This window comes from Nitrospira sp. CMX1, from assembly GCF_054902215.1.
In genome coordinates this window covers 288,110-333,891 of sequence record NZ_JBUBKD010000011.1, presented here as the reverse complement: position 1 = coordinate 333,891, position 45,782 = coordinate 288,110, and the positions used below count along the sequence as shown (strand labels likewise).

The following is a 45,782-nucleotide window of genomic DNA, read 5'->3' as shown; positions in this document are numbered from 1 at the left end:
TGGGGGGGGGGGGAGTGGGGTAAGATGGCTGCGCCGGAAGAAAACGGTTTTTTGAGGCGCAACATCTTTTTGGGGTGGAAAATCCGGGCTCGTTCCCTCCTTTCTCCCGCGGCATTCCTGTGAACTTGTACATGAATAGAGTTGAGGAAGCGCAGGATGCCAGATGGTTGAGGAATCCCATGCGATGGGTGCATAAGTTCTCTCTAATACTTGTGATGGTCGTCTCCCTTACAGGGGCGAATGGGGTGCAGGCCGTCATGTTGCCGCCCGGTGGTGACGATGATGGATCCCTTCTCTCCGTTACCGAGGTCAGCGCGAGGAACGTTGAGAGGCGCATTTTAGAAGAAACCACGATCCAAGGAGTCACTCTTACGCCTTCAGATGCTGCGGATATGCTTCATGACGTCATGGTGTTGTGCTGCAACATAATTGCCGATGAGAAGAAGTTGTCCATGCAGGAGCGAAAGATTGAATGGTTCTCAACAAGTTTGTTCGGACTCACCCTCTCTCTTTTCGAGCGGACCCCGCCGTGGAGTGTGTGGTCGTCGGCTGTCGGAGGAGACGAATGGGGAAGTACGTCGCGCATGCAGCCGGTTTCGGCTTCTCCCCCATCGGCGATGCTCTTTGTACCTGCGGTCCTAGGGTTGCTCGGGGTGTTCTTCCGAGAACGGCCTTCCGGTGTGAGGTCGGAATGTGAGAGCAGCGCACAGCCGGACGAATCGTCGGCGGTCGTATCCACGTGCATGTTTCTCCTATCGCCGGATCTTGTATTCATCAATGGAATTCGAGAGTCATTGAATCGAGTCGGATGTACGATACGCTTCGTGATGACGGTTGAGGAAGCGCTGAGGCTCGCCGAGCATCAGTCGCCGACCGTCGTGTTGGTGGATCACCGTGTGAGTGCGTGGGATATGCTTCGCACACATCCTGCGCTCACGCACACTCCGATCATGACACTGATTCCGGTCGGCAGTGAGTATACCGATGAGCATGGCATCTCCGATCTTGAGCGTGGAGCCGACGGCATCCATGATTTTCGAGATGGGCAGAGACTCTTCACTGCCAAAGTCGGTGCCTATCTTCGACGAGCCGGGTACGCTGTCACCAGTCGCGCCGTGTACCAGGTGGGTGCCGTACATTTAGATGCCGATCACCACAAGGTGACCATTGCCGGACAGCAGCTTTTGCTCTCCGCGAAACCCTTCGCCATTCTCAAAATGCTGATGGAGGCGCCGTCGAGAGTGTTCAGCCGAAGCGAATTGGTCGATCGCGTATGGGGACCGCAATTTGCCATCGGGGAACACACATTGGATGTACACGTTCATGCGCTTCGACAACAGCTGGATCGCGATCCGGATCGGCGGTGCCAGCTCCTGACCATCAAGGGGGTCGGTTTCAAGCTCAAGTCGATGGAGCCCGGTGAGCCTTCATTCAAGGATGCGGTGGGCCGGACGGCCTATCCATTGGTTGCCGGGAGAACTGCAGGATTGCGATCCGCCGGTAACCTTCAATCGCAAAGCGACAATAATCCTCCGCAGTGCCAGCCGTCGTCACATCGAGTTTCCACCGTGAAGTCGATCGCACGTCGGCGTTCAGGCAGAATGTCACGAACACCGGAGACAGCGAGGCATTTCAGCCGTGCTGCGTTGGCCGGATAGAGCATCTCTGTAATTTCTCTCAATGGTCATAGCCTCCTGCATGATCCAAGTACGGATGCACCTCTTCTGGACCGGACTAAGGAGAAGACAACGGCGAATCAGCTTACTCAAGTCGTGAATCGAGTCAAGGGAGACGGGCGGCGCTGCCGTGCCCAGATCATGAAGTAGTGGAATGCCGGTGACATCGGTCAACTTGCACGCGGAGTGGTGCCTTTGATCAGGATCGAGAACAATGGAACCCCTGTTGCTACGTATTCAGGAAGCCGCCAAGGTGCTTCAAGTCAGTAAATGGACGATCTATCGGTGGATCGATGAGGGCCGATTGCGGGGCACCAAGATTGGCCAAGGAAGCCTGCGGGTGTTTCGCACCTCGGTGAACGAGCTGGTCGAAAGGGCCAAGGTAGAGCGAGAAGATACGCGGCGTTCTTTACGGAGCACTTCGACCGAACGACACCCAACGAAAAGAAAACTGCGCTCATGAGGTCTGATACCGGAAATCACCGGCTGATTCGTTTTACGGTGACTGAGGTTGTGTGAATTAATCCCATACTTTGCCTGGTTGACCATACCGACCACTGGTCCTCGCGTCTAGCAGAATCCCGCCGGTCAAATTGATCAGAAGCGCCTTCGATAGAAGGGCAAACTAATAAGATGTGTGCAGGGCGGTTAAACGGCTACTCCCGGTTGCACAGGATCATCCGCGCTAGAGCGCTGAAGGTCTGGCGTTATCGGAAGCAGAGTTGCTCTATGCCGTACGGATTAGAGCCATACACGGATGTCGTCAAGACTTCAACAATGAACAAATGGTGTGAAAGGACAGCAAGATCTAGCGAGCTCTGGGCGCGTGGACTCTGCGCAGTTTTCGACTGCTGCAGACCTATGAAATCATATTGACATAACGGTTGATCGTGACGTAACCCACCATCGGCGGCGACGTTTGAGATCCGCAGCCTCAGGTTCCACCAAGTAAGCCTTGAGATGATTAAGCTACAAAGCTCCCGGGAGAATCATCATGCGTTCGTATCTGCTGTATCCATAAGCAGCCGTCAGTAGTTCAATGCTAGCGAATTCTGGTAAACATACGGCTTCGTAGGGTTATCGTTGTACCTACGTGCTTTGCCCCAGGCTGATCCGTAGCATCCGTGAGCAAGCATCAGTAGACAGCCCTCTTGGCAGTTTCATACAGTGGCTGAAACGTTTTCCAGTGGGTTGTTTCGTGTATAACGCGCTTCTCTTTATGCGGTCCCCTCGTCAGTCCAATCAGACATCTCGCCTGTTGGGCATCATGGCCTGCCTGCTCGTCGGTATTCACCTCGTGGCCGGGTATGTCTGCATGAGCTGCACATATCCGACTGAAGAGCCAACCGTACGATCCTTCCATCTTCATAACGGGGAGGATTACGATCCCTGCCATCATGGCAGGCCTGAGCCGAACCCGCTGACAGCATGGGCCTGTTCCGTGACTCAGGATGATGACGCGTTTGTCCTGCCGGATATTCCGCGCCTACCGCTCATCATATCGGTGTTCCTGCCGTACGCTGAGGTGCCGTCGCCCTCAAAAAGTACCTCCCTGATCGCCGCCGTCAGCCGCGGGCCTCCTCGCTTCCCTCTGTAGCATTCCCACAGACAGGTTCTAGCCAAACGACGAACCGACCCTACGGTCTCGATCTGCTTCTTTTTACAGAAGAACGGGACGGTGCCGTCGTCGTGGTGGGTGATCCGGACGTAATTATGAATGGTGAAAGGAGTGCAGTGGTCATGGGGATGTGGATCGATATGGTTTTGGCCAGTGTCAGATATGGGGTGATCAGCCTCATTATCTTCTGTTCAGTGGCAATCGGGCGAGCCGAAGAACCAAAGGTGCCGGACGCGATGGAGGGTCAACAAGTGGAGGAGTCACAAGAGCTGGCCGCTCCGGAAGTATTCGTCTCTGCGACGCGGGCGCCCTCGTCGCTCGGCAGCTTGAACCAATCGGTGACCGTTGTCACGGAGCAACAAATCCAACAGCAGATCGCGGTCTCGCCGGCGCGCAGCTTGGGACAGATTCTGCCGAAGCTGGTGCCCGGCATGTCGATGAACGACGGGTCGTTTGATTCACAAACGAGTCAGAAGATCCGGGGACGGGAGATCAACGTGTTGATCGATGGGGTTCCGCAACTGAGTAGCCCGACCGTGCAATTCGATCTGAACCACATCGATCCCGCCGCCATCGAGCGCATCGAAATCGTGCGCGGGGCGACGGCGATCTACGGCAACGGTGGAACCGGAGGACTCATCAATATCATCACCAAACAGCCGGGCGAGGGAAAGATGAATTTCTATACCGATATGCAAGGCAGCGCCAGCCTGACTCGCATTCTCCGGGGGTTAGGTGCGAACGTGACGCAGGGTATCCAGGGCCGCAAGGACTGGTTCGACTATAACGTCGTCGGCACCTTCAACTATCAAGGGGGCATGTTCGATGACGGCGGACACCGGACCATGCCGGGGACTAACGGGGTCGGTGGGTTTGCGGATACCAGGGGCTACAACATTTTGGGAAAGTTCGGGGCAACGTTCGGTGAACATCGACTTCAACTGAGCTTCAACAGGAAGGAGAGCGAACAGCACACCAACCATATGTCCGATCCATCGCTGGATGGGCGTCTCCCGACGACCGCCCGATTCATTTCCGGAATGGCGCTGAACGATCAACCTAGGCTGAAGAATACACAGATCAGCGTGGACTATAGCCATCCGCATCTCTTGCTCGACACCCGCGTGCATATCCAAGGGTACTATCGGAGGCAGGAGACCAGGTTCCCGACATTTGATGAGCGATCAGTTGGAGGGACGGAGGTCACTCAATCGTCACCGCAAACGGATGTTATCGGGACACGGGTCGATCTCACGACGCCGATTCCTATCTATGGAAAGCCACAAGTCACCTACGGCATGGACTTCTCAAGTCAGCATGGCGATTCGATGCAGAGCCTCTATGATCTCGGAGTCTTCGATACTTCAGGCGGACGAATCTTTCGCAAAATCGGTCAACGACCCACGGCGCCCTCACGGGTCTTTGATTCGCTTGCGGGATTCGCCCAAGGAGAGTGGACGCCGCTTTCTGCGCTCGTCGTGCGTGGAGGAGTCCGCTACGAGCGTCTTGAGATTGCGAGCAGCGACTTTACGAGGAGTGATGGAGAAGTTCTGCCAGCGAGTTTGCTTCGGTTCGATGCCACGGTCTTCAACGCCGGCTTCGTCTACCATGTCATCGAGCCGGTCGATGCATTCTTCAATTTCAGCCAAGGTTTCAATGTTCCGGTCGGCGCGATCGATTCGGCAATCAGGCCAGGTACGGTGACTCGGCTCACGGATTTACGACCGCAGCGTGTGACGAACTATGAGTTGGGGGTGCGTGGTAAGTGGAGCAAGGTGCAGGTCTCCATGTCCGGTTTTTACTCCAAGTCATCGCTGGGGGTCAACTTCGATCTGGATACGAACCAGCTCACGCGGGCGCCGCAGACCACCTACGGGGTCGAGGCCACGATCGATATACAACCATTTGACAATTGGCGCATGGGGGGCACCTACACGTTCGTGGAGGGTGACCAGACGATCGCCTTTAATCCCGACATCCGGGTGCCGATGAACGGATTCAGCATTCAACCACAGAAGATCACGGGTTATATCGAGCACATGACGGTGCCCCAGTGGCAATGGCGAAATCGGGTGCAGGTCCTATACTCTGGTGCCCGAAGCCGATCCTATGAGGCGTTTTTAACCGGTGCGGATCCCACCGCCGATGCCGCTCCGATGACGGACTATTTTCTCGTCGACCTTGTCAGCACCGTGAAAGTCGGGCCGGGCACGCTGCGAGTCGGTATCGAGAATCTCCTGAATCAGCGATATGTTGCGCCCTTCAATCAGCTCTCTCAGGGGGCCTTTAATAGTTTTTTCTGGGCCGGGAGAGGTGCCACGGCCACGATCGGATATTCGGTCGCCTATTGAGGCGACCAGGAACGAAACCTGCCGGTGTCGTCCGGCGGGTTGCCCGGTCGGACCGGTACCGATGTGGTGAAGGGGTAAGCAATGGGACGAAGCAACGCACATTTACGAAAAGTGTTCGTCAAGGTCCATCTGTATGTGGGGTGGGTGTTCGGGTTCGTGCTGTCGATTGCCGGGCTGACCGGCAGTCTCATCGTGTTCTGGCAGCCGATCGATGCGGCTTTGAACCCTGAACTGCTCGCACCCGAGGGCGCGTGCACAGAGGCGGAGTATCGATCTGTGGATGACCTCGACACCGCCGTTCGGGCGAAGATGCCGCCAAACGGTCGGCTCGTCTCGCTCAACTTTCCGGAACACGAGCGTCCCTTGCTGTCGGCATGGTACTGGATTCCGACTCATGGGGCTGATTGGGACGATATCTATACCCTATTCGTGAAGCCCTGCAGCGGAGAAGTCACAGGCTCTCGACTGTGGAATAGTCAGCAGCGACCGTGGGGAGGGCCGTTGATGAGCGCGCTCATTCAGCTTCATACATCTCTGTGGCTGAATGAAGGGAGTGTCCTGATTGGCAATCATCTACTGAGTTTCGGGAGTGTCCTGCTGTTGATATCGATCCTGATTGGCTACTATCTCTGGTGGCCAAACCAGGGTACCTGGCGATTGGCGTTCATGATCAGACGCGGTGCTCGTGGAAAGCGCCTCAACTACGAATTGCACAAAGTCGTTGGCGTGTATGCCGGTGGGTTTCTCGTCTTGTCGCTGTTCACCGCGATTCACCTGTATGAGCCATGGGTGCAGATCATCGACCAAGGCGTGAATGTGCTCTCTCCTGTGACAGATCTCGATGCAGCGCCACCCGCATCTCGACCGACAAGCGATGTGATACCCATCAGCGCGAAGAGGGCCGTTGAGATCGGAGTGGTGACGCTTCCCGGCTCGCGGCCCACGGCGATCGAGTTCCCTGCGGACGAGCACGGGGTTTACCTTGTCACCCTTGACACGGGCACCGTCTGGAAAAGCCAGGTCAGCATCGACCAGTACAGTGGAGCTGTGGTGCGCATCCAGGGACCGCAGGGGGCGAGTATGGGAGACCATGTGCTCGGCTGGCTCTTTCCGCTTCACACAGGGCAGGCCTTCGGTCTTCCAGGCCGCATCCTGATCTGCGTAGTCGGCCTTATCCCTTCCATGCTGTACGTCACCGGCATCCTTGTTTGGTTGGGCAGTCGCCGCCGTCGATAGCGAAGAGAGGTCGATAGACAATGGCAGATTCGCTTTCGTACAATAACACTCCTTTTCACTGGTGGCCCCGATGACTCGCGGATTTCAAGTCATGCGCCTTCGTGAGTTGATGGTGCGAATTCCTGCGATCTGGTGGGTTGCCTGTCTTCTGATCGTCATCCGTCTCGCCGCTGGATTTTTCTGTTATACATGTTTTTTGGACTTCGAAACGCCGCAGACGCGCAGTTTTCACCTGCATGCCGGGGGCGATCAAAATCCTTGCCATCATGGAAGGGTTGAAGCCACGCCTCTCATTCAATGGGCTTGCACGGTGACCCAGGATGATACGGCCTATATCCTTCCGGAGATTCCCCGCCTCCCGGTTCTCGTATGGCTCTTTGTCCCTGTCGTGTTCTTAGCCATCTCCTATGCGGATCGGTTGCCGATTATCGCCCATGGACGTGGGCCGCCTCGAATTTCCTCTTAATGTTATTTTCCAGCGTTGGATAGTCCTCTGACTGACAGCCCCTGAGGGCTGAATAAGGGTGACTTCAATGCTGCCTTCAGATGAGTGCGGTTCCTCATTCATGACCTTCTCAGTCGGTGATGGGTCGAGCCGCATGGTTCATGATGACATATCAGCTGGCTCGCATATTTTCTGAGCGAACCGAATGACACTCACAGTCTTCTCTGAGCCGAACGGTCGCGGGGTTGTTGACTGATTAAGGAGGAACGATGTCCACCCAACCGTCATCACAGGTGCCGGAATCGCATTCACGCAATGTGCGCGATGCTGATTTAGAAAGTCTGGCGATTCAGCGCCATCCAGCCCAACCCGCGCGATCCGGTGGAGGTCTCTTTCGATGGGTCGGGTTGATCGCAGTTCTGAGCCTGTTGGCCGCAGGCTGTTACTGGGCGGTCCTCGGATCGAAGCCGAAGGTCGAAGTAGGATCCCTAGTGCGCATGCCATCGAGCGGAGCGACGACGCTTGCCGCCACGGGGTATGTCGTGGCGCAACGACAGGCGTTGATCGCTTCCAAGGGGACGGGACGGCTGGAATATTTAGGTGTCAAGGTTGGAGACCGAGTGAATGAAGGGCAGGTCATTGCCCGTTTGGAGCATTCGGATATCGATGCATTGGTCTTGCAAATGAAGGCGAGAATCAAGGTTGCCCAGGCGCAGCTCGGCGCAGCCGAGCCCGAATTGCAGGACGCAACGGCAAACTACGAACGAGCACAGGCTTTGCTGGAGAAGTCCTTTGTTACCAAGGCCGAGTACGATATGGCTGAGGCAAGGCTTCGTCGGGCTCGAGCGGCCGTACGATCGGCAGAAGCGGCGGTGGGTGCCGCAGAGGCTGAACTGCGTGCTGCGGAAGTGCAAAGGGAGAATACGAATATCAGAGCGCCGTTCGACGGGATCGTTGTAAAGAAGTTGGCGGAAGTGGGCGAAGTGGTCTCGCCCATGACGGCGACGGTTCGATCCGGCGGGTCCGTGGCGACCATTGTCGATCCAACTTCCGTCGTGGTCGATGCCGAAGTGTCGGAATCCATGGTCTATCGAGTTCAAGCTGGACAGCCGGCCGAAATCCAGCTCGATTCCGTACCGGGACATCGGTACCGCGGAGAAGTGGTTCAGGTCATGCCCATCGCTGATAAGACCAAAGCGACGGTGTTAACCCGGGTGCGTCTTCTCGACCTTGATGAGCGAGTTCGTGTCGAGTTGAGCGCGAAGGTCATGTTCGATACCAGTTCCACTTCTCCGCGATTAGGTCCTGATGATTGGGGCGTTCCGGCAACCGCTGTCGTCACTCTGGACCAGCGCAAGGTGGTGCTGGTTGTGCGGAATGGTGTGGCCACGGAAATTCCGATACAAACCGGCCAAACGGTCGGCACACTCACGCATGTGCATGGCCAATTTTCGCCGACTGACGAAGTGATCGTCATGCCTCCGAACGATTTGCGTGCCGGAATGGCAGTCTCGGCTGTCAAGCTCGCGCTGTAGGAGCATCGGACGTGAACGAGCCAGTCGTAAGTTTTCAGCATATTACTAAGGCGTATTACCGCGCAGGGCAAGAGGTCTCCGTTCTGCAGGACTTGTCGTTTACGATCCCGACGGGGACGTTCCTTGCCGTCATGGGTCCATCAGGATCGGGGAAAAGCACGCTTTTGAATCTCATGGCGGGGATCGATCGGCCGACGAGCGGGACGGTGATGGTCGCGGGCACGGCACTGGACGGATTGTCGGACAGCGCGATGGCGCGATGGCGTGCTCGGCATATCGGCTATGTGTTTCAATCCTATAATCTCATTCCGGTGCTGACGGCTGCCGAGAATGTTGAACTTCCATTATTGCTCACGCATCTGTCGAGGAGGGAACGGGCCGAGCATGTCAAGACAGCCCTGCGACTCGTGGGTTTACAAGATCGCATGGACCACTATCCACGGCAGCTTTCCGGTGGCCAGGAACAGCGGGTGGGGTTGGCCCGCGCCATCGTCGCGGATCCGACGGTGATTTTGGCCGATGAGCCGACGGGAAATCTGGATCGCGATTCAGCCGAGAATATTCTGACCCTCTTCGGTCGCCTGCACGCAGAATTGAGGAAGACGATCGTGATGGTGACGCACGACCCTCGCGCAGCCGAGCGGGCGCAAACGGTGAGGCATTTAGAAAAAGGTGTGCTGGAATCTCCATCATGACATTGTGGCGCCTGATCGTCAGAAATACAAAGCGGCGACCCTTGCGAAGCAGTTTGGCGGTCGGGGGGTTGGCCATGGTGGTGTTGGCTTTTGGGCTGGTGTGTCTCACGCTCAGTCAATGGCAAGCTGCGACGAGTGAGACGACCAAGAACCGGCTGGTGACCGTGCATGCCATGGCAGAATCGCTCCGGTTGCCGCTTGCCTACAAAGATCGGATAGCCGTCTTGCCCGGCGTACAGTCGGTGCACTATGGCGTGTGGGTCGGTGGAATTTATAAAGATCCCAAGCAGACGTTCGGCACCTTCGCCGAACCGGCGGTGACGCTGTTGTCGACCTATCCGGAAATTGTCCTCTCGGAGGAGCATCGGTTGGCCTTCATTCGCGATCGACGAAGCTGCATCGTAGGAAACAAATTGGCGGAGCGCTATGGCTGGAAACTCGGGGATGTGATTCCGCTGACCGGCGTGGCTTATAGCGGGCAGTGGGAGTTCATCGTGCGTGGCATTTATGAGAGCACCAATACGAAGGTTTTCTCGGATCAAGAGATGTATTTCCACTGGGAATATCTCAACGAGCAGCTCAAGACGACGGAACCCGACCGCGCCGATCAAGTAGGTTGGTTTGTCATTCGTGCGGACTTGAAGAACGGAGCATCGATGGTAGCCACTGTCATCGATGCGGCATTTTCGAATTCTGTCGCTGAAACACGTACACAGCTCGAACAAGCCTACATAGCGGGCTGGATCGCACGATCCAGTGCTCTGTTGCATGGATTGGAAGCCGTCTCCGCATGCATGAATGTGATCGCCCTCCTTGTGTTGGCCAACGTCCTGACGATGTCCATACGTGAACGGACCAAAGAGTATGGTGTATTGAAGACGATCGGGTTCCGGACTCGACATTTCTGTGTGCTGATCCTCGGAGAATCTTTATTGCTGGCATTAGCGGGAGGTCTAGTCGGCTTGGGTCTGCTGGTCCCAGCATCGTACCTGTATGCGCTCATGGTGGGCTTTGACGGCTATGTGCCGACTTATGAGATCACCGGTGAAACGATTTGGCTCTGTTCCGGCATGATGGCCGCCGTGGGCATTCTCGCCTCGGTGTGGCCCATCATGAGGATCTCGCGAATGTCCGTGCTGAAAGGATTGCATCACATCGGTTAGCCTCGGGCAGGGTGCATGAATGATTTTGTCGGCTTCATACACGATGAAAAATCTGTGGGCTCGTCGTGTAACAGCGGGACTCACTGTCATTGGGTTGGGCCTGGTCGTATTTGTGTTTCTGGGCGTCTTGATGCTGGCCCACGGGTTGGAGCATACCCTTACCAGTACGGGCGATCCCAACAATGCGATTATTCTGAGAAAGGGGGCGCTTTCGGAAATCGACAGCCAGGTTTCACGCGAGCACACGAAGGTGCTCGCTTCAGAGCCGGAGGTACGTCTGGCCGACGATGGACGCACTCTGGCTGTGAACGAATTGGGGCTTCAGCTCACACTCGTGAAGCCGGGCACCAACAGTCTGGCCAGTCTTGTGTTGCGAGGAACGTCTCACGAGTCACTGCTCGTGAGACCAAAGGTCCGATTGACACACGGTCGTCTGTGGGCGCCCGGTACTACGGAGGTTATCGTCGGTAAGCAGGTCGCTGCGCAGTTTCCCATGGCAAGCCTCGGTCGGTCTCTTCGCTTTGGCCAGCGAGAATGGACAGTGGTCGGCATTTTTGAAGCCGATGGCAGCGGGTTCGAATCGGAAGTATGGGGCGATGTCGAGCAATTCATGATGACCTTCCATCGAACGGCATTCACCTCGATGACGGTCCGCCTGACAAACCCCACCTTGCTGGGTCCATTCAAGGGCCGCATCGAAGAGGATCCACGTTTTCGCGTGACGGTGAGGCGCGAACCGGAGTTCTATGAGGAAAAAGCCAAGACTCTCGCGCGGATGATCCGTGTCACCGGCCTTTTCCTCACGTCAGTGTTCAGTGTTGGTGCCGTCTTGGGGGCCACCATGACCATGTCGGCTTCCGTCGCCCAGCGGACGACGGAAATTGGCACCTTACGGACATTGGGGTTTACGCGGCGTGAAATTCTTCAGGCGTTTCTCACAGAATCTGCAGGGTTGGGTCTTATCGGTGGAGTGATCGGGGTGATCGCAGCCTCCGGGCTTCAGTTCGTGACGGTCTCCACCTTGAATATGGATTCCATGTCCGAACTCGCGTTTCGGTTTCGCTTGACGTCACTGATGATCGTGCAGGGGGTGGGATTTGCCTTGATCATGAGTGTGGTCGCAGGGTTTTTTCCAGCTGCTCGCGCGGCAAGTCTGGACATCGTGCAGGCATTGGGCGAACGCACTATCTAGTGGAGAAATTGTTTTGGCGTGGGGAATATGATGAAAGAGGGTGAAAGATTGTGTAGCAACCTGAGCATCCGTCGGTGGACGCAAAACAGGAAATCGCGTATGTATAGAGCGTGAAAAGAAATACTATGACGGCTCATCGGTTCGCTTATCCAGGCAGTTCGGTCGCGTGTTTGACGGTCGTTGTGTATCTGGCGCTGATTATGCTCGCCGCCGGCTGTGCCTCTATGCCAGTCCCGCAGCCTGGAGCCCATCACCATTCCACGGACTCCACGCATTCTCCTCTCTGTGCATTGTCCTGTCAGATGATCTCACAGAGCGGGCCAGCCACATCGGCGCCTACCGTGACGGTCAGTTTCATTGCCGTCTCGACGGCGGCATCTTTCATTCGTTCACACTCACCTTCTCCCTCCGTTTTACGACCCTCTCGCGCTCCACCCATATTCACGCTCGCGTGATTCAAGCAGGGAGCGTTCCTCGATGGTTGTCGTGCAGACTGCCGATCCATCGATTCCGCTCGTAGAGATTGTTTGACCGCATCCTGTCTGAATCATCCTGGTCCGTCTGTCCATGCATTGGAACAAGGAGTGATATTCCGAGAGCGGTGGCCCGCCACTCTCGGTCCGACCAGAGCGGGGGCTTCTTACTCCCATTCGAAGCCTCGCTCTGGTTCCCTATATCTGATTTGGGAAGGTGAAGTCATTCTGAATTCGTCGTGGTTACGTTCAGAGTTGTTGAGCTATTGATGTCCGGGTCGAGCTGCCCCTCACTCGGACCGACCCGGGGCGCAGGCACCTCCGTCAGCCTCCGCCCCGGCTCCTCCATCTCGAAAGTGGCGGAGCGAAATATGATCCGCCTGGAATAATCAGATGGGAGATGCGGACTGTCTCAGCCGAGAGGGGGTAGCTGGCTATCCAGATAACACGGAGCGAGAAACGATGAAGGAAACAGGCCCGGCAGTTGCGCACTCTTCTTCCGGACCTGCCTGGGGAGTCGGAGGTGGCCTCCTGCCGACTCCCTGGCCCTTCGGGGTACAGATAGAGCGGAGTCCCATGATAGACGATGTCCGTCGTACACCTAGGTGCCGCTAAGAAGCCTGAGTCAGCCTCGATCCTAGGAAGTTCTGAATACTGATGCATTTCTCGAAGGTGTAGACTCGCAAATACAACAAAGATTGATCCTACAAACAAGGAGGGGGTATGAGCAGAATGAACGGTGTCGTGGTTGCAGTTGCGGTATGTGGGTTGCTCGCGGGAGGGGGGGCGGGGTTAGTATTCGCGGGTGAAGGTGGGCATGTGAAGGAAGTGATTAAGCATGCCAAAGAGGGAATTGCGCACGAAAAGGAAGCCATCAAGCATTTGGAAGAAGCCATTCAGGTTAGTGACAATGTCCACGCCAAGGAAGCGCTTGAGCATGCGAAGGAATCGATGAAGCATGCTGAGGAATCGCTGGCACATGCCGAGGAAGCTCAGCATCATCCGGCGAAAAAGAAATAGGCCTACGAACCATACCGTCCCACGGAGCGAAGAACTGCGCTGAGCTGCAGTTCTTCGCTCCGTACTCCAGGCTTCTCTCGCTGTAGAAAACCAGATGGGCCATGTCGGTCACCCAAGACACAGGTTGCCCAATGCATTCCGTGTCCGATTGTCCACTATCACAGACATCCGCTGTGAGCTTAGCTGTTCTTGAGGTAGGCTCTTGCGAGCGCGTCTTTGATCGCGGCCCGGACGTTGTTGCTTCCCTCTTCGATATTGCTCTGCATCGCGGCCCGCGCACCGGGGCCATTGTGGGCCATGATCCGATCCACAATCTCCAGATGTTGACGGCAGGTCTGTTCCGCACGGGTTCGGTTCTCGAAATCAAGCAGCCGAAACAGGGTCAATCGTTCATTGATAGAGCGGAGGTTCCGCAGGAGAGACTTGTTTCCTAAGATGCGGGCCAAAGTATCATGAAAGAGTGTGTCGAGTATGGCGAACTCCTCCGGTCGTTTGGCTGGTTCGTTGAGGAGTTCCATCCAAGTGTGCCGGAGATCCTCCAGCTCGGTCTTGTGGTGTGTCGGCAAATCCTCGCCGGCTAAGCGTTCGACTGTATAGAGTTCCAGCGCCTGTCGTACGCCGTATAATTCCTCGACTTCTTCGACGGTGTGTTGCCTGACGACATAACTTCGATTAGGCAATCGTTTAAGGAAGCCTTCGGAGGCCAGGACTCGGAGGACTTCTCGAATGGGGCTCCGACTCACACGAAATCGTTTGCACAGTTCTTCTTCGGTCAGCCGATGTTCCGGCGGATAGTGCCAGTGGACGATTTCTTCTTTGATCGTCGCCACGATCGACGAACTGAGGTTGGAGGAGGCCGCTTTTTCTTTTGGATCTATCTTATGGATCATCTTCTTCATTGTCCGTTTATCACCGTTACGTAGACACAAGGGTGGGATCCTGGCGTTCAATGACCGATTGGGAACAGCGGTTCGCCTTTCTCACCTGCCACCCCTCTTCATTACCAATAATAAGGCCAAGGATGCCAATAGGGAGACCAGTAGGGTCCCCAAGAGGGGCCAGGGCCGAGAGGCCGGCGAATGCGCGGAGGCTCGTCATCCTGTTCGCTCCAGACACGCAGGCTGGTGACATGCACGAGCGGGTAAGTATATTCCATTTCATCGAGCGGCAACGCTACGGAACCAGCCATTTCACCCGTTACGGTGATGAACGTGCCGGCAGGGATTGTTGCGGGGTCAAGGAATTCCTCCCGTAGTGCGACAAACCGGCCTTGGGATGTGGTGAGATCAGGGGTTGGTTCCAGGGAGGCAGCCAATGGCAATTGGAGGATTTCAATTCTGGTCCCCTCTTTGAGTCGGCGCGCTCCGAGTACTTTACCACCGAATGTCACGGGTTGTCCGGTGTAAGCTTCGGGGGCGGCTTTCACTTGTCCAAAGGTCGGCGGAGGTGGGCCTGATGGGATGGTTTCGTTCTGACCTCCGGTCAGGGCACAGCCGGAGAGGATGAGCGCAGAACTTAGGCTTGCAGCGAGGAGTCGGTTCATAAAATCAATTATAACAAAGCACACAGAGGCTCTCCATCCGCTATAATGGTCCTCGCCTAGTTAATCTGAGAAAGGAGTAGGAAATGAAGAGTCGAATGATGTCGAGGTGGACGGCGGCGATCTGGGTGATGGGAGTGGTGGGACTGTTGCTTACTCCAGTCGTCGTACTGGCAACCAAGCCAGAGCTGAAGGGGAAATTCGAGATTCTCAAGGATGAGACGTCCACCCATCAACCGGGGAAAGTCAAAGTCATCGAGTTTGCGGATTTCTATTGCCCGCATTGCCATCACTTCGAAGAGACGGGGGTTCCCCTGCTCATGAAAGAATTCGGGAATAGGGTTGAAATTACAATGGTCGGGTTTCCGGTCATCCCGGGGAAGCTGCCGACTCCCTTTGATATGTACGAGCAGGCCAAGATGATGGGGAAAGGCGATCAGATGAAAGCCGTCTTGTTTCGCACCATTCACAAAGAAAAACTCGATGGGGTGTTGGATCGCTCGATCCGCTCCCTGTTGATCAAGGAAGTTGGTTTGGACGTGGAAACATTCGAAGCCGGGATGGAAAGCGGAAAGCCGGCCAGGTTGTTTGAAGCGGGGCGCCGGTGGGGTGAACGGGTCAAGGTGTCGTCGACGCCCTCAATCTTGTTGGACGGGAACATTAAGGTCGATGGAGCCAATATGACGCCGGAGAACGTCCTTACGATTATCCGAAGTATTCTCGAAGCGGATGCCAAGAAGTGATGGGTGATGACTTGTGATGGCGGAGGATAAAGCACACGAGATCATTCGACGCCTTCTGGAGCACGAATCAGCCTTCAGGCAGTTTGTCCGCCGTCGAGTCGGCGAGGAAGGTATCGCAGAAGATATCCTGCAACAAAGCTTTACCAGAGCGGTCGAACACGCTCACTCGTTGAATAACGAGCAAAGTGCGTTGGCCTGGTTCTATCAAATCCTCCGCCATACCGTGGCGGAATATTACCGGTCCCATGGAGCTGAGACTCGTCGGAATGAAGCCTTCCTACAGGAATTGACTGTTTCGGGCAATCATCAGGAGCCGCCACCGGATGAGGTCAAGACTACTGCGTGCGTCTGCCTTCATGATCTCCTTCCCGGTCTCCATCGAAATTATGCGGAACTCATCAAGCGCATCGATCTCGACGGCGAATCGCCGGCACAGGTTGCGAAAGCGCTGAAAATATCACGCAATAACCTCACGGTTCGCCTTCACAGAGCCCGCCAATCCTTACGGGTCTCCCTCGAAGCCGCGTGCGGGCTTTGTAGTAAACATGGCTGTCTTAACTGTGCCTGCAGCTAACAGGCTGTTGATAAAAGCCCGCCAGCGGCGTTCTCGCCTCACTCAGAGGCTCAATGTACGACGCAGAGTACGATTCGCCTCTTCATTCGCTGCGGCCTTGCTGAACAGCCTGCGGGCCACCGTGCTCCCGTTGGAAATCTCGAATGCCGTGCGTTTTCAGCATGGTCAATGTGTTTGTCAACACACTGCTAGTTACTCGCTTCTCTTGCACATCTTTTCTTGCTTGTCCCAGTAAATTGAGTAGTTGCGAGCCGTGCTTCTGGCTCTCGGGTTCTCTGTAATATTTGAGGACCTGGTCCGTCTGTAATCCTGAAGGCGACAATACGCCTCCATACCGGATAGAATGAAAGGAGTCTGAGACATGATTAATGAATTGTCGAACGCCTGTTGCGGGAGGTCGCAAGGAGGACATGACCGCATGAGTGAGATGAGACAAGATGCCATGAGTCATTCGCCCACTCACGTGAAGCCTGAGATCGATCCTATCTGTGGAATGACCGTCGATCCAGCCAGAGCGGCGGGTCAGTATGATTTTAAGGGGAAAACCTACTATTTTTGCGCAATTTCGTGCCTGGAACGATTTAAGGCTGATCCCGAGCAGGCGCTGGGTAAGAAACCACTGAACCTGATCACGATACCCACCTCACGGAAGCCACTGCCTATGATGCAGCCAGTCAGGCAGGGTGAGATCGATCCTGTCTGTGGGATGACGGTACAGCCGGACAGGGCAGCCGGTTCATACGAATATCAGGGGAAGGCCTATTATTTCTGCGCCACGCGGTGTCTTGAGAAGTTTCGAGCCGAGCCTGAGTATTATTTGCTCCCACCTGAGCAGCGTATCCCCAAGCCGGCTCCCGTTCCGGTGGGCAAGAGCGTCCAATATGTCTGCCCGATGGACCCGGAAGTGTCGGAATCCAAACCAGGGGCTTGTCCGATTTGTGGGATGGCGCTGGAGCCGGCTGACGTAACGGTTGTGCCGACTCGCACTGAATATACCTGTCCGATGCATCCGGAAATCGTGCAGTCGACACAGGGGGCCTGCTCGATCTGTGGGATGGCGTTGAAACCGCGCACGGTGACGGTAGAGGAGGCCAATCCCGAATTGATCGACATGACGCACCGGTTCTGGCAGAGCGTGGCCATCGGTTCGCCTATTCTTGCACTAATGATTTCCGACATGCTGCCGGGCCAGCCGTTGCAGCATCTCGTGTCCGGACGAGCCTTGATGTGGGTTCAACTCGCACTGGCAACGCCGGTCGTACTCTGGATCGGCCGTCCACTGTTCGAACGGGCCTGGGTGTCGATCGTCAATCGTCATCTCAACATGTTTACCTTGATCGGACTCGGCACCGGTGCAGCCTACTTCTACAGCGTCGTCGCGACCCTTGCGCCGGGGTTGTTCCCAGATTCGTTCCGAGGGCATGGCGGTGAGCTGGCTGTGTACTTTGAACCGGCGGTGGCCATCATTGCCCTAGTCTTATTGGGACAGGTCTTGGAGCTACGGGCGAGGAGTCGAACCAGCAGCGCATTGAAATCCCTATTAGGACTTGCACCAAAAACCGCGCGCATCATACGACCAGGTGGCCGTGAAGAGGATATCCCCTTGGACCAGGTCCAGATCGGTGATCGGTTACGTGTGCGGCCTGGTGAAAAAATTCCCGTGGACGGGGTGGTGCTGGAGGGCTCGACCGCTGTTGATGAGTCGATGGTGACCGGTGAGCCGATCCCTGCGGAAAAGCAGCCTGGCCAGAACGTTGTCGGGGCAACCGTCAATGGGACCGGTAGTGTGGTGATGCGGGCTGAGCGTGTCGGTCGAGAAACATTGCTGGCTCAGATTGTGCGGATGGTCAGTGAAGCCCAGCGCACCAGAGCGCCGATTCAACGGCTGGCCGACGTTGTAGCTGGCTATTTCGTGCCGAGCGTGATCCTTGTCGCTGCAGTCACCTTTGTACTGTGGGCGCTCTATGGCCCGGAGCCTCGTATGGCCTATGCATTGCTTAACGCGGTGGCTGTGTTGATCATTGCCTGTCCCTGCGCACTTGGGTTGGCGACGCCCATGTCGATCATGGTCGGGACGGGACGTGGTGCGACAGCCGGCGTGCTCATCCGCAATGCCGAGGCGCTGGAAACGTTGGCCAAGGTCGATATTCTTGTCGTGGATAAGACCGGCACGCTTACGGAAGGCAAGCCACGCCTGGTAACGGTTGCTCCGTTGTCTAGTTTCAGCGAGGCGGATCTGCTGCGACTGACCGCCGGTTTGGAGCAGAACAGCGAGCATCCCTTGGCGGCGGCGATCGTGTCCGGTGCGCAGGAGCGAGGAATCGCTCTGACCAAGGCAGGGGACTTTCGCTCGCGCACCGGTAAGGGAGTCACTGGTACGGTTGAGGGTTGTGTTGTGGCTGTTGGTACAGTACCGTTTCTCAACGAATTGAACGTTGAGACCGCACCATTGCTGGCCCAGGCTGAGCCCTTGCGGCAAGAAGGCCAGACGGTCATGTTCGTGGCTATCACCGGCAAGCCTGCTGGGTTGCTGGGGGTGGCCGATCCGGTAAAGTCCACCACGCCGGAAGCGATCGACTTGTTACACCGCGAAGGGCTTCGGCTTGTGATGCTGACCGGGGACAATCGAACGACAGCCGAGGCGGTGGCGCGCCGACTTCACATTGATGAAGTGCAGGCCGACGTCTTACCTGAGCAAAAGGCGGCAGTCGTCAAACGATTCCAATCAGAAGGGCATGTTGTAGCCATGGCCGGTGACGGCATCAACGACGCACCGGCACTGGCGCAAGCCCAGGTGGGTATCGCGATGGGAACAGGCACAGATGTCGCGATGGAAAGTGCTGGGGTCACCTTGGTCAAGGGTGACCTCCGAGCGATCGCCCGGGCGCGACGCTTGAGCCGAGGGACCATGCGCAATATCCGGCAGAATTTGTTCTTCGCCTTCGTCTATAACACTCTGGGGATTCCGATCGCTGCCGGTGTTCTGTATCCGTTTGCCGGCGTTCTGTTGAGTCCCATGATCGCGAGTGCGGCGATGACGTTCAGTTCCGTATCTGTGATTGCCAACGCCTTGCGGCTACGGAAACTCGCGCTATAGCAGTTATGCAATGGTCAGAATGTTTGACCGGCACATGCTTCCCTGGCGGGGATCCTGCCTGCAGTATCGAGAGGCGGTCGTGGTCAATTGCGAAAAGTCGGCAGCTTCGACCAGTACTTGTCGTTCAGGACGCAACAGGTCGAGCATTTGGGGACGAGCTTCTTGTTCCGTATCATCCTCCGGAAGCTACGGTAGGCATCGCCGTTCCAGAGATCCTCGAACGCGGTTTTTCTGATGTCGCCCAGCCTCACGTCAATCCAGCATGGATACATCTGACCCCAGGGGTCAATCCGTGTTGAGTACCAGGCGTAGAAGCACTTATTAGCCAAAGTGAAAGACTCGTTGGTGTACTGGAGCGCGATCTCCTCGGCGCTCAGGTCAGGGGAGAACTGGATGCGAGGCTTATATCTGTCCTTCTGCGCTTTGATTTCAGTCACTTGGGTTACTAAGTTTGCAGTGTTGACCTGCAGCACCGAGTCTGGAAGTACTGCTTTTTTTAGGTGTAAGGCCGAGCTAGGGCCTTGCTGGATCGTTTCCGCAGTGAGGAGATCGCGATGCTCGGTGCTGAAGTGTAGATAACCAAAGTTGAGGTCATCGATCTCGGAGTCCTTAAACAATTCGGCCAGATTCCCAAGATCGCGCTGGTTGAGGGCGGACACAGCACAGGTCACACCGATCCTGGGTTTGGGCCTCCCCGTGATCTTTTTCTCTTTGATGAGAGCGTCTATTGCTGCCTGGGTCTTGGCAAAGCTTCCAATCATACCGCGAATCTGATCGTGAACATGCTCCGTTCCGTCAACGGAGATCGTTATCGAGTCTAGACCGATGCGAACTAGTTCCGTGTAGATGTCAGGCTTGGCAGAGCCGTTACTGATCATGCTTAAATGCATCCCACCTCTCTTCACCGCATTGGCCAGCGTCAGAATGTCCTTTCTTAAGGCAGGCTCCCTTCCCGTCAACTTCACTGCTTTGACGCCTGCCTTGCTCATCTGCTGGATTAGCTTGAGGTATTCGTCGGTCGAAATCTCTTGCCGCAGACTGCCGTCGGGTTCGATCAACTCGGGGTTCTTTCTCTGTCCTGCCTTGGTGACCATCTCACCGGACACTAGGGAGCACATTTGGCACTTGAGGTTGCAGATGTAGGTTACCTCAAGCGACACGAACAGGGGACGCCAGGCTTTGCCGTTTCCGTATAGGTGGTACGGGATCCAGTAGTAAGGTGTGAGCATCTGCTTTTCCGTCAGACGTGTTACAGCCTGGACTTTTCGATAGATTGCCTTGATCAATTGTAAGCTCATGTCCCTTTCCCTTGAGCGATACTCGTAGTGCAGTGGTGAAGCCTGAACGCGATCGGGCAGCTTTGATTCTATGGACGCTTCAGTTCCACCGTCAAGGTGGACTTCCCAGGCTTTCACGGCACGGACACCTTAGGGTGTCGGTAGAACAAGGGGGACGACCAATGGGGCATCGATGGAAATCGCAGCATGTCCGACTGAAATACACGTTCATCAAAGCCCATTGCCGAGAGTTTGATACGGCACATGATGGGTTACCGACAGTACATACATGCACACATGGGAAGGCTGGCTCTATTTGGCCGCCGTGATGGACCTGGACTTTCGCCGCATTGTCGGCTGGTCTACCAAGCCCACGCTGGCTCAAGCTCTCATGCTGGACGTACTCCTCATGGCTGTACGTCGACGCAAGCCCCAGCATGGGTCGACGGGGTAATTACTGGGACAACGCGGTGGCTGAATCTTTTTTGGGCAGCTTGAAGAAGGAACGGATCAAGAAGCACATCTACATAACTCGAGCGATGGCGATGGCCGATAGCGACGAGTACATCGAGATCTTCTATAATCGCATCCGGCGACACAGCCATCTCAGCGGGGTCAGTCCGGAGGCATTTGAAGCAGTGTCGAACAGTGCTTAAGGCATTGTGTCCACGAAACCCTGGGAAGTCCACACATCAAAACACACTCCTGTAGTCGACGTATTAGGGGCTGTTGTCAATTAAGTTTCATGATTCAGAGGTGAGTCCCTCATGCTTCATGATTGCGAGGTAGCAGGATGGACTTCTTGTGGTACACGCGATATGCGTTGCGGGACGATCACTGGGAGAGGATAGAGTGCCTGCTGTCAGGCCATGAAGAGCCTGTAGGGTCAACCGAGAAGGACAACTGGAAATTTGTGGAGGCGGTGGTTTCCCGATATCATGCGGGATATTGCGGCGGGATTTACAAGAACGGTTCGGAGATATTTGGGTCATCCACACCTGCCATATATGCCAGAGTCAATGCGGTGTCTGAAGCGGGTATTTGAGCATCTTGCCGAGAATCTCAACCGTGAATATGCAATGATGGCTTTCATCATCACCCCTGGGTCTTTTGGCGATCATTCGAGTGGCTCGACAAATGCCACAGACTTTGGAATAACTGTGAACATACCTACAGATGAGCTTCAATATGGCAGCCATCGCATTCTTAATCCTATGCCCACATAGGCAATGAGCGGGCTCTAGGATATTGTGGGTACGGCTTGACATGCTCTTAGTGGATAGCTGTGATACATGACAAGATGGTATCTAGACGCCTCCTGTTGAAACGTACAGGTGCGTTGGGGCTGCTCGCCGCGGTGCAACCGCTTCTTCCATCCTGTGCGAATCACCCGTTGCTTCGTGCCGCTCATCCCGATCCTGATTCTTCGACGCTCGGTGGTGAGTTGATCGACCTGATGATCAGTGAACGGTCCTTCATCGTGGATGGGCGGATTGGGATGGCTACGACAATCAACGGCACTATCCCTGGTCCACTCATCCGTTTGAAAGAAGGCCAAGAGGTCACCATCCGAGTCACTAATCAGTTGATGGAGGCCTCGTCGATTCACTGGCACGGAATACTCTTGCCTTCACACATGGATGGAGTTCCTGGGGTGAGCTTCAACGGCATTGAGCCTGGAACCACCTTCACCTATCACTTTCCCGTCAAGCAAAGTGGGACCTATTGGTATCACAGCCACTCTGGGGGCCAGGAGTTGCAGGGCATGTACGCGCCATTGATTCTGGACCCGATCGAACCGGACCCGTTTCAGTATGATCGAGAGTATGTTGTGATGCTCTCGGAATGGAGTTTCGAGTCGTCTGAGGTCATGTTAGCGAACCTCAAGAAATCTTCTGGCTACTACAACTTCCAGAAGCGAGATGCCCTGGAGTTTCTTGCAGATTCAGCAAAGAGGGGGTGGTGGTCGGCGCTACAAGATTACATGATGTGGGACCAAATGCGGATGGACCCGACGGACTTTGCAGATGTGACAGGGGCGACGTTCATTTATCTTATGAACGGAGTGCCGTCCGTCGGCAATTGGACTGGACTGATTCGGCCAGGTGAGCGGGTCCGATTGCGGTTCATCAACGCGGCTGCAATGACTTTCTATGATGTGCGAATTCCTGGATTAACTATGATGGTCGTACAGGCGGATGGCCAGAATGTGCAGCCTGTGACAGTCGAAGAGTTTCGAGTCGGACCGGCAGAAACCTATGATGTCATCGTTTGGCCGACAGAGGATCGCGCGTACACGATCTTTGCCGAAACCATGGATCGGAGCGGCTTTGTCCGAGGCACGCTCGCACCTCGATTGGGGATGCAGGGAGAAGTCCCTGAGCGTCGGCGCCGCCCGCTTCGCACCATGGAAGACATGGGGATGGGTGCTCCTGGCCACGGCCATGCAAGTCATAGCGCTGAAACCACTCCGAAGTCACCTCATGCCGATCCAGCACATCACGGGATGACGCACGGAGACAGCGTGGAGTCCACAGCAGGATTGGTGACCGATGCTCGGCACGGGTCGCCGGTCCCTGGTGTACCACGGGTGAAACATGGTCCTGATCACCACGGAACCGGCAACCAAACGATCGCTGAGTATTCGCAAAACTGGATGCATGAACCGGGGAGAGGGCTCGAGCAGAGTTCCAGAAGGGTATTGGTGTACACCGACCTGAAAAGCATCGTTCCGTATCACGAGCACCGATCGCCGGAGCGGGAGATCGAGTTGCATCTCACCGGGCATATGCAACGCTACCTGTGGTCGTTCGACGGCAAAAAATATTCGGATGCGCCGGAACCGATTCATATTCGTTATGGAGAACGAGTGCGGTTTACCTTCGTCAATGACACGATGATGGAGCATCCGCTCCACCTGCACGGAATGTGGATGTATCTGGAAAACGGCTCGGATTCATATCTTCCCAGGAAGCATACCGTCGTGGTCAAACCGGCCGAACGATTGTCTGTCCTGGTCGGTGCAGACGCACCTGGACCATGGGCGTTTCACTGTCATCTCCTTTTGCACATGGAAGCAGGCATGTTTCGTATTGTCGAGGTTTCTGCATAACCGGTGAGTCGGCATAAGTGAATGCAGCGTTTCAGAACTTCCGGGTGATCCTCGCCGGTTATCTGCTGAGCGCCGGAATCGGTGCGACAAGTACCTTGGCCGAATCTGTACACATGGACCATGCGAGCGTCTCAGGCGGTCACTTGAGCGTCGGGCCTCAATTCGACCCGATTCAGGCCAAGATGAACACCGTGCTGAAACAAGCGTGGGACAGCCCTGTCATGGATCAGGAGCGCCGGTTGTTCACGCTCGTCGACGTTCTTGAATATCGTCCTCGTATGGGGGGAACTGGAAGCAACAGCGACTACCGGTGGGATGTCGAAGGGTGGTATGGAGGCGATTACAATCGGCTGTGGTTCAAGAGTGAGGGGCAACAGGACACAGCCTTCAAACCTGACTATGATATGGACTTCCAATTGCTCTATGGCCGCTTCCTCGGGAAATACTATGACTTCCAAGTCGGCGGGCGAATGGAAACGCAATCGTTTCGTGGTAGCAATGTCACGCGTGGACTTGGGGTGATCGGTCTCCAAGGTATCGTGCCATACAATTATGAATTTGAATCGGCATTATTCATCGCCCAGAACGGTGCCGTCTCTGCTCGCCTCTCCTACACCAAGGATTTCTTGCTCACCCAGCGACTGATCTTACAGGGACGGTTTCAAACCAATCTGGCGATTCAGCGCGTCGAAGAGTTTACAACTGGTTCAGGGTTGAACAATCTGGAATTTGGTATGCGGCTGCGCTACGAGTTTCATCGAAAGCTCGCTCCATATGTTGGCCTGTCGTTCGACCGCAGTTTTGGCGAGACTGCGACACTGGTACGTCGGCAAGGTGGAGATCCAAGTCAAATTCGACTTCTAGTCGGTGTAAGGATGTGGTTCTGAAGTTGTGGCGGATCTTGCAGTTATAGGGTCTCAGGAATGGCTGTATGATCAACGAATGCCGAGGACAACTTACCATGGCGTGATCGGTACTCTGCGTCAAAGGGGGCGACGTCAAAGATCAGATATACTGCCCGCGCTCGCTTAAACAGCCGGCGTTCACAATGTCCGTCACCTCTCTTGCTATGCTCTGCTTCTCCTACATGGCTTGACTGCACGGATGAGAACGAGCGTTCCGAACGCTGTCGTGATGAGTTTCCACCATCGAAAATGAGATGGGGAGAATGAGCCCGCAAAGGCTTGATCCAGGCGGAAAATACCAATAGGTAATGAATATCATGACGAATGCTTCCCAGCGGTTCACAATAGAAACACCTCTGACTTCGCCCCCAAAGATCAAATTTAACCTCGGACGAGCGACTCTGTCTTGCCGCTAAGTAAGATTGAGAACATGGTACATATGTTCTTGAGATGTGACGGTCTTGCGGGACCAGTTACAGCGTCTTCCCCAGTTCTTTCCCAATTGCATCCTTCCGTCTCCCTAATGCTAGGATCTCTCTCCACGGAGACAACGCACGACCTCACGAATCGTGCGGCGGCGTGACCCTGCACGCTGCGCCTCCGCTCCTCCACAGCAGGACTCCGACAGGGACGGGGGCTAGAAATAGAATTGGGAGTCTTTGTCGAGAATAGCTGATGTAACCGCTTTGCCTGGCAAGATCTCGTTAGCTTCGCAATTCTGTAAGGAATTTACGCCGGCCCGAAACTCTAGGGATGCGCTACCCGCCAGTTTTTGCCAACACCCAGGTCCACCTTGAGCGGGACTGATAAGCCCAACTGTTTGCCGACTCCTTCCATCTCCTGTTTCACCAGCCGTTTGGCCTCTTCCAGGTCATGGTCCGGCACTTCGAAGATCAATTCATCGTGGACTTGGAGGATCATCTTTACGTGGGGGAGTTCAGTATGAAGCTTTTTATGGACATTGATCATGGCGACCTTGATCAAGTCTGCTGCTGAACCTTGGATGGGGCTGTTCACGGCCATGCGCTCACCAAAGCCCCGTTGTGTGGGATCGCCACTCTGCAGTTCAAGAATCGGTCGTCGGCGGCCAAGGATGGTGGTGGTGTAGCCCTTCTCTCGCCCTTCGGAGATGTTTCGATCCATCAGTGCCCGCACTGCAGCGAACCGCTCAAAGAACGTCTCGATATATTTCTTCGCCTCGGGTTGCGGTACTCCTAAATTCTGGGAGAGACCGAATGGACTGATGCCATAGACGATGCCGAAGACGACCGTTTTGGCTGCACGGCGCATGTCTCTCGTGATCTGGCTGGAGGGGAGCCCGAAGATTTCCATGGCGGTGGCCATATGGATGTCTTCCTCCTTGGCAAAGACCGAGAGTAATCTCGGATCTTGTGACAGATGGGCAAGGATGCGGGGCTCGATCTGGCTGTAGTCGGCGCAGAGCAGTTCATGGCCTTTGGGCACGATGAATGCTTCACGAATGCGCAGGCCATAGTCCCCTTTGACGGGGATGTTTTGCAGGTTAGGATCAGTCGACGAAAGCCGTCCAGTAGCGGCAACGGTCTGGTTCAACGACGTGTGGAGCCGCTTCGTCTCCGGCCTGACCAGTTCTGGTAAGGCGTCCACATAGGTTGACTTGAGTTTGCTGAGGCTGCGGTAGTTCAGAATCTGCGCTGGCAGGTCATGTTGCGATGCGAGCTGTGTCAGCGTATCTTCGTCAGTGGAATATCCCGTCTTAGTTTTCCGCAGGGGCTTGAGGCCGAGTTTCTCAAACAGGACCGTGGCCAGCTGTTTGGGTGAATTAATATTGAACTCGCCCCCGGCTAGTCCAGCAATCGTTTCCATCATACGGTCGAGTTCTCGTTCGAGCTCCTTACCTAAGGCGTGCAACCCTTCAACATCGAGTAAGAATCCGTTTCGCTCGATGTCTGCCAGGACAGGAACGAGTGGCATCTCGACATCGGTAAAGAGGGTCAGGCTTCCCTGTTCCGTCAATTGATTCGCCAGGATGGGTTGGAGCTTTACCAAGCATGAAGCGGCTTCTGTCGCTTGATCTCGGGACCCGGTATCGACGTCAAAGAGCGACTTGGATTGAGCCTGGCTCTGCTTGTCCGATCCAAACCGCTCGCCCAACCGCTCCATGGCGATCGTTTCAAGGCCATGGTCTCGTCGATTGGGATTGAGTAGATAATCCGCGACCATGGCGTCGACATAGGGTGGTGCCAGGGTCACGCCAATCCGATGAAAGGCGAGGAGGGTCGACTTGAGATCATGCACCACTTTGGTTCTCTGTGGATCGTGAAGGAGGGGCATGATCGGTCGCATATAAGCGTGGATGTCGATCGGGATGAAGGCGGTGTGGCCGTCGCTCGAGAGGGCAAGACCTCTCAGATCGGCATGAACTCCTGGTTGTCCGGCGAAGAGGCAGTGCACTGCGAGGGGTGCGTTCTTCGGCAAGCTGTCAGCGAACCGCTGTGCGGCTGCTTCATCCTCAATGGCGACTGAGACGAGGGGCTTCGCCGCTGTCTGCTTGGATGATGGCTGAAGACTCTTCAGCAGCGACGTGAACTCGAGTTCGCGCAGGAGGTCAGCCAATTGTTCGTCGTGCGGTGGCTTGATCCGATAGGATTCAGGATGGAATTCCACTGGACTCTGGGTGTCGATGGTCGCGAGTTTCCGACTCAGCCGTGCATTGTCCGCCTGTTCCGTCAGGAGTGTCTTGATGCGGGCAGGCGTGACTTCGTCGAGACGGTTGAGGAGTTCGTCGATCGTCCCAAACTGTGTAATCAACTTCATCGCAGTTTTTTCGCCGATGCCCTTTACCCCGGGGATATTGTCACTGCTGTCGCCCATCAATCCCATGACTTCGACGACACGCCCTGGTTCGACGCCGAACTTGGCGACGCATTCTGCATCGCTGGACCATTTATCTTTGACCGGATCATAGATCCGCACGTGAGGGGTGATGAGCTGGAGCATGTCTTTATCACCCGTGACGATGACGACATCGTGGCCAGCTTGCTCCGCTTGGCTGGCTAGGGTCCCGATCAGATCATCTGCTTCGTAGCCGGCTTGCTTTACGGCCGGGATATTCAATGCCTCTACCACGCGATGAATGTATGGGATCTGGGCCTTCATCCCGTCCGGCATCGGCGGACGCTGCGCTTTGTACTCCTTGAATTCCTCGTGCCGGAGTGTCGGACCCTTCTCATCGAATGCCACGACCAGACCATCTGGCCCATGTTCCCGTATGATCTTGAGGAGCGTGGTCATGAATCCATAGACGGCGTTGGTCTGGAGGCCTTTGGAATTGTTGAGGGCCGGCAGGGCAAAAAAGGCACGATAAATATAGGCACTGCCGTCAATCAAATACAGAGTGGGGCGCTTGTCGGTTTGTGGCGATGGCATAAGCGTTCGTATGAAGTGCTGAGGATTGAGTGACGGATTCGTTTTCAGAGAAGCCTCAGCACGTTCGTCCTGCTTCAGCTAGGGATCTGGCGCGATCGTGAGCGGCGGCTTCCCGAACTTCTCACGCATGCCATTGATCGTGCTCAGGACGGTTGGTTGGCCGATCATCTTGGCTTCAAGTCTGCGTTTGCCGGGAAAGTCCAGCATCGTGATCCCGATCAACATGGTGAGAATACCCTGACCCGGTAGGAAGAGCATCAAGAATCCGGCGAACAGGAAAATCGCGCCAACCACATTCTTTGCGAGATGGCCAAGGAGCCGAAGCACCGGGTGGTGATTTTCCATCCAGCGTCTTGGTACGCGGGTATCAAAAAAATCTGTCGGCAACCTGACCAGGATGAAGGGGATGGCGATCAGCGATCCGACAAAAAAGACGATCGAGAGAGCTGTCAGCGTGACGAGTGTTTCGGTGGAGATGTACTGCTCAACCGTTGAAAGAAGTTCGTTCATCGGGCGGCATCCTAACACGGGCTCCTGTGTCCCTCAAGGTAAACGAGATTGCTCTCCCTGGTTTACGGAGTCGCCCCGGCTCGCTATAATCGCTCCGTATGGAGTCATCGTCGTGGTGTGGTGTAAAGGTGAATCTCATCGTACAAGGCGTTTCATCCTCATTGCGGTTGTCGCCGGATGTGTATTGTTCGCAAGCGGGGCCTGGTCTTCGGCGGAAACAGGCGATGCGCTTCAGATTGAGATCACGAGAAGGGGAGCCGGCAAACAGGTGGTGATGTCCCAAGGAGCCAAGGAATGGTTTATGTTGATCGAGGTGACACCTGAGAACGCGGTTATTCTCAAGCAGGAAAAAGATCATGATCGTTATCTTGTCGACGAGAGTGAGACACATGATCGTCCGATGACAGCCGGTGACATTGATGCTGCGATCACGGATTACGTCAACAGTGTGAAAGCCAGGACACAGAAGAAGTAAGCCATGTCGACCAAACCCAAGTTTGTTATTTTTGCCCACAATGCCACCTACGATAAATTGCACCAGGTCGCAACGCTCGGTATGACGGCGGCCGCTATGGGGAAAGACGTGATCGTGGTGTTGCTGTTCTGGACCATCAAGAAGCTGGCTGAGGGCAAGATCGATCAGATTGATTTTCCACCGGAGTATGCGGGATCCGCGGAAGAAGTAGCCCGACTCCTCAAAGAGAAAAACGTGCCCAAGATTTCAGAAATGTTTCAGGATGCCAAGCACGTCGGGACGCTTCGGCTGATCGCCTGCAGTGCCGGTCTGGAGTATATGGGGGTAGATGCCGGCGCGGTCGAACGGAACGTCGATGAAGTGCTGGGGCTGCCTGCGATTCTGTCTTTAACGGCTGAGGCAGAGACAAAACTGTTCATCTAGATCGGTAAGGGGGGGAAGGGTGAGAGGTAAGCGGAACTTAACAGCCTCGCATCTTCCATCACCTCACCCCGCACTGTTTACTACTAACGTGACTTTGTAACTCCTATGCGATCGCATAGGTGGGCCAGTTTGCACTGACTGCAAAACGGCGAGACGGGGACACACAGGTTTTGTCCATAGGGGACGAGAAGGTCGTTGTAGATGATCCAATACTGTTTTGGTAGTTTGCGACGGAGGGCGTTTTCCGATTCTTCTGGTGTCTTGGTCTTGATGTAGCCCCAGCGATTACTGATGCGGTGCACGTGAATATCGACACAGATTCCAGGTTTTCCAAACCCAATCGTGACCACGAGATTTGCGGTTTTCCGCCCGACTCCCGGTAAGCTAACCAGTTCATCGATGGAGTCCGGGACTGCTCCGCCATAGTGGTCGATCAGCCGGTGGCAGATTTCATGGATCGATTTCGCCTTGGTCCGATAGAACCCAACTGGATAAATCGCCTGTTCGATCTTCTTTAATGGTACCTGCAGCATCGTGGCGGGAATACGCGCCAAGGCAAAGAGCCGGTCGCCTGCTTCTCTAGTTGTCTTATCCTTGGTTCTTAAACTGAGAAGAGTGGAAAGAAGAATCAGGAAAGGATCGTGGTCCGATTCCTTGGCGACCACGCCGACGACCGGCTCCTGCCAACGGCGAATCTCCCGTTTGACGATGCGGACGGCGGCATGGATCTGCTCCTGACGCATAGGGGGATGGCGCGAAGGGGGAGGAGGTGCTGAAGAGGTCGGAAGAACCCTGAGGGCGTCTCTAGTCAGGCTTCCGCTTCGACAGCCACTTCTGACGGCGTCGTTGGGCTTCGCGTTGCTTCGCTTTTTTCCTCACGCTTGGCTTCTCATAAAACCGGCGACGCTTGAGCTCACGAAACAGACCTTCGCCTGCGAGCTTCTTCTTGGCAACTTTCAGTGCTTTTTCAACGTTGTTGTTGAAGACCTTGATTTCCATCCGGCTAACTACCGACTTTCTCAGGCCAATTCAGCCTGTTGGTGATGGTTTGTCACAATGCAGCCGTGGAGTCTAGCACAACCTCCTCAGCTCCTCAAGACTTTCGCGTATCTTTAGGATTTTTGCTTGCACGGATTCTACAACTAACTGATTTGTTGCAAGTTTTACATTTGTTTGCGCTGTAAAAAGACCTGCGTCAGCTGTCGCTATGGCCAGGATTATCCCCACGGAAAGGTCTGAATGGACTGTCGGCTTGACCACCTGTCGCAAGCCATGAAGGACCCGTGCAACTTCACAAGCCCGTTCTGCAATTTCAAGAGGGACTTCTGTAGCCTTGAGGAGCGCGTTCGAAACGGTAGTGGGACGATCTGGTTGGTCCTTCGGAATTTTATGGGCCTTCAACAAGGCCTCATAGGCGAACGCATCTTCTTGAACAAGTTCGTACAGCCGCCGACTCAATCGCAGAAGGGTTGTTTCTCGGTCTGATTGTTTGACAAGGCGGGCGCCCATGACTCCCAATGAAGCCGCTAACGTGCCGACAAGCGCTGCGACGCTTCCACCCGCAGGAATCGGTTTGGTATCGGAGACCGCGTTCATAAAATCAGATATGGTCTGATCGAATAGGTTCTTTCCCTCCATGGCCTCGGCAATGCTCCTTTCCAGGATGTGAGATGGATCGAATCGTTCCAACTCAAGCGAAGCCACTGCAACGTGCTCTAATGCCGCCTGCGGGATCAATCCGATCAACTCACTCCCAGCTATTGAAATGCCATGCTTTTCCGCTTCAGTTTTGACAGCCTGAAACGCGGACTCGACTGGTGTCAGTTGATAATCGGTCAGGTTCATGGAAACCTGGACCATACTGCGGCTGGCCAGTTCGACACCGATCGCCTTTACATGGGGCAAGCCTCCATGTGATTGCCGGATGGTCCTGGCGATAGAACGGGCGACCTCAATTTTCTGAGAGCGGAGGTTCACATTGAAGGCGATGAGCGGAGGTCGAGCACCGACTGCGATGGCTCCGGCACTCCGATGGAGTCGAGACGGGCCGAAATCGGGTGTCCATTCCGAATCGGATGCCATTCGAAACGCCAACCCTTCGAGGCCGCCACGTCTGATCGCTTCCAAGGGGGCACGATTGGGTCGAGTGGCGGCCCGTTCATACAAAAAGACGGGAATTTCCAATTCACGTCCAACTTGTTCTCCGAGTTGCCTGGCAAGCCGGACACAATCGTCCATCGTTGTACCCTTGATTGGAATAAATGGGACGACATCTGTCGCACCCACGCGAGGATGCACGCCGGTGTGGTTGCGCAAATCGATGCGGTTGGTTGCAGCACAGATGGTACGGAAAGCCGCCTCGACGACCGCCTCCGGGGTCCCGCAGAAGGTCAGGACGGCTCGATGGTGGTCAGGGTCCATCGAATGGTCCAAACATACGACACCGGGTGTCAAGGTCACAGCGTCGAGTAAGGCTTGAACGGTGGTCTGATTCCGACCTTCACTGAAGTTGGGCACACATTCAACGATTCGGTCCATGTCACCGGTCTCAGCGCAAACGAAAAAGCCGGAGGACTTCGCCTGGTCCTTCCGGCTTCTGCTCTGATCGATCTCAAAAAAGATCTAATTATTTCATTTTCTTGACGAAGGCCTTATAAATCCGTCCCGACTTTGCCTGTTCCTCTTCCAGTCCCACCATTTGATGGCCTGTGGTTTCACACCAAGCCGGCATGTCCTTCTTGATGCCTTCATCATCGGAGACGACCTCCAGCACCTGACCTAAGACCAGCTCTTTAATCTTCTTTGACGTCAGGATAATCGGCATGGGACAAAAGTACCCTAAAGTGTCGAGTTTGACATCGGCCTGCATCATGAAGATATCCCTCGCTATCAGCTGATACGTGTCAGCTTAAATGAAAAGATTCACGCTTCCCTGTTTCGCTTCCGCAAGATACGTCGTGACCCCGGCGAATTGATCGATTCCGTCGATTAAGGTGTCTTTGGTAATCCCCATGAGGCCCATGGTCGTCGTGCACGCGATAAAATGTACGCCGAGATCCAGAGCCGTCTGCATCAATTCCGGTACGTCGGGCATGCGGTTCTGCTTCATGACCCGCTGCATCATCATGGTTCCGAGTCCGCCGAAATGGAATCGAGACAGCGGAAGTGTTGATGCGCCACCACGGTTTAACAATCCAAACATTCGGCGAAGCCAGTCTTTGGCCGAACTGGTGGCGCCCCTTCTGCGGATAGTGTTCAGCCCCCAAAAGGTAAAGAACATCGTCACCTTCATTCCCATCGCGGCTGCGCCTGTGGCAATGATGAAAGCGGCCATGGCGCGATCCATGTCTCCGCTCAGCAGTACGATCGTGACACTCTCGGGTTTGGATTCTTGGAGCTGCGCCAACGTCGCCGTCGGCTCGATTTGCGTGGCAATCATTTTGTCACCTCACACTCTACACAAGGCTCAGTGTACTGGGCAGTTAATGAGGATAGTATGTGATCCTTTGGAGTGTCAAGGAACCGGTGTCCTACTGGTTCGTTGCTTGACCTAATCCTTGCCCACCGTTATAGTCTTGAGTTGATTGTGCAGCGCTTTCTTACGACCCTCCTGTTCAGCAATGATCCAACCACCATCACCCGAGATACAATCTTCCAGAGGTGCGCCTCTCTTCGGCTTCTGGTATCCAGCCGTTCCTAGCCATCGGCTCCGTCCGGGGACGATGACGGGGTTGCAGATGTTGGACCTCCCGATTCTTCTCTGCCGTGATCGAACAGGTATGCTGGCGGCGATGCGTGATCTCTGCCCTCATCGCGGGATGCCGATGTCGTTCGGTCGGTTCGATGGCGAACGGGTGGAATGCCCGTATCATGGGTGGCAATTTGATACGAAGGGTCGCTGTCGGCGTATTCCTGCCCTTCCTGAAGGGGGGAGTTTCCAGTCCGATAAGATCGGCGTCTCGACCTATCCGGCACAAGAAATGGACGGGATGATTTGGTTGTATCTGGCCGATGAACGTGGAAACATTGATCCGTTACCGCCGGTTCCGCGTATGCCGCTTCCGTCGGAACCCCGACAATCCTTCCATATTTCGCTGACCTATACGTGCACGCCTGATGATGGGGTCATCGGTCTCATCGATCCTGTCCATGGACCCTATGTTCATTCGTGGTGGCGCAGTGATGCGCGCATGCACGAGAAGACGAAAGTCTTTGAGCCGATTCCACATGGTTTTCGGATGACGGCTCACCGTCCGGCAAAGAACAGCGGACCGTTTCATTGGATCGAGCGCATCTATGGAGGACCGTTGAGCACCACCATCGACTTTTTACTTCCGAACCAGCGAGTCGAACTGATGCAATGTGGCAGAGCGTGGCTCGCCAACCGGTTGATGGCCACACCAGTCTCCGACATGGAATGTCGCATTGATTTTTCCGCCTATTGGCGCGGGCTGCATTGGCTGCCCTTTGGCAATTTGATTTTTCGCACGCTGACCAAGATGTTTCTGGGCCAGGATGAACGGGCGATGAAGCATCTTGCCGTGGGTCTCCGTCACAAGCCCTCGTCGATGTTTCTGGGGGATGCCGATATGCCGGCTAGATGGTACTACAAGCTGAAGGCTGCCCATCTCGAATCGGTTCAGACCGGGTGTCCCTTCGATCACCCGCTCAAAGAACGAGTCACGCTTCGCTGGCGAAGCTGAACCTTTTTCGTAGAACGCTCAAGACAACAAAATAGGACGTTATCGGTCAGGTTGATCCGTGAGGATGAATGCCATCGCGCGTCGAATCTCCTCGCGCGATCCGAGCAGAACCACAATATCGCCGGCTAAGAGTTTAGATTTGTCCGACGGGTTCGATTCGGTTACCCCGCCTCTGGTCAAGGCAATGATCGAGGCTCCGGTCCGCGGGCGCAGCGCCAGCTGGGCGAGCGTTTTTCCTGCTGCCGGCGCGGTTTCCTCAATTCGGCAGGTTTCCACTTCCACATCAGTGAGGGTGCCACCGCGCAGGTGGTGCGCCAGTTCAGGGAGTTCACTTCGGCGGAGGAGTGCGTATCCCTCGCGACGTACCTGTTCCGCCTTGCGTATGACGAAGTCTTGCGGCATCTGATAGGTGCGGAGGACGAGCGCAAAGATCTCGATCGACGTTTCAAATTCCTCCGGGACCACATCGTCGGCGCCGAGCTGATGGAGCTCTTCCAATTCACGCAAATAGCGAGTTCTGACGACGATATGGATCTTTGGATTCAAACCTCGAGCGACCTGCACGGTCCGGCGCGCCATGAAGGGATCGGAAATGGCCACGACCAGGACTCGAGCTTGTTCGATCTTGACATGCCGCAACACGGTCGGATTGGTGGCGTCTCCATAGTAGAGTGGTAATCCATGTGCCGCTTCGCGGCGCACGGTTTCACCGTCCAAATCCAACGCAATATAGGGAACTTCGGTCTCGCCCAAGACTCGGGAAAGGTTGCGGCCGTTCAACCCATATCCCACGATAATGACATGGTCCTTGATGCGGAGGTGCCGCCCCTCGGCTTCCAGGACATGCGCTGTGGTTTGTCCAGGGAACCAACGGTTGAGCCGCTGGACGGCCTCCACTCGTCGGCCAAGATGCGGTGAGAGCTGGATGAGAAACGGGGTAATGATCATCGAACAGACCGAGACCGCCAGAAAAATCTGATACTGCGTTCCGGACAGGAGCTGATTCTCCTGGCCGACTTGTGCCAGGATAAAACTAAACTCTCCTACTTGTGCGAGCGCGATGCCGGTCATGACTGCGGAGCGGGGCAGCATGGAGACGGCAAGGACGGCCCCGGCTCCGGCGAAGAATTTCACCAAAAGGACAATCAGCAGCAGGCCGGTTACGACGAATGGGTACTCCAGCAGGATATGCCAATCTATCAGGATGCCGATAGAAACGAAGAAGAGACTATTGAAGCTATCTCGGAAAGGCAGTACTTCGGCGATGGCTTGGTGACTGTACTCTGACTCAGAGATCACGAGGCCGGCGATGAAGGCGCCGAGCGCCAGCGAGAGCCCGCCGAGAGAAGTCAGCCAGGCGATGCCCAGGCAGAGGACAATAATGGTCAATAAGAACAGTTCTCGACTTCGGCTGCGGACGATGTGCTCGAGCAAGACTGGGACTGCATACCATGAGCCAGCCAGAATACAGGCCACCACGACCAGAGATTTCCCCAGAGAGAGCAACACTGGTGCAAGCGCCCCATCGCCGGGGCTGGCGAGAATGGGCGTGAGCAAGATCATAGGTACGACCGCGATGTCTTGGAAGACCAAGATACCGATCGTCGCTCGCCCGTGTGGTGAATCGCTTGCTTCGCTGGCAGTCAATGCTTTGAGCACAATGGCTGTGCTGCTGAGTGAGAGCAAAAACCCCCAAAAGATTGCCTGAGAGGTTGGTAATCCCGCAAGAGTGCCGCCGAGCCATGTAATGGCGATGACCCCTCCCACTTGGATCGGGGCTGCAATCAGCAGCAGGCGTTGAAGGGAGGCGAGCTGGACCAACGAGAATTCAATGCCGATGGTGAAGAGGAGGAGGACGATGCCGATTTCCGCCAAGACCTGCACGGTTGCGATATCGGAAATGAGATTGAGCCCATGGGGGCCGATCAGCGCACCGGCGACTAAAAATCCGGCGATCGAGGGAAGCCGGAACTGAAGAAACAGAAACACCACCGCGATCGATACGGTGTAGATGAAGAGCAGATTCGTGAGGACATTATAGTCGGTCATACGGTGCTGTCATCGATCCTACGTCGTCTATTGATGAATCAGGCTAGGGGTTGCTGGTGATACGAGATTACAAATCTGCTCGGTGTTATCCAACAGCCTATCGAGGTTATGATGGGCAGGATACCTGAGGTTCCTATGCCGGACAAGGTAATGTAGGCTGTGCGACAGGAGGAGGGAATCTGAAGAGTTAGCCTGTCGGGTATCCGTCACGAAAACTCTTGGAATAGGCGACGGGTGATATCGGTGATATCAAGGTATAATTGTCATTCGGTCCAAGGCCCCGCAGGCTGTAGTTCCCCCCTCTAAAGCTGCATAGACGAAAAACATGTCATTGAGTAGGGTGTGCGCACCAACTATGAAAGTAACCACGGGCGCTCACGCCCCGCGCGTCTGAGCTACATGATCTGGAGGTGTCCTATGAGGCTGGTTCAAGGAACGTTCCTCTCTACGACCATCCTGGTGGCGCTGTCCACAGGAGTAGCTTGGGGTGATACGGGAGCTGGTCCGACGACCTGGAAATGTCTCGAAGCAGACGGGAGCTCCATGTACACGAACAAGGAGCGGGCTGGGTGCGAAGCGATGGATCTGAAGCCGCTCTCTGTTGTGCCTGATTTGGTCAATATGCCGACCGTTCCTCGAACGCAGCCCACGAGGGATTCACAGTTTGACCTGTTCCCTGCTCGAGATCGCGAACCAGTGGGTGCGGGACGGCAAGTGCCGGATTGGGCACGTGACTGGTATGCGAGTAACACGTCTTCCGGCTCAGTTCAGGCGGAAGTCTGCACCTTGTATATGGAGTGGATGCACCTTGTGCAGAAGACCAGGGGCGGGATGTTCTTCGGCTCTGATCCGTCCTATGGGGGGGACATCACCGGGAGGACTCAGCGAGGAGCCAGCCATTCGTTTTACGACAATGCGCGCTACATTGCGTTGTCGAGACTCTTTGGAACTGGGTTCGTGCCGGTGGGGTGCTTCTAACAGGGTTCTGAGAAATCGTCCAGCGTCGGTTTCTCCTCACTCAGAGGCTCAACATGCCGAAGCGTATGTTTCGCCTCCTCACTCACGGCGGCCTTTTTGAGCATCCTGAAGTTCTGCTCGTGAGAGTACCGATTGACACAGTTCAGTCATATCGGTGATCTCAACCGCGTTTTTCGCCGCCGACTGGGTTGTCCAGCCCATTCCTCACACTCCGTAAAACTCTCGGTACCACTTCACGAAACGAGGAATGCCTACCTCAATCGGGGTGTTTGGTCTGAAGCCAACGTCATTGGTGAGATCGTCGATGTCGGCATAGGTTGCTGGTACGTCGCCGGGCTGTATTGGCAAGAGCCGCTTTTCGGCCTTTTTCCCCAACGCTTGTTCCAGGACCCCGATGAAATGTAGCAACTCCACCGGCTGATGGTTGCCGATGTTGTAGATGCGGGCCGGAGCGGAGCTGGTTCCTGGATCCGGTTGCTCCCCTGACCAGGATGGATTGGCTGTTGCTGGGCGATCGAGTGTCCGAATGATGCCTTCAACGATATCATCGACATAGGTGAAGTCGCGTTTCATCTTGCCCTGATTGAAGACGTCGATCGACTTGCCCTCCAGAATGGCCTTGGTAAAGATGAAGAGGGCCATATCAGGACGTCCCCAGGGCCCATACACGGTAAAAAAGCGCAGGCCCGTGCAGGGTAGCCGGTACAAATGGGCATAGCAGTGCGCCATGAGCTCATTGGCCTTTTTACTGGCGGCATAGAGCGAGACGGGATGGTCCACATTGTCATGGATCGAGAACGGCATGTGGGTATTGCCACCATAGACGGAACTCGAAGACGCATAGACCAAGTGTTCAATCTGGTTATGCCGGCAACCTTCCAGGATATTCAAGAACCCTTCAATGTTACTTTCGGTATAGGCGTGTGGATTGACCAGTGAATAGCGAACCCCGGCCTGCGCGGCCAAGTGCACCACTCGCCGGATTGATCGATCGCCAAAGAGGTCTTTCATGCCTGGTCGATTGGCGAGGTCCAGTTTGACGAACGTGAATCGTTCACGAGGCTTCAGTTGTGCCAAGCGAGCTTCCTTCAGTCGGACGTCGTAGTAATCGTTGATGTTGTCGAGGCCGATGACTTGATCGCCTCGATCCAGGAGGCGCATCGCCACATGGAATCCGATAAATCCCGCAGTTCCGGTGACAAGAATCGTCGCTGGTCTTTCGCTCATAGCTGCTCCTTAAAATAAGAACGGCCTATCGCCGCTGCTGTGCGCCTTTCATAAACGGTGGATTGCCGTGATCCACTCGATAGAGAGTGAGAGGGGCTAGTGATTCTCCTGTCGAATGAACACTGAGTGCTCCTTCATTCGTGGGTCGATAAATGTCCAGGGCGTGGGCCTGATGATAGCAACATCCCTGTGAAGCAAGAAGGTCTTTTAACTGCTCCGCCGGTTCCCAGTGCGCGGTCAAGAGCGTGGTCCTGGAAGGGTTGCGTCGACTGAACATAAAGGAGAGATGGTCTGGATACCAGTCGGCTCCGCCGGTGGCGTACGACACAAACAGCCGCGCGCGGGCGGCCGTGCAGAGCTCAGCAAGATAGGCGTTCGTGAGATAGCCGTTCTCACCGATGTCCAGCCATTTGCCGGGGTGAGAGAGCGGTGCGTGGGCGGCATGTGTACGGATCTCAAGCAGTTGTTGCTGTGACGCCAGGACGAGGAGAATCGGTCCATACTTGCTGACTAACTGCTGAATGATAGAGTCTTTGAGGGCCGACCGTCCGTCGTTGGTCGGGCCGCTGTCCGCATGAATCAGGACATTGTGCCCGCGATCGGAAATCAGGTAGCAATTTCTCGGCATATTGAGGTCACAGGGATCCTCACCGTAGAATGGGACCGAAACGACGGCGCCTCCTTCGAACGGCCAGCTCTCACCATGAGCCAGCTCAATAACCTGTTCAAATCCCAGCTCTGCCAGGAGCGAACGATAGTCAAAAAACAGCTGTGTGCGATTGCGCCGGCTTGGGACGATGATAGGGATCTCTTTGGGGAGATGGAGTAAGGTGCGGGGATCCACATGGTCATCGTGATCGTGTGTGAGAAAGACCGCGGCGGGTTTGGGGACAAGCCCTCCCCAGAGTGACGGTAGGGGTGATTCCGCGAACCAGGGCAACAGCCAGGGATCAAAGAGCAACACCGTGTCACGTTGTCGGTAGAGCACGGCCGCATGGCCAAGGTGAACGGTATCTTGGTCCTGTACGATATCGAACCAATGGTGGCGCAGTGACGCGCTGCTCGATGTGGCTAGGCAGCCATGCCGCTGCAAGAGTTCCATGAATGTGGTCAACAGACTCTGGGAGTCACGGGGCATGGACGAGACAATCGTGTCGATTTCGTCGGCTGTACGGGTGCCATCGAGGAGACCGAGCAGTTTGCCGATTGCCGGGCCTAGGCGGCGGTTGTTGAATCCGAATGGAAGGGCCTGGTGGTTGATCGCATGAAACATCCGGAGGCCGCCGTTCGTGACGGTTGCGGATTGCGTCGGATCAGTCGGGAATTCCCAGTGAAAGGTGCCGTCCGGTCGACGGCCACAGCGAATGTGTCGCTGAAGATAGGGGCGGGTGTTGATTAGCTCGGTATAGGCGTCTTCGAGCCGTCGCCGCCGTTCGGGCTCGTCCAGTGGCGCCCGCTTTGAGAAGACATCGCTGATCGCGGTATCGATCGCGCTGGACAAGAGGCTGTGAGCCTCCTGGAGGCTGGCCACGGCGTCAGAGGCCACACCGCCGATGAACGGAAAGGGACCCGGTGGCTCGGCACTTTCCAGTTGGGCCCAACACCAAGGGACGAGACTGACATAATGGTGGTGAGGGAAGTTGTTCCAGATGCTCATAGCTTGTTAGGGGTGAGGGGTAAGGTGTCAGGGGTAGGGTATAGGGAAACTTGTCGGGTCATTACAGGTTTCACTCACCCCTTACTGGTCACCCACATCAATCCGCTGATCGTCGGTTCGTACAACGCTTGAATCACATTGCCGTCGGGATCGGAAAAATAGAACGAATAGCTGCCGTCACGATGCAGTTTCGGCTCTTTGGTGATTCGTCCGCCCAGCGACTCAATTGAGAGCACAATCTCACGGTACATCTGGTCGACGGCCTGCGGACTCTCAAGAATCACGCCCATGTGGTCAAGCAGTTGGGTTTTCGAGGGATCATAGGAGTCCGATTCTTGCTTCGAGATCTGATGCAGTGCCAGGTTGTCGACACCGGAGCTGAAATAGACGTTCTCGGGATCCGGTTCCCAGACGACCTGCATGCCGAGTATCTGCTCATAGAACCGACGCGATCGAGGAAGATCCAAAACGCGAAGTGCCAGGTGCCGAAGACCGCGATGAAGGGGCATTGCCATACGGGTATCACGCAAGTATTGAACAAGATGACGTCCGTATAGTAGGGAGACTAGCGATCTGTCGTCAACGGAAAACCGGCTCTCCCTCGCGTGGGTGAGTGTAGTATGATTGAGCCGTAATTGATGGGAGTATTCGAGTCTATGACATTTAATGGAATGACTGTGGTGGGGTTCGAAAGTCGGATGGAATCGGAGTTGGCCCGTTTGATTGAACGGTATGAAGGTCGCCCGATCATGGCTCCCGCCCTGCGAGAAATCCCGCTGGAGAGCAACATTGCGGCCTATGAATTCGGAGCGCGTCTCATGGCAGGACAGATCGATATGCTCGTCCTGCTCACCGGCGTCGGCACTGAGGCGCTTTTTGAGATCCTGAAAACGCGGTATCCTTGGCCGTCGATCGTCCAGGCGTTACAAGAGATCGTCACCACCGCCCGGGGCGCGAAAACGGTTGCGGCTCTCAAAGCCGTGGGGCTCGTCCCAACGGTGACGGTGCCGGAGCCCAATACCTGGATCGATTTGGTTTCTGCTCTGGATGAGTACAGCCTCGAGCCGGGCGTGCGAATTGCGGTGCAGGAGTACGGCATTCCCAACAACGCGCTGGTGAAGGCGTTGGAGCAGCGTGGGGCAGACGTCTTCCCTGTGCCGATCTACCGATGGGCCTTACCGGAGGATCTTGGGCCAATGCGTGCCGCCTGCGAGCATATCGTTGCCGGGCAGGTGGAGGTGATGCTGATTACCAACGCCATGCAGATCGATCACGTCATGCAGGTATTGGAACAGGACGGAAACGTCATCCCGTTTCATGACGCGGTGCAGAAGCTGGTCGTAGCCTCCATCGGTCCGGCCGCCAGTGAACGGCTGCGCCACTTCGACTGGCCGGTCGACTTTGAGCCGTCGCATTCCAAGCTGGGTATCTTGGTGAAGGAAGTATCGGAGCAAGCGGCGAACATTCTTGGGAGAAAACGGTAGGAACTCCCTTCGCCTCTATTCCATCTCCGAGGGGAGGCCTTTCGTGCCGTCAGTCCTTCAAACATTGTAATTCGATGTGGACCGTCTGCGTCCCAGCAGCGATCCAGAGATGCCCGTCTTGAATCGTCCATTGGAGCTGCATGGCGGGTCGCGTCATCTCCGTTAGGGCACGAACGCCTTCCATTGGAAGCAGCGTCACGGAGAGATTCTTCAGTCCGTCGAGCAACGGACGCTGGTTTGCCCACCACACTCCGGAACTACGGGCTCCATAGACATAAACGATGACCTGTTTAGAGCGGCCGCAGGCCTGACGCAGGGTTTTCTCGTCTGGCTGGCCGATTTCGATCCAAAGGTCGATGGATCCGGTCTCGTTTCGTTGCCACAAGGCCGGTTCATCTTCGGTACCGACCCCACGGCCGAATGACAAGGCCTCATCTGCATGGAGTGCGAAGGCGAGCACCCGTACCATCAGGCGCTCCTCGGTCTCGGACGGATGGCGTGCGAGTGTGAGCGTATGATCTTGAAAGTACTGACGATCCAGATCGGCGATCTGCAGCACGGCCTTATAGATGGTTGCGTTCGAAGCCATACATTCACCCTGGATGCGAGGGGAGCTCTGTCACAAACATCTGTTCAATGCGCTTGCGCGCCCACGGCGTCTTGCGTAGGAACGTCAGACTCGACCGGATCGTCGGATGATGGCGAAAACAGCGAATGGGTACACGTGCGCCCAGTGTCGCCCATCCGTGCCGTGCGACCAAGGTCGTGACAATGGTTTCCAAGGTAATCCCGTGCAAAGGATCGCGAGGATGAGCCATAGTATGCGATTGGTTCATTGATGAATGAGGCATGAGGCGGCGCGTCCGCTCACAGCGCAAGCGCGTTTCGAAATTTCTGCTTGCTTGAGTGCCTCGCTGGGAGTCTTTCCAAACGCCGAACAGGCATCGAGGTCGGGAATATCGGCGATGGACCCTTTGTCTACATCGCTGGAGAAGATGTTGATATGGTAGTCTTTCATGATGGTTCCTCTGTATCTCATTGCATGGTGAGCACTGCCGCACCTTGAAAGTTTCCTGCTTTCAATTCTTGTAGCGCGCGGTTGGCTTCTTTCAGTGAGAAGCGGACTGTGCGGGGTTTGATGGGGATCGCCGCGGCTTCGCGCAAGAGATCGATGCCGTCCTGTCTCGTGTTGGCTGTCACGCTGCGGATGACGCGTTCGCCGAACACGTCACGGTCGTAGTCCAGTGAAGGAATCGGTGACATGTGGATGCCGGCTAAGGCGAGCGTGCCGCCTCGGTCGAGCGCGCGCAATGCCGGAGGAACGAGTTCGCCGGCTGGGGCAAAGATGATGGAGCTGTGCAGCTTATCTGGCGGCATCTCTGTGGCTCCGCCGACCCAGACTGCTCCCAGCTGTTTGGCCAGTTCCTGATGCTCTTGCTTGAGTGAACTCACGTAGACCTGACAGCCCCAGTGGCGTGCGATCTGGATGGCAATGTGCGCTGACGCGCCGAATCCATAGAGCCCCAGTCTCTGGCCCGGCTTGATACCGCTGAGTCGTAGAGCCCGATAGCCGATGATACCAGCACAGAGTAAGGGAGAGGCTTCATCGTCAGAAAAGATCTGAGGGATTGGATAGGCAAATCGTGCGAGCACCACGGCGTATTCCGCATAGCCGCCATCCACCTGATAGCCAGTGAATTTAGCGTGTAAGCAGAGATTTTCGCGTCCGCTCGTACAGAATTCACATTGGCCGCATGTACCCTGAAGCCAAGCGATTCCGACTCGATCGCCCTCCTTGATTTCCGAGACATCGGCGCCAAGCTGCATCACTGTGCCGACGGCTTGATGGCCCGGAATGATCGGCAAGGCCACGTCCGGTAGTTCCCCTTCCACCACATGGAGATCGGTTCGACAGACGCCGCAGACATGAATCTTGACGAGAAGTTGATTTGGCTGTGGAGCAGGAACCGGACGATCCTCGAGGTGGAGTGGGGAGCTGGACACGTCGCTCGTACGAGCGAGCACCATGGCTTTCATAGTTGCTTGGACAAGGAGTTTCGCGTTTTGGGTTTCTGGTTTCGAGTTCTCAATCCGAAGCTCAAGGTTTCGAGTGACGAGTCTTGGATTTCGTGTTTTTGGACTAGAAACCCGCAACCAGAAACTCGAGACTTTGCATGCCGTTTACGGCTGTTTTGCCTTAATGCACTCAATGTCCAGATGAATGTGGACGTCGTCTCCGACGACCAATCCTCCGGTATCGAGGGTTTTGTTCCACACCATGCCGAAGTCCTTGCGATTTAGTTTGCCCTCAGCGGTGAATCCGGCTCGTGTATTCCCCCAAGGATCCTTCGTGATGCCGTTCAGCGTTCCGGTGAGGGGCACTTCCTTCGTCACGCCGTGCAACGTGAGATTGCCAATGACCTTGTAGCTCTCTCCGTCTTTCTGTGCGGTTTTCATCGTGTAGGTGATGGTCGGGAACTGTTTGACATCCAGGAAGTCGGCGTTGCGCAGGTGTCCGTCGCGTTTCTCATGGTTCGTATTGATTGAGTCGGCATTGATGGTCGCTTCGATTGCTTTGATGGTTCTTGCATCCACGTCCATCTCGACGAATCCGCGATAGTCGAGAAACCGCCCCGAGGTCTTCGATATCACCATGTGCGCCACGCGGAACTCAATCAACGAGTGATCAGGATCGATATTCCAGCGAGCCGTCTCGGCGTGGACGTTGAGTGAGCACAACGCCAAGAAGCCCATCACGATGATGCTCTGTGTCCAGACTCGGCTCCTGTTCATAATCATCCCCTTTCAGCCTGTCCGCATGAGGCACGTTTCCTCTCGAGTGACCCAATTCTCTCGGGTGGTATCCTATCCGTCACCGGAAGGTGGTGCAACGTGTTTCTTTCGTTGAAACATGGATGTCCACTGGAGATGTTGGTATAGAATGAACCCATGAAAGCACTCGTCAAAACTGTTGCAGGACCAGGTCTCACCCTCACTGATTGGGCGGACCCAACCCCGGGGCCACACGATGCTGTGATCAAGGTCGCAGCGACCTCGCTCTGTGGAACCGACGCCCATATCTATCGCTGGGACGAATGGGCGCAGCGGCGAATCCACCCGCCCCGGGTGATCGGCCATGAGTTGTGCGGCCACGTCGTGGAGGTGGGGCGCGAGGTGTCCCTCGTCAAGATCGGCGACTATGTTGCCGCGGAATCGCACCTGACTTGTGGAATCTGTTTTCAGTGCCGGACAGGATTGGCGCATGTGTGTAAGAATTACCAGATCCTCGGAGTCGACCGAGACGGATCCTACGCGCAGTATGTCGTCTTACCCGAAAGCGTCCTGTGGAAGACGGATCCGAGCATTCCTCCTGAGTTGGCCTGTCTGCAGGAGCCAATCGGCAATGCCGTTGATGCCGCATTGGCTGAAGACTTGACCGGCCAGACGGTGTTGATCACCGGATGTGGCCCGACCGGCTTGTTTGCTGCGGCGGTCGCACGAACCGCCGGTGCGGCGACCATTATCGCATCAGACGTCAGTGACTACCGGCTGAGTTTAGCGAAGCAAGTTGGTGCTGATCATACTCTCAATGCCAAAACGAATTCCCCAGACCAACTTGCGGCGACGATCCTCGACATCACCGTCGGTGAAGGGGTTGATGCTTCGTTGGAGATGTCGGGAAACCCGGAGGCCTTGCACCAGGCCTTTCGGGCAGTGAAGAACGGTGGGCGGGTCACGCTCTTCGGCATTCCCACCGGCCCTGTAACCTTTGATCTCCCAAACGAAATGATCTTCAAGGGGATTCGTGTGTATGGAATTACGGGTCGGCGTTTGTTTGGAACCTGGTACCGGCTGGCCGGTCTCTTCAAAGCCGGTCTCAACATCCGGCCGGTCATCACCCATTCGTTTCCACTAACCGAGTTCGCGACCGGGTTTGCGTTGATCCAGTCTGGGCAATGCGGGAAAGTAGTCTTGATCCCGTAAGGAGTGAGGGGTGAGGTGTGAAATGAACGAATGCGATTGCGAGATTTTCCTCAAGCCCCTCACCCCTTACCGTTTACCCTTCACCAACTGATTATGGCTTACGATTCCCTTAAACAGATTCTCGATACTCAACTCACCGACATTCGCGCCAAGGGCCTGTATAAAGCAGAGCGGCGTATTCTCGGCCCACAAGGTTCGGACATCCGGGTCTCTCAAGGCTCGGTGTTGAATC

Annotated in this window: 44 protein-coding genes and 2 pseudogenes (1 of these 46 cut by a window edge); 25 read left to right on the top strand and 21 right to left on the bottom strand. The window is 55.4% G+C overall.

The window, feature by feature from the left end:
* Positions 1–179 precede the first annotated feature (179 nt).
* The 10 genes from ACYX34_RS03575 to ACYX34_RS03530 all read left to right on the top strand — a co-directional run bounded on the left by ACYX34_RS03575 (position 180) and on the right by ACYX34_RS03530 (position 11,911).
* The gene (locus ACYX34_RS03575) at positions 180–1,658 is read left to right on the top strand and encodes a winged helix-turn-helix transcriptional regulator (protein WP_462075182.1); all 1,479 of its coding nucleotides are present in this window, start codon (positions 180–182) and stop codon (positions 1,656–1,658) included.
* A 232-nt stretch (positions 1,659–1,890) separates the two neighbouring features.
* On the top strand, positions 1,891–2,139 hold the full coding sequence (locus ACYX34_RS03570; protein WP_462075181.1) for a helix-turn-helix domain-containing protein: 249 nt from the start codon (positions 1,891–1,893) through the stop codon (positions 2,137–2,139).
* 804 nt (positions 2,140–2,943) lie between these two features.
* Positions 2,944–3,273, top strand: a complete 330-nt coding sequence (locus ACYX34_RS03565; protein WP_462075180.1) for a hypothetical protein — start codon at positions 2,944–2,946, stop codon at positions 3,271–3,273.
* Positions 3,274–3,416: 143 nt separating this feature from the next.
* The gene (locus ACYX34_RS03560) at positions 3,417–5,645 is read left to right on the top strand and encodes a TonB-dependent receptor (RefSeq protein WP_462075179.1); all 2,229 of its coding nucleotides are present in this window, start codon (positions 3,417–3,419) and stop codon (positions 5,643–5,645) included.
* 81 nt (positions 5,646–5,726) lie between these two features.
* Positions 5,727–6,881: a PepSY-associated TM helix domain-containing protein gene (locus tag ACYX34_RS03555; protein ID WP_462075178.1), complete on the top strand. Its 1,155-nt coding sequence runs from the start codon at positions 5,727–5,729 to the stop codon at positions 6,879–6,881.
* A gap of 70 nt (positions 6,882–6,951) precedes the next feature.
* On the top strand, positions 6,952–7,347 hold the full coding sequence (locus tag ACYX34_RS03550; RefSeq protein ID WP_462075177.1) for a hypothetical protein: 396 nt from the start codon (positions 6,952–6,954) through the stop codon (positions 7,345–7,347).
* A 248-nt stretch (positions 7,348–7,595) separates the two neighbouring features.
* Positions 7,596–8,861, top strand: a complete 1,266-nt coding sequence (locus ACYX34_RS03545) for an efflux RND transporter periplasmic adaptor subunit (RefSeq protein WP_462075176.1) — start codon at positions 7,596–7,598, stop codon at positions 8,859–8,861.
* 11 nt (positions 8,862–8,872) lie between these two features.
* Positions 8,873–9,556, top strand: a complete 684-nt coding sequence (locus tag ACYX34_RS03540; protein WP_462075175.1) for an ABC transporter ATP-binding protein — start codon at positions 8,873–8,875, stop codon at positions 9,554–9,556.
* Positions 9,553–10,719, top strand: coding sequence for an ABC transporter permease (locus ACYX34_RS03535; RefSeq protein ID WP_462075174.1), 1,167 nt, complete (start codon positions 9,553–9,555; stop codon positions 10,717–10,719). Before ACYX34_RS03540 ends, ACYX34_RS03535 begins: the two co-directional genes overlap by 4 nt.
* A 43-nt stretch (positions 10,720–10,762) precedes the next feature.
* The gene (locus ACYX34_RS03530) at positions 10,763–11,911 is read left to right on the top strand and encodes an ABC transporter permease (RefSeq protein WP_462075173.1); all 1,149 of its coding nucleotides are present in this window, start codon (positions 10,763–10,765) and stop codon (positions 11,909–11,911) included.
* 298 nt (positions 11,912–12,209) lie between these two features.
* On the opposite strand, the gene ACYX34_RS03525 is transcribed toward ACYX34_RS03530, so the two are convergent.
* Positions 12,210–12,350 carry a hypothetical protein gene (locus ACYX34_RS03525; RefSeq protein ID WP_462075172.1) on the bottom strand — a complete coding sequence of 47 codons (141 nt, stop codon included), beginning with the start codon at positions 12,348–12,350 and terminating at the stop codon, positions 12,210–12,212.
* A gap of 757 nt (positions 12,351–13,107) precedes the next feature.
* Here ACYX34_RS03525 and ACYX34_RS03520 point away from each other — a divergent pair.
* Positions 13,108–13,404, top strand: coding sequence for a hypothetical protein (locus ACYX34_RS03520; RefSeq protein WP_462075171.1), 297 nt, complete (start codon positions 13,108–13,110; stop codon positions 13,402–13,404).
* A gap of 179 nt (positions 13,405–13,583) precedes the next feature.
* Here ACYX34_RS03520 and ACYX34_RS03515 read toward each other — a convergent pair whose 3' ends face one another.
* Together ACYX34_RS03515 and ACYX34_RS03510 are read right to left on the bottom strand one after the other, a co-directional pair.
* Positions 13,584–14,294, bottom strand: coding sequence for a GntR family transcriptional regulator (locus tag ACYX34_RS03515; RefSeq protein WP_462075170.1), 711 nt, complete (start codon positions 14,292–14,294; stop codon positions 13,584–13,586).
* Between the two features lie 110 nt (positions 14,295–14,404).
* A complete protein-coding gene (locus ACYX34_RS03510; protein ID WP_462075169.1) occupies positions 14,405–14,947 on the bottom strand; it encodes a Slp family lipoprotein in 543 nt (180 codons plus the stop codon).
* Between the two features lie 83 nt (positions 14,948–15,030).
* On the opposite strand from ACYX34_RS03510, the gene ACYX34_RS03505 reads away from it, so the two are divergent.
* The 3 genes from ACYX34_RS03505 to ACYX34_RS03495 all read left to right on the top strand — a co-directional run bounded on the left by ACYX34_RS03505 (position 15,031) and on the right by ACYX34_RS03495 (position 19,358).
* Positions 15,031–15,687 carry a DsbA family protein gene (locus ACYX34_RS03505; RefSeq protein ID WP_462075168.1) on the top strand — a complete coding sequence of 219 codons (657 nt, stop codon included), beginning with the start codon at positions 15,031–15,033 and terminating at the stop codon, positions 15,685–15,687.
* A 16-nt stretch (positions 15,688–15,703) separates the two neighbouring features.
* On the top strand, positions 15,704–16,261 hold the full coding sequence (locus ACYX34_RS03500) for a sigma-70 family RNA polymerase sigma factor (protein ID WP_462075167.1): 558 nt from the start codon (positions 15,704–15,706) through the stop codon (positions 16,259–16,261).
* A gap of 418 nt (positions 16,262–16,679) precedes the next feature.
* A complete protein-coding gene (locus ACYX34_RS03495) occupies positions 16,680–19,358 on the top strand; it encodes a heavy metal translocating P-type ATPase (protein WP_462075166.1) in 2,679 nt (892 codons plus the stop codon).
* 83 nt (positions 19,359–19,441) lie between these two features.
* On the opposite strand, the gene ACYX34_RS03490 is transcribed toward ACYX34_RS03495, so the two are convergent.
* Complete coding sequence (locus tag ACYX34_RS03490) at positions 19,442–20,773, bottom strand: radical SAM protein (RefSeq protein ID WP_462075165.1); 1,332 nt, start codon at positions 20,771–20,773, stop codon at positions 19,442–19,444.
* A gap of 130 nt (positions 20,774–20,903) precedes the next feature.
* Between ACYX34_RS03490 and ACYX34_RS03485 the strand changes: the two are divergent.
* The 4 genes and pseudogenes from ACYX34_RS03485 to ACYX34_RS03470 form a co-directional block, all read left to right on the top strand.
* Positions 20,904–21,291: pseudogene (locus tag ACYX34_RS03485) on the top strand (IS3 family transposase); the annotation flags it as partial.
* A gap of 137 nt (positions 21,292–21,428) precedes the next feature.
* Positions 21,429–21,616: pseudogene (locus ACYX34_RS03480) on the top strand (hypothetical protein); the annotation flags it as partial.
* Between the two features lie 319 nt (positions 21,617–21,935).
* Entirely contained in the window at positions 21,936–23,747 is a 1,812-nt protein-coding gene (locus ACYX34_RS03475) for a copper resistance system multicopper oxidase (RefSeq protein WP_462075164.1), read from the top strand.
* A 17-nt stretch (positions 23,748–23,764) separates the two neighbouring features.
* A complete protein-coding gene (locus ACYX34_RS03470; protein WP_462075163.1) occupies positions 23,765–24,634 on the top strand; it encodes a copper resistance protein B in 870 nt (289 codons plus the stop codon).
* Positions 24,635–25,399: 765 nt separating this feature from the next.
* Here ACYX34_RS03470 and polA read toward each other — a convergent pair.
* Positions 25,400–28,060, bottom strand: coding sequence for a DNA polymerase I (gene polA, locus ACYX34_RS03465; RefSeq protein ID WP_462075162.1), 2,661 nt, complete (start codon positions 28,058–28,060; stop codon positions 25,400–25,402).
* 78 nt (positions 28,061–28,138) lie between these two features.
* A complete protein-coding gene (locus ACYX34_RS03460) occupies positions 28,139–28,570 on the bottom strand; it encodes a PGPGW domain-containing protein (RefSeq protein WP_462075161.1) in 432 nt (143 codons plus the stop codon).
* A 112-nt stretch (positions 28,571–28,682) separates the two neighbouring features.
* Between ACYX34_RS03460 and ACYX34_RS03455 the strand changes: the two genes are divergently transcribed.
* The gene (locus ACYX34_RS03455) at positions 28,683–29,045 is read left to right on the top strand and encodes a hypothetical protein (protein ID WP_462075160.1); all 363 of its coding nucleotides are present in this window, start codon (positions 28,683–28,685) and stop codon (positions 29,043–29,045) included.
* Between the two features lie 3 nt (positions 29,046–29,048).
* Entirely contained in the window at positions 29,049–29,468 is a 420-nt protein-coding gene (locus tag ACYX34_RS03450) for a hypothetical protein (RefSeq protein WP_462075159.1), read from the top strand.
* Between the two features lie 83 nt (positions 29,469–29,551).
* Here ACYX34_RS03450 and ACYX34_RS03445 read toward each other — a convergent pair whose 3' ends face one another.
* The 5 genes from ACYX34_RS03445 to ACYX34_RS03425 all read right to left on the bottom strand — a co-directional run bounded on the left by ACYX34_RS03445 (position 29,552) and on the right by ACYX34_RS03425 (position 32,907).
* Complete coding sequence (locus ACYX34_RS03445) at positions 29,552–30,211, bottom strand: endonuclease III domain-containing protein (RefSeq protein ID WP_462075158.1); 660 nt, start codon at positions 30,209–30,211, stop codon at positions 29,552–29,554.
* A 61-nt stretch (positions 30,212–30,272) separates the two neighbouring features.
* Positions 30,273–30,467: a 30S ribosomal protein S21 gene (gene rpsU, locus ACYX34_RS03440; RefSeq protein ID WP_086418623.1), complete on the bottom strand. Its 195-nt coding sequence runs from the start codon at positions 30,465–30,467 to the stop codon at positions 30,273–30,275.
* A 72-nt stretch (positions 30,468–30,539) separates the two neighbouring features.
* Complete coding sequence (gene ftcD / locus ACYX34_RS03435) at positions 30,540–32,006, bottom strand: glutamate formimidoyltransferase (protein ID WP_462075157.1); 1,467 nt, start codon at positions 32,004–32,006, stop codon at positions 30,540–30,542.
* An 88-nt stretch (positions 32,007–32,094) separates the two neighbouring features.
* A complete protein-coding gene (locus tag ACYX34_RS03430) occupies positions 32,095–32,340 on the bottom strand; it encodes a sulfurtransferase TusA family protein (RefSeq protein ID WP_462075156.1) in 246 nt (81 codons plus the stop codon).
* A gap of 36 nt (positions 32,341–32,376) precedes the next feature.
* Positions 32,377–32,907: a DsrE/DsrF/DrsH-like family protein gene (locus ACYX34_RS03425; protein ID WP_462075155.1), complete on the bottom strand. Its 531-nt coding sequence runs from the start codon at positions 32,905–32,907 to the stop codon at positions 32,377–32,379.
* A gap of 181 nt (positions 32,908–33,088) precedes the next feature.
* On the opposite strand from ACYX34_RS03425, the gene ACYX34_RS03420 reads away from it, so the two are divergent.
* Complete coding sequence (locus ACYX34_RS03420) at positions 33,089–34,171, top strand: Rieske 2Fe-2S domain-containing protein (protein ID WP_462075154.1); 1,083 nt, start codon at positions 33,089–33,091, stop codon at positions 34,169–34,171.
* 39 nt (positions 34,172–34,210) lie between these two features.
* Here the strand turns inward: ACYX34_RS03420 and ACYX34_RS03415 are convergent, their stop codons facing one another.
* Complete coding sequence (locus ACYX34_RS03415) at positions 34,211–36,220, bottom strand: cation:proton antiporter domain-containing protein (protein ID WP_462075153.1); 2,010 nt, start codon at positions 36,218–36,220, stop codon at positions 34,211–34,213.
* Between the two features lie 417 nt (positions 36,221–36,637).
* On the opposite strand from ACYX34_RS03415, the gene ACYX34_RS03410 reads away from it, so the two are divergent.
* Positions 36,638–37,198, top strand: a complete 561-nt coding sequence (locus ACYX34_RS03410) for a hypothetical protein (protein WP_462075152.1) — start codon at positions 36,638–36,640, stop codon at positions 37,196–37,198.
* Positions 37,199–37,276: 78 nt separating this feature from the next.
* Here ACYX34_RS03410 and ACYX34_RS03405 read toward each other — a convergent pair whose 3' ends face one another.
* The 4 genes from ACYX34_RS03405 to ACYX34_RS03390 form a co-directional block, all read right to left on the bottom strand.
* On the bottom strand, positions 37,277–37,399 hold the full coding sequence (locus ACYX34_RS03405; RefSeq protein WP_462075151.1) for a hypothetical protein: 123 nt from the start codon (positions 37,397–37,399) through the stop codon (positions 37,277–37,279).
* Between the two features lie 3 nt (positions 37,400–37,402).
* Positions 37,403–38,425, bottom strand: coding sequence for an NAD-dependent epimerase (locus ACYX34_RS03400; RefSeq protein WP_462075150.1), 1,023 nt, complete (start codon positions 38,423–38,425; stop codon positions 37,403–37,405).
* A gap of 25 nt (positions 38,426–38,450) precedes the next feature.
* Positions 38,451–40,082 carry an MBL fold metallo-hydrolase gene (locus ACYX34_RS03395; RefSeq protein WP_462075149.1) on the bottom strand — a complete coding sequence of 544 codons (1,632 nt, stop codon included), beginning with the start codon at positions 40,080–40,082 and terminating at the stop codon, positions 38,451–38,453.
* A gap of 74 nt (positions 40,083–40,156) precedes the next feature.
* Positions 40,157–40,597 (bottom strand): VOC family protein, encoded by a 441-nt coding sequence (locus ACYX34_RS03390; RefSeq protein ID WP_462075148.1) that lies wholly within the window; start codon positions 40,595–40,597, stop codon positions 40,157–40,159.
* A gap of 141 nt (positions 40,598–40,738) precedes the next feature.
* On the opposite strand from ACYX34_RS03390, the gene ACYX34_RS03385 reads away from it, so the two are divergent.
* Positions 40,739–41,566, top strand: coding sequence for a uroporphyrinogen-III synthase (locus ACYX34_RS03385; RefSeq protein ID WP_462075147.1), 828 nt, complete (start codon positions 40,739–40,741; stop codon positions 41,564–41,566).
* A gap of 49 nt (positions 41,567–41,615) precedes the next feature.
* Here the strand turns inward: ACYX34_RS03385 and ACYX34_RS03380 are convergent, their stop codons facing one another.
* The 5 genes from ACYX34_RS03380 to ACYX34_RS03360 form a co-directional block, all read right to left on the bottom strand.
* Entirely contained in the window at positions 41,616–42,155 is a 540-nt protein-coding gene (locus tag ACYX34_RS03380; RefSeq protein WP_462075146.1) for a YaeQ family protein, read from the bottom strand.
* 4 nt (positions 42,156–42,159) lie between these two features.
* A complete protein-coding gene (locus ACYX34_RS03375; RefSeq protein ID WP_462075145.1) occupies positions 42,160–42,384 on the bottom strand; it encodes a VF530 family protein in 225 nt (74 codons plus the stop codon).
* 14 nt (positions 42,385–42,398) lie between these two features.
* A complete protein-coding gene (locus tag ACYX34_RS03370) occupies positions 42,399–42,584 on the bottom strand; it encodes a type II toxin-antitoxin system HicB family antitoxin (RefSeq protein WP_462075144.1) in 186 nt (61 codons plus the stop codon).
* Between the two features lie 17 nt (positions 42,585–42,601).
* Positions 42,602–43,594: a zinc-dependent alcohol dehydrogenase family protein gene (locus ACYX34_RS03365; protein ID WP_462075143.1), complete on the bottom strand. Its 993-nt coding sequence runs from the start codon at positions 43,592–43,594 to the stop codon at positions 42,602–42,604.
* Between the two features lie 153 nt (positions 43,595–43,747).
* Positions 43,748–44,359 (bottom strand): YceI family protein, encoded by a 612-nt coding sequence (locus ACYX34_RS03360; protein ID WP_462075142.1) that lies wholly within the window; start codon positions 44,357–44,359, stop codon positions 43,748–43,750.
* Positions 44,360–44,515: 156 nt separating this feature from the next.
* Between ACYX34_RS03360 and tdh the strand changes: the two genes are divergently transcribed.
* Both tdh and ACYX34_RS03350 read left to right on the top strand, forming a co-directional pair.
* Positions 44,516–45,550, top strand: coding sequence for an L-threonine 3-dehydrogenase (gene tdh, locus ACYX34_RS03355; RefSeq protein WP_462075141.1), 1,035 nt, complete (start codon positions 44,516–44,518; stop codon positions 45,548–45,550).
* A gap of 93 nt (positions 45,551–45,643) precedes the next feature.
* Positions 45,644–45,782: the start of a glycine C-acetyltransferase gene (locus ACYX34_RS03350; RefSeq protein WP_462075140.1), read on the top strand. It continues 1,052 nt past the right edge of the window; only the first 139 of its 1,191 coding nucleotides appear in the window; it begins with the start codon at positions 45,644–45,646; its stop codon lies off the right edge, out of view.

What these genes read in the sequence shown, in the direction of transcription:
- ACYX34_RS03535 (WP_462075174.1), top strand. Translation starts at nt 9,553, where the DNA reads ATGACATTGTGGCGCCTGATCGTCAGAAATACAAAGCGGCGACCCTTG.
- ACYX34_RS03415 (WP_462075153.1), bottom strand. Translation starts at nt 36,220, where the DNA reads ATGACCGACTATAATGTCCTCACGAATCTGCTCTTCATCTACACCGTA.
- ACYX34_RS03360 (WP_462075142.1), bottom strand. Translation starts at nt 44,359, where the DNA reads ATGAACAGGAGCCGAGTCTGGACACAGAGCATCATCGTGATGGGCTTC.
- ACYX34_RS03570 (WP_462075181.1), top strand. Translation starts at nt 1,891, where the DNA reads ATGGAACCCCTGTTGCTACGTATTCAGGAAGCCGCCAAGGTGCTTCAA.
- ACYX34_RS03520 (WP_462075171.1), top strand. Translation starts at nt 13,108, where the DNA reads ATGAGCAGAATGAACGGTGTCGTGGTTGCAGTTGCGGTATGTGGGTTG.
- ACYX34_RS03560 (WP_462075179.1), top strand. Translation starts at nt 3,417, where the DNA reads ATGGGGATGTGGATCGATATGGTTTTGGCCAGTGTCAGATATGGGGTG.
- ACYX34_RS03505 (WP_462075168.1), top strand. Translation starts at nt 15,031, where the DNA reads ATGAAGAGTCGAATGATGTCGAGGTGGACGGCGGCGATCTGGGTGATG.
- ACYX34_RS03475 (WP_462075164.1), top strand. Translation starts at nt 21,936, where the DNA reads ATGGTATCTAGACGCCTCCTGTTGAAACGTACAGGTGCGTTGGGGCTG.
- ACYX34_RS03390 (WP_462075148.1), bottom strand. Translation starts at nt 40,597, where the DNA reads ATGGCAATGCCCCTTCATCGCGGTCTTCGGCACCTGGCACTTCGCGTT.
- ACYX34_RS03510 (WP_462075169.1), bottom strand. Translation starts at nt 14,947, where the DNA reads ATGAACCGACTCCTCGCTGCAAGCCTAAGTTCTGCGCTCATCCTCTCC.
- ACYX34_RS03410 (WP_462075152.1), top strand. Translation starts at nt 36,638, where the DNA reads ATGAGGCTGGTTCAAGGAACGTTCCTCTCTACGACCATCCTGGTGGCG.
- ACYX34_RS03530 (WP_462075173.1), top strand. Translation starts at nt 10,763, where the DNA reads ATGAAAAATCTGTGGGCTCGTCGTGTAACAGCGGGACTCACTGTCATT.
- ACYX34_RS03380 (WP_462075146.1), bottom strand. Translation starts at nt 42,155, where the DNA reads ATGGCTTCGAACGCAACCATCTATAAGGCCGTGCTGCAGATCGCCGAT.
- ACYX34_RS03445 (WP_462075158.1), bottom strand. Translation starts at nt 30,211, where the DNA reads ATGCGTCAGGAGCAGATCCATGCCGCCGTCCGCATCGTCAAACGGGAG.
- ACYX34_RS03515 (WP_462075170.1), bottom strand. Translation starts at nt 14,294, where the DNA reads ATGATCCATAAGATAGATCCAAAAGAAAAAGCGGCCTCCTCCAACCTC.
- ACYX34_RS03565 (WP_462075180.1), top strand. Translation starts at nt 2,944, where the DNA reads ATGGCCTGCCTGCTCGTCGGTATTCACCTCGTGGCCGGGTATGTCTGC.
- ACYX34_RS03575 (WP_462075182.1), top strand. Translation starts at nt 180, where the DNA reads ATGCGATGGGTGCATAAGTTCTCTCTAATACTTGTGATGGTCGTCTCC.
- ACYX34_RS03545 (WP_462075176.1), top strand. Translation starts at nt 7,596, where the DNA reads ATGTCCACCCAACCGTCATCACAGGTGCCGGAATCGCATTCACGCAAT.
- ACYX34_RS03385 (WP_462075147.1), top strand. Translation starts at nt 40,739, where the DNA reads ATGACATTTAATGGAATGACTGTGGTGGGGTTCGAAAGTCGGATGGAA.
- ACYX34_RS03425 (WP_462075155.1), bottom strand. Translation starts at nt 32,907, where the DNA reads ATGATTGCCACGCAAATCGAGCCGACGGCGACGTTGGCGCAGCTCCAA.
- ACYX34_RS03555 (WP_462075178.1), top strand. Translation starts at nt 5,727, where the DNA reads ATGGGACGAAGCAACGCACATTTACGAAAAGTGTTCGTCAAGGTCCAT.
- ACYX34_RS03500 (WP_462075167.1), top strand. Translation starts at nt 15,704, where the DNA reads ATGGCGGAGGATAAAGCACACGAGATCATTCGACGCCTTCTGGAGCAC.
- ACYX34_RS03370 (WP_462075144.1), bottom strand. Translation starts at nt 42,584, where the DNA reads ATGAAAGACTACCATATCAACATCTTCTCCAGCGATGTAGACAAAGGG.
- ACYX34_RS03525 (WP_462075172.1), bottom strand. Translation starts at nt 12,350, where the DNA reads ATGGGTGGAGCGCGAGAGGGTCGTAAAACGGAGGGAGAAGGTGAGTGT.
- ACYX34_RS03460 (WP_462075161.1), bottom strand. Translation starts at nt 28,570, where the DNA reads ATGAACGAACTTCTTTCAACGGTTGAGCAGTACATCTCCACCGAAACA.
- ACYX34_RS03550 (WP_462075177.1), top strand. Translation starts at nt 6,952, where the DNA reads ATGACTCGCGGATTTCAAGTCATGCGCCTTCGTGAGTTGATGGTGCGA.
- ACYX34_RS03420 (WP_462075154.1), top strand. Translation starts at nt 33,089, where the DNA reads ATGATCCAACCACCATCACCCGAGATACAATCTTCCAGAGGTGCGCCT.
- ACYX34_RS03405 (WP_462075151.1), bottom strand. Translation starts at nt 37,399, where the DNA reads ATGGGCTGGACAACCCAGTCGGCGGCGAAAAACGCGGTTGAGATCACC.
- ACYX34_RS03495 (WP_462075166.1), top strand. Translation starts at nt 16,680, where the DNA reads ATGAGTGAGATGAGACAAGATGCCATGAGTCATTCGCCCACTCACGTG.
- ACYX34_RS03400 (WP_462075150.1), bottom strand. Translation starts at nt 38,425, where the DNA reads ATGAGCGAAAGACCAGCGACGATTCTTGTCACCGGAACTGCGGGATTT.
- ftcD (WP_462075157.1), bottom strand. Translation starts at nt 32,006, where the DNA reads ATGGACCGAATCGTTGAATGTGTGCCCAACTTCAGTGAAGGTCGGAAT.
- ACYX34_RS03450 (WP_462075159.1), top strand. Translation starts at nt 29,049, where the DNA reads ATGTCGACCAAACCCAAGTTTGTTATTTTTGCCCACAATGCCACCTAC.
- polA (WP_462075162.1), bottom strand. Translation starts at nt 28,060, where the DNA reads ATGCCATCGCCACAAACCGACAAGCGCCCCACTCTGTATTTGATTGAC.
- ACYX34_RS03395 (WP_462075149.1), bottom strand. Translation starts at nt 40,082, where the DNA reads ATGAGCATCTGGAACAACTTCCCTCACCACCATTATGTCAGTCTCGTC.
- tdh (WP_462075141.1), top strand. Translation starts at nt 44,516, where the DNA reads ATGAAAGCACTCGTCAAAACTGTTGCAGGACCAGGTCTCACCCTCACT.
- ACYX34_RS03430 (WP_462075156.1), bottom strand. Translation starts at nt 32,340, where the DNA reads ATGATGCAGGCCGATGTCAAACTCGACACTTTAGGGTACTTTTGTCCC.
- rpsU (WP_086418623.1), bottom strand. Translation starts at nt 30,467, where the DNA reads ATGGAAATCAAGGTCTTCAACAACAACGTTGAAAAAGCACTGAAAGTT.
- ACYX34_RS03375 (WP_462075145.1), bottom strand. Translation starts at nt 42,384, where the DNA reads ATGGCTCATCCTCGCGATCCTTTGCACGGGATTACCTTGGAAACCATT.
- ACYX34_RS03365 (WP_462075143.1), bottom strand. Translation starts at nt 43,594, where the DNA reads ATGGTGCTCGCTCGTACGAGCGACGTGTCCAGCTCCCCACTCCACCTC.